Origin of the sequence: Mycobacterium sp. ENV421 (assembly GCF_002887815.1) — a bacterium.
GTDB lineage: Bacteria > Actinomycetota > Actinomycetes > Mycobacteriales > Mycobacteriaceae > Mycobacterium.
In genome coordinates this window covers 1-55639 of record NZ_PDHO01000032.1, presented here as the reverse complement: position 1 = coordinate 55639, position 55639 = coordinate 1, and the positions used below count along the sequence as shown (strand labels likewise).

General features: G+C 66.7%; 59 protein-coding genes and 1 pseudogene (1 of these 60 cut by a window edge). 24 read left to right on the top strand and 36 right to left on the bottom strand.

Translation table 11 applies throughout. From position 1 onward, the window contains the following. From CRM90_RS25310 to CRM90_RS25275, 8 genes are all read right to left on the bottom strand, one after another. Positions 1-425, bottom strand: the 5' portion of a protein-coding gene (locus tag CRM90_RS25310) for a lysylphosphatidylglycerol synthase domain-containing protein (protein ID WP_102809654.1). 1948 nt of this gene lie to the left of the window's left edge; 425 of the gene's 2373 nt are visible here — the first part of the coding sequence; its start codon is at positions 423-425; its stop codon lies off the left edge, out of view. Positions 426-473: 48 nt separating this feature from the next. Further along, the gene (locus CRM90_RS25305; RefSeq protein WP_102809653.1) at positions 474-1019 is read right to left on the bottom strand and encodes a chromate transporter; all 546 of its coding nucleotides are present in this window, start codon (positions 1017-1019) and stop codon (positions 474-476) included. Beyond that, positions 1016-1591 (bottom strand): chromate transporter, encoded by a 576-nt coding sequence (locus CRM90_RS25300; protein ID WP_102809652.1) that lies wholly within the window; start codon positions 1589-1591, stop codon positions 1016-1018. Before CRM90_RS25300 ends, CRM90_RS25305 begins: the two co-directional genes overlap by 4 nt. After that, entirely contained in the window at positions 1584-2573 is a 990-nt protein-coding gene (locus tag CRM90_RS25295; protein WP_102809651.1) for a phospholipase D-like domain-containing protein, read from the bottom strand. Before CRM90_RS25295 ends, CRM90_RS25300 begins: the two co-directional genes overlap by 8 nt. A 91-nt stretch (positions 2574-2664) precedes the next feature. After that, positions 2665-3261, bottom strand: coding sequence for a hypothetical protein (locus tag CRM90_RS25290; protein WP_102809650.1), 597 nt, complete (start codon positions 3259-3261; stop codon positions 2665-2667). 86 nt (positions 3262-3347) lie between these two features. Then, positions 3348-3986 carry a hypothetical protein gene (locus CRM90_RS25285; RefSeq protein ID WP_142391451.1) on the bottom strand — a complete coding sequence of 213 codons (639 nt, stop codon included), beginning with the start codon at positions 3984-3986 and terminating at the stop codon, positions 3348-3350. 14 nt (positions 3987-4000) lie between these two features. Then, the gene (locus tag CRM90_RS25280; protein ID WP_102809648.1) at positions 4001-4687 is read right to left on the bottom strand and encodes an MspA family porin; all 687 of its coding nucleotides are present in this window, start codon (positions 4685-4687) and stop codon (positions 4001-4003) included. Positions 4688-4897: 210 nt separating this feature from the next. Further along, positions 4898-5596 carry an MspA family porin gene (locus CRM90_RS25275; RefSeq protein WP_199190050.1) on the bottom strand — a complete coding sequence of 233 codons (699 nt, stop codon included), beginning with the start codon at positions 5594-5596 and terminating at the stop codon, positions 4898-4900. A 386-nt stretch (positions 5597-5982) separates the two neighbouring features. On the opposite strand from CRM90_RS25275, the gene CRM90_RS25270 reads away from it, so the two are divergent. Beyond that, entirely contained in the window at positions 5983-6549 is a 567-nt protein-coding gene (locus tag CRM90_RS25270) for an Rv2240c family protein (RefSeq protein WP_102809646.1), read from the top strand. A 74-nt stretch (positions 6550-6623) separates the two neighbouring features. On the opposite strand, the gene CRM90_RS31380 is transcribed toward CRM90_RS25270, so the two are convergent. Together CRM90_RS31380 and CRM90_RS25260 are read right to left on the bottom strand one after the other, a co-directional pair. After that, positions 6624-7727: a hypothetical protein gene (locus CRM90_RS31380; RefSeq protein ID WP_502693320.1), complete on the bottom strand. Its 1104-nt coding sequence runs from the start codon at positions 7725-7727 to the stop codon at positions 6624-6626. Between the two features lie 555 nt (positions 7728-8282). Continuing rightward, a complete protein-coding gene (locus CRM90_RS25260; protein ID WP_102809645.1) occupies positions 8283-8801 on the bottom strand; it encodes a hypothetical protein in 519 nt (172 codons plus the stop codon). An 81-nt stretch (positions 8802-8882) separates the two neighbouring features. Here CRM90_RS25260 and CRM90_RS25255 point away from each other — a divergent pair, with 81 nt between their 5' ends. After that, on the top strand, positions 8883-9146 hold the full coding sequence (locus CRM90_RS25255; RefSeq protein WP_142391450.1) for a hypothetical protein: 264 nt from the start codon (positions 8883-8885) through the stop codon (positions 9144-9146). Here CRM90_RS25255 and CRM90_RS25250 read toward each other — a convergent pair. The 3 genes from CRM90_RS25250 to CRM90_RS25240 all read right to left on the bottom strand — a co-directional run bounded on the left by CRM90_RS25250 (position 9143) and on the right by CRM90_RS25240 (position 11736). After that, on the bottom strand, positions 9143-9925 hold the full coding sequence (locus CRM90_RS25250; protein WP_102809643.1) for an SDR family oxidoreductase: 783 nt from the start codon (positions 9923-9925) through the stop codon (positions 9143-9145). The two genes, CRM90_RS25255 and CRM90_RS25250, sit on opposite strands and share 4 nt — an antisense overlap. A gap of 1 nt (position 9926) precedes the next feature. Further along, on the bottom strand, positions 9927-10187 hold the full coding sequence (locus CRM90_RS25245) for a hypothetical protein (RefSeq protein WP_083122032.1): 261 nt from the start codon (positions 10185-10187) through the stop codon (positions 9927-9929). Positions 10188-10251: 64 nt separating this feature from the next. Further along, a complete protein-coding gene (locus CRM90_RS25240) occupies positions 10252-11736 on the bottom strand; it encodes an aldehyde dehydrogenase family protein (protein WP_102809642.1) in 1485 nt (494 codons plus the stop codon). Positions 11737-11810: 74 nt separating this feature from the next. Here CRM90_RS25240 and CRM90_RS25235 point away from each other — a divergent pair, with 74 nt between their 5' ends. Beyond that, on the top strand, positions 11811-12104 hold the full coding sequence (locus CRM90_RS25235; RefSeq protein ID WP_199190049.1) for a DUF1330 domain-containing protein: 294 nt from the start codon (positions 11811-11813) through the stop codon (positions 12102-12104). Here CRM90_RS25235 and CRM90_RS25230 read toward each other — a convergent pair. Next, complete coding sequence (locus CRM90_RS25230; protein ID WP_102809640.1) at positions 12101-14023, bottom strand: acetoacetate--CoA ligase; 1923 nt, start codon at positions 14021-14023, stop codon at positions 12101-12103. The two genes, CRM90_RS25235 and CRM90_RS25230, sit on opposite strands and share 4 nt — an antisense overlap. A 163-nt stretch (positions 14024-14186) precedes the next feature. On the opposite strand from CRM90_RS25230, the gene CRM90_RS25225 reads away from it, so the two are divergent. The 5 genes from CRM90_RS25225 (at position 14187) to CRM90_RS25205 (ending at position 19016) form a co-directional block, all read left to right on the top strand. After that, positions 14187-14945 (top strand): IclR family transcriptional regulator, encoded by a 759-nt coding sequence (locus tag CRM90_RS25225; protein WP_102809639.1) that lies wholly within the window; start codon positions 14187-14189, stop codon positions 14943-14945. A 96-nt stretch (positions 14946-15041) separates the two neighbouring features. After that, positions 15042-16619, top strand: coding sequence for a methylmalonyl-CoA mutase family protein (locus CRM90_RS25220; RefSeq protein WP_102809638.1), 1578 nt, complete (start codon positions 15042-15044; stop codon positions 16617-16619). Beyond that, the gene (locus CRM90_RS25215; RefSeq protein WP_102809637.1) at positions 16619-17020 is read left to right on the top strand and encodes a cobalamin B12-binding domain-containing protein; all 402 of its coding nucleotides are present in this window, start codon (positions 16619-16621) and stop codon (positions 17018-17020) included. The genes CRM90_RS25220 and CRM90_RS25215 overlap by 1 nt, the downstream gene beginning before the upstream one ends. Then, complete coding sequence (locus CRM90_RS25210; protein ID WP_102809636.1) at positions 17020-17976, top strand: LLM class F420-dependent oxidoreductase; 957 nt, start codon at positions 17020-17022, stop codon at positions 17974-17976. The genes CRM90_RS25215 and CRM90_RS25210 overlap by 1 nt, the downstream gene beginning before the upstream one ends. Beyond that, complete coding sequence (locus tag CRM90_RS25205; RefSeq protein WP_102809635.1) at positions 17973-19016, top strand: CaiB/BaiF CoA transferase family protein; 1044 nt, start codon at positions 17973-17975, stop codon at positions 19014-19016. The genes CRM90_RS25210 and CRM90_RS25205 overlap by 4 nt, the downstream gene beginning before the upstream one ends. Here CRM90_RS25205 and CRM90_RS25200 read toward each other — a convergent pair. Continuing rightward, a complete protein-coding gene (locus CRM90_RS25200; RefSeq protein ID WP_081845173.1) occupies positions 19004-19276 on the bottom strand; it encodes a 2Fe-2S iron-sulfur cluster-binding protein in 273 nt (90 codons plus the stop codon). The two genes, CRM90_RS25205 and CRM90_RS25200, sit on opposite strands and share 13 nt — an antisense overlap. Positions 19277-19406: 130 nt before the next feature. On the opposite strand from CRM90_RS25200, the gene CRM90_RS25195 reads away from it, so the two are divergent. The 4 genes from CRM90_RS25195 to CRM90_RS25180 are packed head-to-tail and all read left to right on the top strand — an operon-like array spanning position 19407 to position 23528. Beyond that, positions 19407-20801, top strand: coding sequence for a class I adenylate-forming enzyme family protein (locus CRM90_RS25195; RefSeq protein WP_102809658.1), 1395 nt, complete (start codon positions 19407-19409; stop codon positions 20799-20801). Then, complete coding sequence (locus tag CRM90_RS25190; RefSeq protein WP_102809634.1) at positions 20779-21684, top strand: acyl-CoA dehydrogenase family protein; 906 nt, start codon at positions 20779-20781, stop codon at positions 21682-21684. The genes CRM90_RS25195 and CRM90_RS25190 overlap by 23 nt, the downstream gene beginning before the upstream one ends. Beyond that, positions 21671-22759 (top strand): acyl-CoA dehydrogenase family protein, encoded by a 1089-nt coding sequence (locus tag CRM90_RS25185; RefSeq protein ID WP_102809633.1) that lies wholly within the window; start codon positions 21671-21673, stop codon positions 22757-22759. The genes CRM90_RS25190 and CRM90_RS25185 overlap by 14 nt, the downstream gene beginning before the upstream one ends. Positions 22760-22763: 4 nt before the next feature. Then, complete coding sequence (locus CRM90_RS25180) at positions 22764-23528, top strand: enoyl-CoA hydratase/isomerase family protein (protein WP_102809632.1); 765 nt, start codon at positions 22764-22766, stop codon at positions 23526-23528. 80 nt (positions 23529-23608) lie between these two features. Here CRM90_RS25180 and CRM90_RS25175 read toward each other — a convergent pair whose 3' ends face one another. Beyond that, a complete protein-coding gene (locus tag CRM90_RS25175; protein ID WP_102809631.1) occupies positions 23609-24373 on the bottom strand; it encodes an SDR family NAD(P)-dependent oxidoreductase in 765 nt (254 codons plus the stop codon). Positions 24374-24473: 100 nt separating this feature from the next. On the opposite strand from CRM90_RS25175, the gene meaB reads away from it, so the two are divergent. After that, positions 24474-25358, top strand: coding sequence for a methylmalonyl Co-A mutase-associated GTPase MeaB (meaB, locus tag CRM90_RS25170; RefSeq protein WP_199190048.1), 885 nt, complete (start codon positions 24474-24476; stop codon positions 25356-25358). 6 nt (positions 25359-25364) lie between these two features. Here meaB and CRM90_RS25165 read toward each other — a convergent pair whose 3' ends face one another. The 8 genes from CRM90_RS25165 to CRM90_RS25130 form a co-directional block, all read right to left on the bottom strand. Next, on the bottom strand, positions 25365-26021 hold the full coding sequence (locus CRM90_RS25165; protein WP_036344069.1) for a TetR/AcrR family transcriptional regulator: 657 nt from the start codon (positions 26019-26021) through the stop codon (positions 25365-25367). 159 nt (positions 26022-26180) lie between these two features. Beyond that, complete coding sequence (locus tag CRM90_RS25160; RefSeq protein ID WP_102809657.1) at positions 26181-26960, bottom strand: acyl-CoA dehydrogenase family protein; 780 nt, start codon at positions 26958-26960, stop codon at positions 26181-26183. Between the two features lie 24 nt (positions 26961-26984). Further along, positions 26985-28100: an acyl-CoA dehydrogenase family protein gene (locus CRM90_RS25155; RefSeq protein WP_502693318.1), complete on the bottom strand. Its 1116-nt coding sequence runs from the start codon at positions 28098-28100 to the stop codon at positions 26985-26987. 5 nt (positions 28101-28105) lie between these two features. Then, positions 28106-28540 carry a nuclear transport factor 2 family protein gene (locus CRM90_RS25150; RefSeq protein WP_102809628.1) on the bottom strand — a complete coding sequence of 145 codons (435 nt, stop codon included), beginning with the start codon at positions 28538-28540 and terminating at the stop codon, positions 28106-28108. After that, positions 28521-29780, bottom strand: a complete 1260-nt coding sequence (locus tag CRM90_RS25145) for a metal-dependent hydrolase family protein (protein ID WP_102809627.1) — start codon at positions 29778-29780, stop codon at positions 28521-28523. The genes CRM90_RS25150 and CRM90_RS25145 overlap by 20 nt, the downstream gene beginning before the upstream one ends. 1 nt (position 29781) lies before the next feature. Continuing rightward, positions 29782-30111 (bottom strand): hypothetical protein, encoded by a 330-nt coding sequence (locus CRM90_RS25140; RefSeq protein WP_036344076.1) that lies wholly within the window; start codon positions 30109-30111, stop codon positions 29782-29784. Beyond that, positions 30104-31447, bottom strand: coding sequence for an aromatic ring-hydroxylating oxygenase subunit alpha (locus CRM90_RS25135; protein WP_102809626.1), 1344 nt, complete (start codon positions 31445-31447; stop codon positions 30104-30106). The genes CRM90_RS25140 and CRM90_RS25135 overlap by 8 nt, the downstream gene beginning before the upstream one ends. Positions 31448-31451: 4 nt before the next feature. Beyond that, positions 31452-31982: a carboxymuconolactone decarboxylase family protein gene (locus CRM90_RS25130; protein ID WP_102809625.1), complete on the bottom strand. Its 531-nt coding sequence runs from the start codon at positions 31980-31982 to the stop codon at positions 31452-31454. A 237-nt stretch (positions 31983-32219) separates the two neighbouring features. On the opposite strand from CRM90_RS25130, the gene CRM90_RS25125 reads away from it, so the two are divergent. The 7 genes from CRM90_RS25125 to CRM90_RS25095 all read left to right on the top strand — a co-directional run bounded on the left by CRM90_RS25125 (position 32220) and on the right by CRM90_RS25095 (position 39684). Next, positions 32220-33515, top strand: coding sequence for an amidohydrolase family protein (locus CRM90_RS25125; protein WP_102809624.1), 1296 nt, complete (start codon positions 32220-32222; stop codon positions 33513-33515). 107 nt (positions 33516-33622) lie between these two features. Next, positions 33623-34801 (top strand): acyl-CoA dehydrogenase family protein, encoded by a 1179-nt coding sequence (locus CRM90_RS25120; RefSeq protein WP_199190047.1) that lies wholly within the window; start codon positions 33623-33625, stop codon positions 34799-34801. Positions 34802-34835: 34 nt separating this feature from the next. Beyond that, positions 34836-36050 carry a CaiB/BaiF CoA transferase family protein gene (locus CRM90_RS25115; protein ID WP_102809622.1) on the top strand — a complete coding sequence of 405 codons (1215 nt, stop codon included), beginning with the start codon at positions 34836-34838 and terminating at the stop codon, positions 36048-36050. A gap of 26 nt (positions 36051-36076) precedes the next feature. Next, a complete protein-coding gene (locus tag CRM90_RS25110; RefSeq protein ID WP_102809621.1) occupies positions 36077-37222 on the top strand; it encodes a thiolase family protein in 1146 nt (381 codons plus the stop codon). Between the two features lie 8 nt (positions 37223-37230). Beyond that, positions 37231-38379 (top strand): acyl-CoA dehydrogenase family protein, encoded by a 1149-nt coding sequence (locus CRM90_RS25105; protein ID WP_102809620.1) that lies wholly within the window; start codon positions 37231-37233, stop codon positions 38377-38379. 193 nt (positions 38380-38572) lie between these two features. Then, positions 38573-39181 (top strand): TetR/AcrR family transcriptional regulator, encoded by a 609-nt coding sequence (locus tag CRM90_RS25100; RefSeq protein ID WP_102809619.1) that lies wholly within the window; start codon positions 38573-38575, stop codon positions 39179-39181. Next, positions 39178-39684 (top strand): hypothetical protein, encoded by a 507-nt coding sequence (locus CRM90_RS25095; RefSeq protein ID WP_102809618.1) that lies wholly within the window; start codon positions 39178-39180, stop codon positions 39682-39684. Before CRM90_RS25100 ends, CRM90_RS25095 begins: the two co-directional genes overlap by 4 nt. Positions 39685-39698: 14 nt before the next feature. On the opposite strand, the gene CRM90_RS25090 is transcribed toward CRM90_RS25095, so the two are convergent. The 8 genes from CRM90_RS25090 to CRM90_RS25055 form a co-directional block, all read right to left on the bottom strand. Further along, a complete protein-coding gene (locus CRM90_RS25090) occupies positions 39699-39890 on the bottom strand; it encodes a ferredoxin (protein WP_102809617.1) in 192 nt (63 codons plus the stop codon). Further along, on the bottom strand, positions 39887-41089 hold the full coding sequence (locus CRM90_RS25085; protein WP_102809616.1) for a cytochrome P450: 1203 nt from the start codon (positions 41087-41089) through the stop codon (positions 39887-39889). Before CRM90_RS25085 ends, CRM90_RS25090 begins: the two co-directional genes overlap by 4 nt. Positions 41090-41186: 97 nt before the next feature. After that, on the bottom strand, positions 41187-42002 hold the full coding sequence (locus CRM90_RS25080; RefSeq protein ID WP_102809615.1) for an NAD(P)-dependent oxidoreductase: 816 nt from the start codon (positions 42000-42002) through the stop codon (positions 41187-41189). Beyond that, on the bottom strand, positions 41999-42817 hold the full coding sequence (locus CRM90_RS25075; RefSeq protein ID WP_102809614.1) for an NAD(P)-dependent oxidoreductase: 819 nt from the start codon (positions 42815-42817) through the stop codon (positions 41999-42001). The genes CRM90_RS25080 and CRM90_RS25075 overlap by 4 nt, the downstream gene beginning before the upstream one ends. Then, the gene (locus tag CRM90_RS25070) at positions 42817-43692 is read right to left on the bottom strand and encodes an alpha/beta fold hydrolase (protein WP_102809613.1); all 876 of its coding nucleotides are present in this window, start codon (positions 43690-43692) and stop codon (positions 42817-42819) included. Before CRM90_RS25070 ends, CRM90_RS25075 begins: the two co-directional genes overlap by 1 nt. A gap of 25 nt (positions 43693-43717) precedes the next feature. Beyond that, the gene (locus CRM90_RS25065) at positions 43718-45364 is read right to left on the bottom strand and encodes a thiolase C-terminal domain-containing protein (RefSeq protein ID WP_102809612.1); all 1647 of its coding nucleotides are present in this window, start codon (positions 45362-45364) and stop codon (positions 43718-43720) included. Next, positions 45361-45642: a ferredoxin gene (locus CRM90_RS25060; RefSeq protein ID WP_502693319.1), complete on the bottom strand. Its 282-nt coding sequence runs from the start codon at positions 45640-45642 to the stop codon at positions 45361-45363. The genes CRM90_RS25065 and CRM90_RS25060 overlap by 4 nt, the downstream gene beginning before the upstream one ends. Positions 45643-45650: 8 nt before the next feature. Beyond that, complete coding sequence (locus tag CRM90_RS25055; RefSeq protein ID WP_102809610.1) at positions 45651-46958, bottom strand: NADH-ubiquinone oxidoreductase-F iron-sulfur binding region domain-containing protein; 1308 nt, start codon at positions 46956-46958, stop codon at positions 45651-45653. A 53-nt stretch (positions 46959-47011) separates the two neighbouring features. Between CRM90_RS25055 and CRM90_RS25050 the strand changes: the two genes are divergently transcribed. Further along, entirely contained in the window at positions 47012-47485 is a 474-nt protein-coding gene (locus tag CRM90_RS25050; protein WP_102809609.1) for a hypothetical protein, read from the top strand. Positions 47486-47499: 14 nt separating this feature from the next. Here CRM90_RS25050 and CRM90_RS25045 read toward each other — a convergent pair whose 3' ends face one another. Genes CRM90_RS25045 through CRM90_RS25030 form a run of 4 tightly spaced genes read right to left on the bottom strand, consistent with a single transcriptional unit; the run spans position 47500 to position 51066 of the window. Beyond that, complete coding sequence (locus CRM90_RS25045; RefSeq protein ID WP_102809608.1) at positions 47500-48408, bottom strand: alpha/beta fold hydrolase; 909 nt, start codon at positions 48406-48408, stop codon at positions 47500-47502. Next, complete coding sequence (locus CRM90_RS25040) at positions 48405-48797, bottom strand: Rieske (2Fe-2S) protein (RefSeq protein ID WP_036344104.1); 393 nt, start codon at positions 48795-48797, stop codon at positions 48405-48407. The genes CRM90_RS25045 and CRM90_RS25040 overlap by 4 nt, the downstream gene beginning before the upstream one ends. Positions 48798-48801: 4 nt before the next feature. Next, entirely contained in the window at positions 48802-49947 is a 1146-nt protein-coding gene (locus tag CRM90_RS25035; RefSeq protein ID WP_102809607.1) for an amidohydrolase family protein, read from the bottom strand. A gap of 27 nt (positions 49948-49974) precedes the next feature. Next, a complete protein-coding gene (locus tag CRM90_RS25030; protein ID WP_102809656.1) occupies positions 49975-51066 on the bottom strand; it encodes an amidohydrolase family protein in 1092 nt (363 codons plus the stop codon). Between the two features lie 228 nt (positions 51067-51294). On the opposite strand from CRM90_RS25030, the gene CRM90_RS25025 reads away from it, so the two are divergent. The 3 genes and pseudogenes from CRM90_RS25025 to CRM90_RS25015 all read left to right on the top strand — a co-directional run. Next, positions 51295-52287, top strand: coding sequence for an acyl-CoA dehydrogenase family protein (locus CRM90_RS25025; RefSeq protein ID WP_102809606.1), 993 nt, complete (start codon positions 51295-51297; stop codon positions 52285-52287). Then, positions 52288-53466, top strand: a complete 1179-nt coding sequence (locus CRM90_RS25020) for an acyl-CoA dehydrogenase family protein (RefSeq protein WP_102809605.1) — start codon at positions 52288-52290, stop codon at positions 53464-53466. Between the two features lie 1028 nt (positions 53467-54494). Continuing rightward, a pseudogene (locus CRM90_RS25015) lies at positions 54495-55639 on the top strand (hypothetical protein); the annotation flags it as partial.

Below are 55639 nucleotides of genomic sequence, written 5' to 3'. Positions count from 1 at the left end.
TCGAGGAATTGCGACAGGGTGGTCGACAGTCGCTCGGAAAGGTCGAAATGCCAGCGGGGCGCGGCGATCCCGTTGCCGGTGATCGACAGTGAGATCACGGCGAGGAATCCGGCGGCCACGTACGCCGCGAACAGCTTCCACTGCCGCGCACCGATCAGCCCGATCAGGATCACGAACGGCAACGCCAAGATCGCGACGCCGTAGGCCAGGTACACCAGGTTGGACTGGGTGGGGGTGAGGACACCCACGATCATCGAGACGGATTTCTCGAGTCCGACCCAGTCGTTACGGGTGATCAGCGAGCTGGTGATCACGATCACCAGGACGACGGTCGCCACCGCGAGTCGCACGATGTCGTTGGTCCGGCGGGTCAGCGGCAGCAGTACGTCGCCGGAGATGGCAACATCGCGTCCGTCAACTCGCACCGCTGCAACCTATCCCGACTTTCACCGGGGAGGTCTCATTGACCGCCCTCAGACGAAGCCGACGTAGCCCAGCAGTGCCGCGGCACCCACCACGATCAGCGGATTGGTCTTGGTCCGCACAAAGATGAGGGTGGCGACGCCGGTGATCAGGTACGCCCGCCAGTCGTGGTCGGCGGCTCTGCTCATGACCAGCGAGCTGGCCAGGATCAGTCCCACGGTCAGCGGAGCGAAGCCCTTCTCCACCGCGTAGCGCAGCTTGGACTTCTGGGCCTTCTGCCAAGAGACCGTGATCAGGTACATCAGGCCCGCCGCGGGGACCACCATCGCGATCGTGGCCAGCACGCCGCCGACGATGCCGCCGGCGACGCCGAAGGTGCCGAGACCGGCCGCGTACCCGACCAGCGCAACGATCAGGATGCTCGGGCCCGGTGCGGCTTGCGAGATCGAGAAGATGTCGGCGAACTGGGAGTTGGTCAGCCAGTGGTGCCCGGTCACCGCCTGCAGGTGCATGTCGGGCAGCACCGTGTTGCCACCGCCGATCGACAGCAGCGACAGCGAGCCGAACATGCCGATCAGCGCCAGGAAGGTCTTCATGCGTCGACCGGTTCCGGCTTCTTGCGGGGCCAGGCCCAGATCAGACTGAGCGGCGCCAGTATTCCCAACGTCAGCAGCAGGGGCCAGCGGAGCACCCCGTTGAGGACGAAGCTGGCCAAGAAGAAGGCCACCGGCATCAGGCCTTTGAGGCATTTCTGACCGGTCTGGATGACCATCGCGAGGGTCAGCGCGACGGCGGCCGCCGAGGCGCCGTGCAGGGCGCCCTTGATCGCGGGCACTTCCTTGAACGTGAAGTAGACGAAGCCGAGCGTCAGCACGATCGCGACGGGCATCAGGCACAGCCCGATCACGGCCGCGACGGCGCCGGCCAGACCTTTCATCTTGGTTCCGACGAATACCGCCAGGTTCACCTGATTGGCGCCGGGAACGATCCGGCACATCGTCATCGCGCTGAGGAACTCCTCTTCACCCAGCCACTGCTTCTCGACGACGATGACCTCGCGCGACCAGGCGCCCAGGCCGCCGCCGAACGAGGCCAGCGCGATGTGGTTGAAGGTCCGCGCGACCTCGAAGAGTGAGACCTTCTCCCGGGTCGAACCGGAATCACTCATGGACCAGGTCGTGGTCGTGTGGAAACTCGTCCTCGACGGGATGGTTCTTCTCGAGCGGGTCGGGTGGCTCGTAGTGGCTGGAGACCTGCCAGTCGCTTTTGAAGACCTCTTTGAGTCGAGCCACCACGTCCGGGTCATCGGTGGTGACGCCGAGTTCGCGGCGAAGGTCGAAGGCGCTGCGATCGATGTTCATCGACCCGACCAGAACTTCTCTGCCGTCGATGATCAACAGCTTGGCGTGCACTCTGAGGTTCTTCTGCTTGCGCACCTCGACGCCGAACCGGCGCAGCGTGCGCAGCGAGGCGAACGTGTCGAGGATGTCCCATTCGCTGATGCCGTGCTTGCCCCCGCACAGGACTCTGACCCTGACGCCGCGGTGGGCGGCCGCCGCGATGTGGTCGAGGATCACCGCGTCCACGTACTTGGGGTGCTGGATGTACAGCTTGCGCTCAGCGGAGTCGATGAACCGGGCCATGTGGTATCGGGAATTGGAGTTACTCCACAGCAGTCCTTCGTATCTGGGCGGCGTGAAGTCTCGATGTTCCCAGTCGGCGTTGAACACCTCGACGATCTGGGCGATGTGCAGAGGATCGTGGGTGATGATGCCGTAGTCGCGGGTGAGCGTGAAGTACTTGATCATGAGGTTGTAGGTCGCGACCATTGCCGCGCTCTCGTCGACGACGATTGACTTCTCGTGCGTCACATAGAATTTCGGGCTGGACCATTGCACGTCGATGCCGGCGCTCTTGAACGCCTCGTAGCTCTCGTCATTGGCCCGGTCGCCACCCGAGCGCTGCGGGTTGAGCATGATCCGCACGTCGACCCCGGCCTTCTTCCGGTCGATGGCAGCATCGATCAGGCTGGGCTCGGTGAAGGTGAATTGCTTTATCAGAAGCGACTTTTGCGCGCTCATGATGAAGTCGCGGACCGGTTCCAAACCGTCGTCTGGCTCGACGATCACGCGCGGGGCGTTAGCAGGCATAGGTTTCGGATGCTAGCACCAGAACTGCCCCGGCACTTTGCCGTTGGGTGAATGTCGGGGGCGCGTCGCGCTCGGTCGGCACCGTCGTGACTCAGGGTGCGGGTGCCGGAACAGTCGGATCTGCCAGCGCAAAGCCGAGTCCGGGTGGCACGTTGACGTCCGCGCCGGGCGCGGTGCCGGGCAGCGGCTCGCCAAGTTGCTCGTAGGGGACCTGGCCGAGCAGTGCCCCGTCCAGGGCGCCCTCGGAATACATCGCGTGCAGCCGGCGCAGGAAGGCCAGTCGGCCGGTTCCGGGCTGCTCGGCAGACGGGCCGATGCCGATGTCGGGCTCGCCCTGCCCCGGCGCGGCGGGAGCGACGTTCTGAGGCAGCAGGTATTGGTTGTTCAGGGCGTGCAGATCCGGGGGTGCTGCGGCAGCCGGCGCACCGGGTGCCGACGGAACCGGGTTCTGCCCCAGCAGAAGTCCCGGTGCGTACGCCGACAGATCGGGCAGCCCGAGTGGCCCGGCCGCGGGCTCACCGCTCTGGGCGAGAACGCTGCCCACCGACGCTTTCGGCGGCACCGGCGCCGGCACCCCAGGATCGGCCGGCACAGGATCTGCCGCTGCCGTTGGCGAACCGATGAGGATGGCACAGGCAGCGGCGGCAAGCGCCAACGTCGACACCAGCGTCCGGTCGCCCGTGCTCATCCCGCTCTGCCCTCCCGGCCTCGATCCTCGTCACACCGTAGTCGGCATTCGCCGCAACGATGCCGCGAACGGCGTCGACGACGCGGTCAGGGGATCGGGGGCGGCGGGGGAGGCAGTACCGGGTCCGCCGGCGCGGGCGGAGCGACCGGGGCCGCAGGATCTCCGGGCGGCGGGGGCGCCGCCGGATCGGGCAGGAATTGTTCAGGCCCGGCCGGGATGTTGATGTCCGGTGGCGGAGCCGTTCCCGGCAGCGGTTGCCCGAGTTGGTCGGCGGGCATGCGCCCGAGCGCCCCGTGGAGGAAGGCGTGCACGCCCTTCCACTGATTGACCCGGGCGAACGGGCCGTCCGCGCCCGGTCCCAGCTGATACGGGGACTGCTGGTCCGGGGTGGGCATGCTGTTGTTCTGCGCCATCAACAACTGCGCGCCGTTGAGGATGTCGGCACTCGGCGGCGCCGCGGGTGCGGTCCCCGCCAGCGCCGGAGCGGGGGTTTGGCCGAGCAGCAACTGGTTGCCGGCCGGGCCGCCGAGGATGCCCGCGAATCCGTTGACCGAATCCTGGATGGTCCCCGGCGACGGGATGAATCCTTGCGGGGCGGGCGGTGGCGGCGGGGCCGCCGGGTCGACCGGCAACGGCTCGTCGGCGGCGGCGGTCGCCATGGGTGCGACCGCCGCTCCGACAGCGAGCGCGGCCACGACCACGCCCTTGACGAACATCCTGTGCATCTGGCGAACCGCTGTCAGAAGACTTTGGTGACGCCGTAGTAGGCGACGATGTCGTCGGCATCGGTGCCCGAGCTGGTCAGCACCGCGTACGAGCGGAGTGACGATGCGCCGACGCAGTTGTCGATCTTGATGTGAATGTCCTTCAGCGTCACTCGGGCTGAGGTGCCCTTGAAGGACTTCTTGTCGACGACGACGTTGGTGATGGTGCCCGGGCGGGGATCGACCTCGATCTGTCCCTGGACGGGGAAGCTGATGGAGCCGGGCAGCGAGAGACCGCCGGTGCCGAGGCTGGCGTTGCCCAGGCTGGCGCCGACCGAGCCGATCAGTTTGACCTTGTCCATCTCGACGCCGCAGCCGACCTGGTAGCCGGCCTCGAGTGTGCCGCCCGACACCGACCCGGTGGTGGTGCCGGTGAACGTGCCACCGACGATCCAGTCGCGCGAGGACAGCGACGTCGTCAGCGGTGCCACCGGCAGCTGCGTCTCGTCTTTGGCGACCACCGTGAGCGTGCGGCCGTCGGGCGTCTTGGCGATGCCGGGAACCTCGGAGGCGACGGCACCGTTGTCCGGTGGTGGGGGAGGAGCACCTGCGTCAGCGACGGGCGGCGCCGCCGGATCGGCCGGGTCGGCCAACGCGAGCGGGGTCGCTCCCATCGGGATCAGCATGCAAACTGCAGCCGCGGTGGCAAAGCGATGCAACATAACCTGTCGGCGCCTTCCGTCTGTCACTGGTGAATTTCTCTGGGAAATCATGGATTTGTGGGGTGTCCAGTCGGTGAACGAGGCGTCAACACTCAGCGCCCCGGATACATCTACTGGGCGTTCTCGCGGGTAGTGCCAGGTGCTGCATTTCGGCTGCCCACCACCGCGTCGTGACGGGCAGCCGAGTGCGAGAACGACAATGTGAAGTTGTTAAACGGCTTTCGTGACGCCGAGGTAGGTGACAACGTCGTCGGTGTTGTCGGTCGAGCTGGTCAGCGTGGCGTACGAGCGGATGAAGGACTGCCCTGCACAACCGTCGATCTTGATACGGAACCCGGTGATGGAGATTCGCGGCGCGGTGCCCTTGAACGACTTCTTGCCCACCGGAACGATGTTCACGACGCCGGGCTTGAGGTCGATCTTCATCTGGTAGGCCGCCGACAGGCCGAGGGTGACGGGCAACAGCGAGCCGTTCACGATCGGAATGCCGACGCCCGGGGTGATGCCGCCGGTGGCGATCGACTCGATGTCGTCCTGGATGATGCCGCAGCCGATCTGGTAGCCGGCCTCCAGGGTGCCGCCCGAAAGCTTGGTGCTGCCGCCGCCGGTCACCGATCCGGTGAAGGTGCCGTCGACCAGGTACTCACGGGACCACGGCGAATTGGTCAGGGAGGAAACCGGTTCCATGGACTCGTCCTTGCCCGACACGTTGAGCACCCAGCCGTCGGGCGTCTTGAGAACCCCGGGCGCGGCGGAGGGCATCGGTCCCGCGGGCCCGCCGGGCGCGGGGGCTGCGTTGGCAACAGGTGCCACGTTGGGATCGGCCGGCGGGTCGGCCAGCGCCAGCGGCGCCGCCCCGATGGGAGCCAGCAGGCAGACTCCAGCCAATGCGGCAAAGCGTTTCAACATGTCGTGTTGGCGCCTCTCGTAGTTGATAACCACTGTGTCGTTCGGAGGAATCATTGAGTTGGCGGGTGACTGGCCGGTTAACGCCGCCCCAACAATTCCCGCCCGATTACCGTCTACCGAGCGTCATTTCGGGCCGCCGATCGCCGAAGAGGTGCGATCCGGTCTCGAGGTGGTTCCAACTCGGTGCGTCGCCGGTGATGCAGACACCCGATGGATCCTTCAGCGGCCCCGGCTGTTGGTCACCTGTTAACCATCCCGACAGGTATTACGTCGATCATCGCTGTCGTCCTGACCCTACGGAACCCTGACGCAACGGATCCCGGGTTGGGCTGGTTTGGGACTTCCAGCCGGACGGTTCGGGGGAGCCCACGATCCAGGAGGAAGCAATGAGATCACCGCAATACGGCCGCATTCTGACTGCCACAGTGCTGGTGTCGGCCTCGGCGTTGTTGAATGCACCTGCCGCGCTTGCCGACCCGGACCCGCAGACCGACCAGCCGGCACCGGGGCCGGGCGTCGTCGCGGCGGTCGTCGCCGCTCCACCTCTGGACGCACCGCCGGATGCGGCTCCGTCCAGTGCGGTACCCGACGCCTGCAAGCAGTTCGGGATGGCGCTGGACCATGCGTCGTCGTACTACGAGGACTTCGCCTACGACTCGGCGGGCGGCGGGAACAGCGTCAACTACAACGATCCGAACGTTGCCAATGCAAATGTCTACGGCCGTACCGCATTACGTGAGTCCGCCGCTGCCGCCATGTCGGCAGCGTCGGCGCCCGGTCTGCCCAATGACATCGCCGCCCCCATGCGGTCATGGTCGTTGCGGGCCACAAAGCTGTTGATAATCATGGGGATTCGTGGTGGCGGTGACTCGCTGAACTCGACCGCGAATGACATGAACACCGACGCCAACAATGTGCAGATGGCGTGTGCGATGAACGGCGCGCGCGCCTGACCCGAAAATCAAACGCGCTGAGTCGAAATCGGCCCCCTCCTCTCGGAGGGGGCCGATTTCTTGATCGTGACGGGTTATCCGCCTGCGCCGCCGCTGCCACCCTTGCCGCCGGTCGGGCCGAGGCCGCCGGAGCCGAGGTGACCACTCGCGCCGGAGGTGGCGCCGCCCTTGCCGCCGTTGCCGCCGTTGCCACCCTTTCCGCCGGTGATCACGCTGCCACCGCCGGTGGCCCCGGTGCCGCCGGCGCCGCCGGTACCCGTGGTCGCGCCGTTACCGCCGTTGCCGCCGGCACCGCCGGAGCCACCACTGAAGCCGCCGAAGCCGCCGAGGCCGCCGTTGGCGCCCTTGCCGCCGGTGGCGCCGCCGCCGCCCTTACCGCCGGCACCGCCTGCGCCACCATTGTTGCCGGCCATGCCGCCCCTGCCGCCGGTGCCGCCGGTGCCGCCCGCCCCCGTCGTGCTGGTGCCGCCGTCGCCGCCGGTCGCACCCGCGCCACCATTGCCGGCCACGCCACCTGCGCCACCGCTGCCACCGGTGCCGCCGCTACCGGCCGCGCCGGTTCCGCCTGCGCCGCCCGCACCACCGGTGCCGCCGGCGCCACCGCTGCCCGACCCGAGGCCACCGGCACCGCCGGTGCCGCCGGTGCCGCCGTTACCACCGGTCGCGGTGCCCGCACCGCCTGCGCCGCCTGCGCCGCCTGCGCCGCCGGCCGCGGAGCCGTAGAAGCCACCCTTGCCACCGTTACCGCCCGCGCCGCCGTCGGTTCCGGCCGCGCCGCCGCCGTAGCCCGCGCCACCCGCGCCGCCCGCACCCGCGGAGCCGCTGCCGAGGACGGGCATGCTCGCGGCGTTGCCGCCGTTGCCACCCTTGCCGCCGGCCACCCCGGCGGTCGTGCTGGCGCCGCCGGCGCCGCCGGAGCCGCCGCTACCGGCGAACGGGCCGGCGTTGCCGCCGTTGCCGCCCGCACCGCCGGCGATGCCCTTGCCGCCGTTGCCGCCGCCGCCGCCGAACAGCGCGCCGCTGGAGGAGCTTCCGGCGATCAGGCCGCCGTTGCCGCCGTTGCCGCCCGCGCCGCCGTTGATGCTGGCGCTGGTGGCGTCGCCGCCGTTGCCGCCGTTGCCGTACAGCCCGGCGCTACCGCCGTTTCCGCCGTTGTATCCATTGCCACCGTTGCCCATCAGCAGGCCGCCGCGGCCGCCATTGCAGGAGGCGCTGGCGCACTGCGCGTCGGCGGCGCTGTAGCTGTAGCCGTTACCGATGAGCAAGCCACCGTTGGGGTGCTCGGCTGTGCCGTTGCCGATGAACTCCGCGACGAAGCTGCTGGCGTTGGCCGAGGCGGCGGCCGTCGGGGTGGACGCCTTGGAGTTGTTGCCGGCAAGGCTGTTACCGAACAGCAGCAGATCCGACTCGCTTGACGTCAGTTTGTACGCCGGCGATGCCACCGTTGTGGTGGCATCGGTGGTGGCGAACAAGACGGCCGCACCCACCATCGCCGCACCGGCGACGCCCGTGGTGACGAAGGCTGGCGCAGCCACCCGGAGCGATTTCTTGCGGTGTTTGGACAAGGTCGAATTCCCTTCGAAGAAGACGTTCAGTCCGGCAAATGCGCCGAGTGGTCCCTGACAAAGGAATCCAAGGAGACAACCCTTACCTCGGACTGGACCCCACTTGACGTGCTGCCGAACTTCGTGCAAACGCCAGCTGAACTCGACCTGTAAAAGCCGTCGTAATGGCTATTTGCAGAGTTCGGCAATCTTGCTGTTCGTCTTCTCCGCGTTGCTCAGCCGCTCGGCCTGCTTCGGGTCGGTGTTGGGCGCACCGGCTAACGCGTTCATCGAAATATCCTGCAGCCCGGTCGCGAAGCCGCGAATCGCATCGGCCAGATCGCCCGGGGTGGCCGGGCTCAGGTGGGCGAGAAGGTAGGTCGCGCCGCCCGCCATGGCCAGCCGTGCGTTGGCGGCCACCCCCTGGACTTCGGCGCCCGGGTCGGCGTGGGTCTGCAATGACACCGCTTCGCTGACCGTGCGGTAAGCGTCGCAGGCGGTCGTCTTCGGGTCACCGGTCTGCCGTGCGGCGGTCGGCGCCGGATTCGACGGAGTCGGCCGGAAGAGAGCCCATCCGGCGAGGGCCACCGCGATCACCGCGATCACCAGCGCGACGGGCGCGAGCCAGCCCACCGAGGATCGGGATTGGCGGGTGGGGCGGTGCGATGTCGACGTCGTGGCGTCCACATCGTCGGTAGGCTCCGGCATACCCACGATCCTAATCACGTTCCCTGGCAAAGCCGTAAACGCGTATTCTGGCTGCGCGGAAAGGCCTTGGGGGGTGTGGCGATGACGATGCGCTGGGGGCGACGGCTCGGGTGCCTGGTGGCCGGCGCCGGTGTGGTGGTCGGTGTGGTGGCCGGGGTGCCCGCAGGGGTGGCGCAGGGCTGCCCGGCCGGGCACGTCAATAACGAGTACACCGGCCAGTGCTATCTCGAGGGCAATGCGCCCACCATCAACGGCGTGCCGTGTGTGGCGAGCAATCTTGGTTTGTGCCAATCGTTTCGGCAGAATCAGCAGCCGCCGAAGAAGCCGTATACCGCAATCGGCTAACTGCGGGTCAACGTCTTGGTCATCAGCCGCTGCATCCAGTTCGGCGACACCTGCGACAGTGCGGCCAGCACGGTGGTCTGGCGGCCCACCGCATAGTGCACCTTGGCCAGTCGCCCGCGGCGGTGCGTGGCCGAGTAGACCGCGGCTGCCACGTCGTCGGGCTTCAGGTTGACGCCCAGCGATTTGGTGCTGCCGGTCTCGACGCCGTCGGTCATCGCGGTTTTGACGAACAGCGGCCACATCGCCAGCACCCGGATTCCGTACCGGCGCCATTCGAGTTCCAGCGCCTCGGTCAACGCACGCAGCGCGAACTTGGTTGCCGAGTAGGTGGCGAGTTCGGGCTGGCCGTACAGCGCGGAGGCCGAACACATGTTGACCACCTGGGCGCCCGGGGTGTCGCGCAGGTAGGGGAATGCGGCATGCAACCCGGTCAGCGCACCGGTGAAGTTGATGTCCACCATCTGCCGGTGAACACCGAGCGGGACGTCGGCGAACGGGCCTGTGGTCAGAACTCCGGCATTGTTCACCAGGACATCGAGTTTTCCTGTGCTGCGGGTGAATTCACGCAGTCGAGCCGACCACTGATCGGCGCTCGTGACGTCGAGCTCGCCGATCTTGACGTCACCTCCGAGCGCGACGATCTCGTCGCGCAGCGCGGCGAGCCCGTCGAGGTCGATGTCGTATGCGCCGACCCGGTAGCCGTTTCGGGCGAAGGTCAGTGCGGTCGCCCGCCCGATACCCGCGGCGGCTCCGGTGATGAAGACGCCGGGTGCGCTCATGTCATACGACTTTCAGGTGTGGGATGTGTACCTCGGGTTCCGAGGCGATGCGGTCGTTGGCTGCGGCCATCGCGGTGTCGACCCGCACGGCTGCGGTCTGGCAGGCCGCGGTGGCCTTGCGGCCCAGCCCTCCCACGTCGTCGGCGGCGTTGCGCAGATACGCCGTCAGTGTGACGCGCAGCCGGTCACCGACCAGGGCCAGACGATTGCGGAACCGATCGTCGACCGTCACGGTGACGTAGGGCAGTTCGAGTTTGATCATGAGCGCCTCCAGAGCCGTTCTTGTCGAATGTAGACGACATCGGCGGCGAGTCGGGCCCGTGCGGTCAGGGCCGCACGCCGATCGTCTTGGAGTTCAGGTACTCCCGGTAACCCTCATCGCCGTTGCGGTGGCCGAGACCGCTCTGTTTGGTGCCGCCGAACGGGCTGGTGATCCCGAAGAACGAGTGACCGTTGGTGGTGACGCTGCCGGTGCGCAGCCGCAGTGCGATGTTCAACGCGCGGTCGTCGTCGCCGCTGGTGACGTCGCCGGACAGTCCGTAGATGGTGTTGTTGGAGATCTCGACGGCCTCGTCATCGCTGTCGTAGGGGGTCACGGTGATCACCGGCCCGAAGATCTCGGTCTGCGCGATCTCCGACGTCGGGTCGACGTCGGCGAGCAACGTCGGCTGCACGTAGTAGCCGGTCGGCAGATTCTCCGGGATCCCGCCACCGGTGATCAGCCTGGCGCCGTCGGCGATCCCGGACCGGATCAGGCGCAGCGTCTTCTGCCGCTGCACGGCGCTGATCTGTGGGCCCTGCATGATGCCCGGCGTCCACGGGTCACCGACCGGGAACTGCTCCATCATGGCCTTGAGGATCTCGAGACCTTCGTCATAGCGGCTGCGCGGCAACAGGACTCGGCTGCTCAGGATGCAGCTCTGACCGGACATCACGCAGGCGAACATCGCCGCCATCGGCAGGCAGGCGGTGAAGTCCGCGTCGTCGCAGACGATGTGAGTCGACTTGCCGCCGAGTTCCAGCAGCGTCTTCTTGACCGTCGAGGCGCCGGCGGCCAGGATCGCCCGCCCGGTGGCGGTGGACCCGGTGAAGGTGATCATGTCCACCCGCGGATCGGCCGACAGTGCCGCGCCCACCTCGTTGGCGTTGGAGGTGACGACATTGAACACCCCGGCGGGGATGTCGGTCTTCTCGGCGATGATGCGGCCGAGCTCGGTGCCTGACCACGGCGTCAGCTGCGCGGGTTTGAGGACGACGGTGTTGCCGGCCATCAGCGCCGGGACGGTCTCGGCGATGTTCAGGTAGAACGGCACGTTCCACGGGGTGATCGCGCCGACGACGCCGACCGCGTCGTACTGGATCTTGCGCCGCGCCGGGCCGAGTTGGGTCTCGTGGATGCCGGTGTCGACCAGATAGTCGAAGTTGCGGCCGTGGTCGGCCCAGTGCTTCACCTCGGCGATCGGGCTCTCGATCTGGGAGCCGCTGACCGAGACCGGACAGCCGACCTCGGTGATCACGATGCGCCGCAACCGTTCCTGTTCGTCGGTCAGCGCCTCGTGCAGCTGAGTGAGGCAGTGGTAGCGGAAGTCCAGATCGCGGGACCAGTCGCCTTCGTCGAACGCCCGGCGTGCGGCGGCGGTCGCCCGCTCGATGTCGGTGACCGTCCCGTCGGTGGCCTGCCCCACCACCTCCTCGGAGGCGGGATGCTCGACGTCGAACAAGGCCCCGGAGTCGGTGAGCCGAAGCTCCCCGTCGATGAGCATTCGCTGCTCGCCGGCCAGCACACCCGTGTCAGCGTCGACATTGGTCATTGCATTTACCCCTCGTGCCGTGGAAATCTGTCACCCGAAATACGAGAACCTGATTCTCACACGAGAGGAACGCCGTGGCTATGGCTTCTAAGGGATATGTCATCTTGACCGAGGAAATCCACGACCCGGAGGGGATGAAGGCCTACGGAAAAGCCGCGGGCGCCGCGATGGGCGGGGTCAAAGTGCTCGCCGTCGACGCCAAACCGCAAGTGCTCGAAGGTGATTGGCACGGACACCAGACCGTTGTGCTGGAATTCGAGTCAGTCGAAGCCGCGCAGTCCTGGTACGACTCGGATGCCTACCGCGCCGCGCGGGAGCTGCGGCACGCCGCCGCAACCACCAATGCGGTGATCCTGTCGGGGTTCTAGCCCCAGTCGTGCTCGGCGCCCCTCTCGCGATACCAGTCGATCAGATCCGGGTCGTCGATCGAGCGCGGGTCCAGTGACACGTCGGTGTGCCCGGCCATGATCGCGGTCACCGGTACCTCCAGTTTCTTGCCGGTGCGGGTGTGCGGGATCCCGGGTGCGGAAATGATGTCGTCGGGTATGTGGCGCGGCGAGAGTTTGGTGCGGATCGCCGAACGGATGGTGTCGACCAGTTCGTCGTCGAGCACCCGCCCCGGTGCCAGCGTGACGAACAATGGCATCCAGTAGGCGCCGTCCGGTCCGTCGATGCCCAGTACGAACCCCTCGGTCACCGCGTCGATGGCCTCGACGACCTCGTAGATGTCGGCCGAGCCCATCCGTATCCCATGCCGGTTGAGGGTGGCGTCGCTGCGCCCGTGGATGATCAGTGCGCCGCTCTCGGTGACGGTCACCCAGTCGCCATGCCGCCACACGTGCGGCGCCGGTCCGTCTGCCCATTCGTGATCGAAATAGGCTGCGCGGTAACGGGACCCGTCGTCGTCGTTCCAGAATCCCACCGGCATCGACGGCATCGGCACGGTGATCACCATCTCGCCTACCTCGTTGACCAGCGGCTCTCGCTGCGGTGACCAGCTGTAGAGAGCCACCCCGAGGTAACGCGTGGTCAGCTCTCCCGGCACCACCGGCAGGCCGGCGGTGCCGCCGGCGAAGGCGGTCACCACGTCGGTGCCACCGCTGATCGAGGAGACCGCCACGTGCTCACCGACGTGCTCACGCACCCAGTCGAACAGGTCGGCCGGCAGCGGCGAGCCCGTGCTGCCGATCGTCGTCAAGAGGCGCAGATCATGTTGGGCGCCCGGATGCAGGTCGGCCTTGCGCGACGCCAGCAGATGGCCGGGGCTGGTGCCGAAGTAGGTGACCTTCTCGTCTTCGAGCAGCTGCCAGAGTCGGTCGGCGTCCGGACACAGGGGGTGTCCGCTGTAGCAGACCACGGTCGAGCCGCACAGCAGTCCGGCGATGCGGAAATTCCACATCATCCAGCTCAACGCCGTCTGCCAGAAGAAGACGTCGCCGGGGCCCAGATCTCCATGTAGCGCAGCCGCTTTCAGATGTTCGAGCACCACACCGCCGTGACCGTGCACGATGCCCTTCGGGCGGCCGGTGGTGCCGGAGCTGAACAGCACCCACAGGGGGTGGGCGAACGGGACGGCGGTGACCTCGGGGTCGACCGGGTGGGCCACGAGCGCGCGGTAGTCGTCGCTGTCGAGCACCACCAGATGCGGCCGGCCGGGCAGCAGGGTCAGTAATTCGTCGGTGTCGCTGCGCTTGTCGAACCAGCGCCCGTTGAGCCGGTAGCCGTCTGCGCTGAACAACACCTTGGGTTCCAGTTGCGCCAGTCGTGATGCGGCACCCTGGGGTGCGTAGTCCTGTCCGCATGCCGACCAGACCGCCCCGAGCGTGGCGGTCGCCAGGAACGCGATCATCGCCTCGGCCACGTCGGGCAGGTATCCCGCCACGCAGTCCCCGGTTTGCACCCCGAGCCTGCGCAGTTCGGCGGCCACCGCGCCGACCCGGCCGGCAAGCTCGGCCCAGCCGATCTCGGTTCGGGTGCCGTCCTCGTCGATGCCGACGATCGCCGCACCGGGGCGCCCGGCATGCCGAAGGATCTGGTCGACGTAGTTGAGCCGGACGCCGGGAAACCAGACGGCGCCGGGCATCGTGGCGTCGGCGAGCACCGCCTCGTCACCCGACCCGGGACCAACCTCGGCGCGTATGTCACAGTGCTCCCACAGTGCGCGCCAGAACCGAGCGGGATGGTCGACCGACCACTGCCACAGGTCGGCGTAGCCGCCGCTGGGGGCGCCGTGGCGTGCCGCCGTGGTCGCGGCGAACTGCTTCCACTGGGGTTCTGGGCCCGGCATTGTGATCCTCGCGTCCGCTGGGTAAACGTCACTCGCTGTCGCGCTCACTCAACAAGTACCGCCCTGAGCAGTCAACCCTGCGACGCAAACCCTCTCGAAGGTGTTCGCAGTGCGGTAATCGGACGATCAGGTGTTCACTCATTGAACGCTAGGATCCCGATCTGTGACCGACAGACCCAATGTGGTGGCACGTGTCGCCGCGTTGCTGGGTGCGGTCGGGTCCGCGGAACCCGCCGGCGCATCGACGACGGAGGTGGGCAAGGCTGCCGCGCTTGCCCGCCCGACCGCCCATCGGCTGCTCACCTCGCTGGCCGACGTCGGGCTGATCGACCGGGACAGCAAGACCGGGCGATGGCTGCTCGGCCCGGAGATGTATCTGCTGGGCGCCGTTGCCGCCAACCGTTACGACGTCACCGACAAGGCCCGCGAGGTGGTCGCCCGCCTGGCCGCCGAGACCGGCGAGAGCGCCTTCTTCTCGGCCCGGCGCGGCGACGAGACGGTCTGCCTGCTGAGCGTCGAGGGCAGTTTCCCGCTGCGGTCCCACGTCCTGCGCGAGGGCATCAGGTTTCCCCTCGGGGTGGCCTCGGCCGGGCTGGCGATCCTGAGCCATCTGCCCGCCGACGAGGTCGACGACTACTTCTCGCGGGCGCTGCCTGCGGCCGACTGGGGTGACGAGCACACCGAGGAGTCGATCCGGGCGAGGATCGAGGCGACCCGTCTCACGGGATACGCGGTCAACCCGGCGTTGATCGTGGAGGGCAGCTGGGGGATCGCGGCGGCGGTGTTCGACCAGAACGGCCGGCCGGCGTGGGCGCTGAGCCTCACCGGGGTGGAAACCCGCTTCAAAGCCGACCGGCGCCAGGAACTCGGAACGCTGCTGCTCGAGCAGGCGCACGTGCTCTCCGGACGGCTCAGCTCGTAGAGCTGGAAGCCTCACCAGCGCTTTCGGCGGATTCTGCACACGACTTGCCCAAAGCGGTATTGGCATTCTCATAAACTGCAAGTACGGTATCCACCGATGGACCACCTATCCCACACGTCGTCGGGGATCCCACTGAACCCGGTGTACGGACCGGCCGACCGCAGTGGCGATCCTCCCGCGCCGGGCGCGTTTCCGTTCACCCGGGGCAACTTCTCCAGCGGATACCGCGGACGGTTGTGGACCTTCCGCCAGTATTCCGGCTTCGGCACCGCCGAGGAGTCGAACGAGCGCTATCGCTACCTGCTCGAGCAGGGCGGTACCGGATTGTCGGTCGCCCTGGACCTGCCGACCCAATGTGGCTACGACTCCGACGATCCGGAGTACGGCGAAGAGGTGGGCCGGGTCGGCGTCGCGGTCGACACCCTCGCCGATGCCGAGATCCTGTTCGACGGCATCCCGCTGGACAAGATCAGCACCAGCTTCACGATCAACGGGACGGCGGCGATCCTGTTGGCGTTTTATGTCGCCGCCGCGGAGAAGAAGGGGGTGCCGCGCGAGAAGCTCACCGGCACCATCCAGAACGACATTCTCAAGGAGTACGCCTCCCGAGGCACCTGGATCTGGCCGCCGGAGCCGTCGCTGCGCCTGATCGCCGACACCATCGAGTTCTGTGCGGCCGAGGTGCCCCGGTTCAACGCGATCTCGGTCGCCGGAGCGCACTTCCGCGACGCCGGCGCCAACGCCGTGCAGGAGATGGCGTTCACCCTCGCCGACGGCGTGACCTACTGCGACACCGTCGTCGAGCGCGGCCGAATGACCATCGACCAGTTCGCGCCGCAGATCTCCTTCTTCTTCTACACCCACGGCGACTTCTTCGAGGAGATCGCCAAATACCGTGCGGGACGCCGTCGTTGGGCGACGATCGTCCGGGAGCGGTGGGGAGCCAAGACCGACAAGGCCGCGATGTTCCGGTTCGGCTGTGTGTCCGGCGGTGCGTCGCTGTACGCGCCGCAGGCGCAGAACAACCTGGTCCGGGTGGCCTACGAGGCGTTGGCCTCGGTGCTCGGCGGCGTCCAGTCGATGTTCACCGCCGCCTGGGACGAGCCGTTCGCGCTGCCCAGCGAGGAGTCCGCGACGCTGGCACTGCGCACCCAGCAGATCCTGGCCTATGAGACCGGGGTGACCCGGGTGGCCGACCCGCTCGGTGGCTCCTACTTCGTCGAGGCGCTCACCGATGCCACCGAGGAACGCATCATCGAGATCATGTCCGACCTCGAAAAGCACGGTGGCATGGTGCAATCCATCGAGGACGGCTACCTGCAGGGGCTGATCGCCGACGAGGCCTACAAGATCCATCAGGACGTGGAATCGGGCGTCCGCCCGGTGGTCGGGGTGAACAAATTCGTCGTCGACGAGCCTGCCCCGGACCTGGCCACGTACGAACTCGACGCCGCGGGCCGCGACAAGCAACTGCGGCGCCTGGCGAAGGTGAAGGCCGAACGCAGTGAGCTCGCCGTGAAAGAAGCGTTGGCAGCCCTTTCCAGAGCGGCGGAAGGTGATGACAATCTGATGCACAAGCTGATCGACTGCGCCAATGCGTACTGCACCGTTGGCGAGATGGTCTCCACGCTGAAGTCGGTGTGGGGCGAATTCCAGCAGCCGGTGGTCTTCTAGTGAGCGCTCGCATCCTGGTCGCCAAGCCAGGTCTGGACGGCCACGACCGCGGGGCCAAGATCGTGGCCCGCGCACTGCGTGACGCCGGCTTCGAGGTCATCTACACCGGTATCCGCCAGCGTATCGAGGACATCGTGTCGATCGCGCTGCAGGAAGATGTTGCGGTGGTGGGACTTTCGATCCTGTCGGGTGCGCACCTGGCCCTGACCAAGCGGACGGTCGACGCGCTGCGCGAAGCCGACGCCGGCGACATCGCGGTGATCGTCGGCGGCACGATCCCGCAGAGTGACGTGTCCAAGCTGCTGGAAGTAGGAGCCGCGGCGGTGTTCCCGACCGGGACATCGCTGGACACCCTGGTGACCGACGTCCGCGCGCTGACTTCAGAACAGGTGGCCGACTAATGCGTCTTGGCGTGATGATCGGTGCCGAGCGGGGTGATATGGCCCGCAAGGTGAAGAAACTCCTCGAGGACATCGAATGGGCTGAGGGCGCCGGCTTCGACACCGCGTGGATGCCGCAGGTGCCCAACGACTATGACGCGCTGACGATGGTCGCGCAGATGGGTGCCCGCACTTCGCGCATCGAGCTGGGCACCGCGGTGGTCCCGCTGCAGGCGCAACACCCGATCGCGCTGGCCCGCCAGGCGCTGTCGGTCCATGCCGGCAGCGGCAACCGGCTGGCGTTGGGCGTGGGACCGTCGCACCACTGGATCATCCGCGACATGCTGGGGCTGCCCTACGAGAAACCGGCGTCCTACACCCGCGACTACCTCGAGGTGCTCAACGCGGCGCTGGCCGGCCCCGGCGACGTGGACGTCGAGAACGACTCCTTCACCGTGCACAATCCGACTGTGCTGCAGGCAGATTCACCGCTTCCGGTATTGCTCGCCGCGCTGGGGCCGGTGATGCTGCAGATCGCGGGTGAGCTCACCGACGGCACCGTGCTGTGGATGGCCGACGAGCGCGCGATCGGCGACCACATCGCGCCGCGGATCAACAAGGCCGCCGACAACGCCGGCCGGCCGGCCCCGCGCATCGTCGCCGGAATCCCGGTGTGCTTGTGCGCCAACTCGGAGATCGAGGCGGCCAAGGACCGGGCCAACCGGATCCTTGCCGAGGCCGAGACGTCGCCCAACTATCAGAAGCTGCTCGACCGCGGCGACGCACGCGACGTCGGCGACCTGTGTGCGGCCGGCGACGAAGAGGCCATCCTGGCCCGGTTCCGCGCCTTCGCCGACGCGGGGGTCACCGACCTGTCGGTGCGGCTGTTGCCGATCGGGGAGACCCGTGACGAACTGGTCGCCTCGAAATACCGGACGCGCGAGGTGATTGCGCAGCTCGGCGCCGAGGTTCGATGAGCTCCACGGCTCCACTGTCGGGCGTTCGCATCCTCGAGGTCGGCACCATGCTGGCCGGCCCGTACGCCACCATGCTGCTCGCCGATCTCGGTGCGCAGGTCATCAAGATCGAGCCGCCCGGCGGCGAGATCTCCCGACAGGTCGGGGACAGCTATTTCGCCAGCCTGAACCGCAACAAGCGCAGCGTATGCCTGGACCTGGCCTCCGACGCCGGGCAGCAGCGCCTCGGTGAGCTGGTCGCGGAATCCGATGCGCTGCTGGTCAATATGAAGCCGTCGGTGATCCGGCGCTTCGGGCTCACCTATGAGGCGCTGCGAACGCACAACGAGAAGATTGTGTGTGTCGCGCTAACCGGCTACGGCCTGGACGGCGGCGACGACCCCGCCTTCGACTACGTGATCCAGGCGGCCACCGGGGTGGCCGCGATGACCGGTGACCCAGATGCGCCGCCGACGCTGCCGGGCTACTCGTCGGCCGACAACTCCACCGGGTTGACCGCGGCGCTGGGACTTCTGGCGATGATCGTCTCCGGGCAGGGTGGGCAGGTGGATGTCTCGCTGCGCGACGTGATGTTCTCGCAGCTGAACTACCGGGCCGCAGCCTATCTCAATGACGGTGTACATCCGCGCAGACATCCGTTCGGTGCGCACTCGTTTTACGTTCCCGCGCAGCTGTTTCCGACCGCGGACGGATATCTGGCGCTGTTCGTCACGCATGACGGCTTCTGGAAGATCTTCGCCGCCGAGGCCGGTATCAATGGCTTCCCGACGATGGCCGAACGATCGGCGCGCCGCGACGAGGTGCTGGCGATCGTGACCGCAGCGCTGGCCGCCGACACCGCGGTGGGCTGGGAAGAGCGGTTGCGTCCGTTGGGGATCCCGGCTGCCGCGGTGCGATCGCTACCCGACGCCCTCGAGGCGACCCCGGAGGTCATCGTCACCGCCGGGGATTACCGCCTGGTCGGCAGTCCGGTGCGGGTGGTGGGCTTTGAGCCCGACTATCTGCCGCCCCCGGTGCTCGACGAGTTTCAGTCGTCGTAGGTCACGGTCACATCGGACTCGGGCACGCCCTGGCAGGTCAGGATCAGGCCGTCGTCGATCTCGCTGTCGTCGAGCACCTCGTTCACCCGCATCTTGACCTGTCCATCGGTGAGCGTGGCGATGCAGGTTCCGCAGTTGCCGGCTTCGCAGCTGTAGGGCGGGGTCAGTCCGGCGCGGCGGGCGGTCTCCAGCACCGTCTCGCCCTCGTTGACCGGCATGGTCACCGTCTTACCGTCCAGCGTGATCGTCGCCGTGCTCACTTCTCTCCTCAGCGTCTGCGCAGTATCATTCTACCCAGATGAGAATACAGTTCTCTACTGACGATAGTATGTTCTCGCTTGTTGACCTGTTGATGGGATTGTCACTGACCATGTGCGAGCGGACCGCGCCGTGAGCGACGTGCGAGTGCTTGCGTTCGAGGACCGCATCTACACACGATCTCAGGTCGATGCGCTGTCCGCCGGATTGGCCCGCACTCTCGCGAGCCGTGGCGTGCGGGCCGGTCAGCGGGTCGCGCTGATGTCGTCCAACCGGCCCGAGTTCATCTTCGCCGTGCACGCCATCTGGCGCCTCGGTGCGTCCGCGGTCCTGATCAGCCCGGCCTGGAAAGCAGCCGACATCGGCCATGCGCTCGAGGTGTCCCGCGCCGACCATGCCGTCGGGGACAGCCCGCTGCTGGCCGACCTGATGCCGATGCTCAGCCTCGACGATCCGATCAGCCCGGCGGAGCCCACCCCCGTGGAGTACGCGGCTGACTCCGATGCCGTGCTGGTGTTCAGCTCGGGGACCACGGGTATGCCCAAAGCGGTTCGGCACACTCATGGTTCGCTGGCCGCGAGCATCCGGCACTGGCGCCACGCCCTGGGCCTCACGGCCGTCGATCGCATGCAGATCGTCACACCGCCGTCGCACATCCTCGGCCTGCTCAACATCGCCACCGTGCTCGACGCGGGCGCGTGGATGCGTCTGCATCGCCGATTCGACATCGACGCCATGCTGCAGTGCATCCAGGACGACCGCATCACCGTCGAAATGGCCGTCGCGCCAATCGCATTGGCGATCGCGTCCCATCCGAAGCTCGACACATTCGACCTGTCGTCGCTGCGCTACATCATGTGGTGCGCCACCCCGGTCACCACCAGCGTCGCCGAGGCCGTGACCGAACGGACCGGGATCGGGTGGATCTCGGCGTACGGCACCAGCGAGGTACCGGTGATCGCCTGTTGCCCGCGCGACGCGGCCCGACTCGACACCGTCGGGCGACCGATCCCGCCGGTGCGCATCGTGTCGACGGAGACCGGCGAACCGGTCGAGCCGGGCACGGTCGGCGAGATCCAGGTGCGCTCGGATTCGGCGATGGCCGGCTACCTGCCCGCCGACGCCACCGCCGCGGCGTTCGACGACGGCTGGTATCGCACCGGGGACCTCGGCTACCTGGACGACGGCTGGCTGCGAATCACCGATCGGCTCAAGGAAATGGTCAAGGTGCGGGGCTTCCAAGTCGCTCCCGCCGAGGTCGAGTCGGTGCTGCACGGCCATCCCGCGGTGGCCGACTGCGCGGTGTTCGGTGTGCCCGACGAGGTGGACGGTGAGGCCGTGATCGCTGCGGTCACCGTCGCCGAGCCGGTCGGCGCCGAGGAGCTGGACGGGCTGATCGCCGAGAAGCTGGCGTCCTACAAACGTCCCCGCGACATCGTTTTCGTGCCCGAAATCCCGCGCCTGCCATCGGGCAAGGCGTTGCGGCGAGTTCTCAAGGAGCAGTATGGATGCACGCCTGACCAGTGAGCAGCAGCAGCTGCGCGATGCCGCCGCCCGGCTGGCCGACGACTTCGGACCGGGCTCCGTCGCGGACCTGGACGACCAGTCGCGCCGGGCGCGGCTGGCCAAGACCGTCGACGCGACCGGCTGGCGGTCGCTTCGTTCCGACGGCGCCAGCGGCGTCGAAGTGGCGTTGGTGGCAGAGGAATTCGCGCGTGGTCTGGTCGACGTGCCGTTCCTCGGTCCGGTGCTCGCCGACGATCTGTACTGCCTGCTGGCGGCCGACCCGGTGCCGGCGACCATCGCGGTCGGTGACACCGTCATCGACGCCGACGGTTCCTCCGCTGCGCTACGACTCGCCGGAACGACCGTCGAATCGGTCGGTGTCGGCGCGGCCCGTGGCGCCGCGGATCTGACCCGCATCACCGCAGCCGTCTCCGGCTCAGCGGACACCGTGGGGGAGCTGACCGCCGAGCAGACGCAGCGCTGGTACGCCCTCGCGCTGGCGGTGACGACGGCCGACCTGGTCGGCGCGGCACGCGGCACCCTCACGCTGGCAACCGAATACGCAAAGGTGCGCGAGCAGTACGGCTCGGCCATCGGTTCGTACCAGGCCGTCGCCCACATGCTGGCCGAAGGCCTGGCCCTCATCGAGGGATCGGTCAGCGTGCTGCGTCACGCCGCCTGGGCTGTCGATGAGCTGCCCGTCGAGCAGGCTGTCGAAGCCGGCCGGGTCGCCAAGATCTACTGCGCGCGAGCCGCACTGGCGGTGTGTGAGATGTCGATCCAGGTGCACGGCGGCATCGGCAATACCTGGGAGTGCCTCGCCCATGTCTATTTGCGCCGGGTGCTGGCTGCCACCGAGGCCTGGCCAGTCAAGTTGGAGGAGTTGACCATTGGACTTTCGTGATTCTCCCGATGAGGCCGCGTTCCGGGAGCGGCTGCGCGGCTGGCTGACAGAACAGAAGGGCAAGTTCCCGACATCGGGAGACGCCTATTGGGCCAAGGCGGGGGAGTGGCACCAGGCGCTGTACGCCGCCGGATTCTTCGGCACGTCCTGGCCGACAGAGTACGGCGGCCAGGGCTTGCCACCCGTGTTCGACGTGATCGTCGACGAGGAGATCGCCAAGGCCGGGGCGCCCGCGCGTCCGAGCCTGGGCTATCTGGTGGTCGGCCTGAGCCATCACGGCAGCGAGGAACTGCGGCAGCGCTTCCTGCCCGGGATGATCAACGGCACAGAGCGCTGGTGCCAAGGCTTTTCGGAGCCCGGGGCCGGATCGGACCTGGCCTCGCTGACCACGACCGCCACCCGCGACGGTGACGAGTACGTCATCGACGGTCACAAGATCTGGACCAGTTACTCCGACTGCGCCGACTGGTGCCTGGTCTTGGCGCGCACCGACAAAGAGGTGCCCAAACACAAGGGCATCTCGGCGTTCATCGTCACGATGCACCAGCCTGGGATCGTCCAGCGGCCGCTGAAGATGATCAGCGGTGTCACCAAGGAATTCGGTCAGGTCGAGTTCGACGGGGCGAGGGTGCCGGCCGCGAACATGGTCGGCGCGCCCGGCGACGGCTGGAAGCTGGCGATGACGGTGGTCAGCCACGAGCGGGAGCCGTCGACATTGGGTTTCTCGGCGCGCTACGGGAAGCTGGTGCGCCAGATGGCCTCCCGCGTCGAGGGCCCAACACCCGACGAACTGTCGTGGGCGTGGGTGCAGACCGAGATGTTGCGCCTGCACGTGCGTCGGCGCCTGTCCGAACAGCTCGACGGCATCAAGCATGGCCCGGACGGGTCGCTGGACAAACTGTTGATGACCTGGACCGAGCAGTCGGTCGGGCACGCCGCGCTGGCCACCGTCGGCACCGACGACGAGGAGTTGTTCGGTGCCTACCTCTACAGCCGTGCCCAGAGCGTGATGGGCGGGACGTCGCAAATTCAGAAGAACATCATCGCCGGACGAATTCTTGGACTGGGAGTTTAACGACATGTACGACATGCCCGACGAAATCGACGTCACCGCCGACGGTCCGCTGCGGATCATCACGCTGAATCGTCCCGACGAGCTCAACGCCGTCAACGACAATCTCCATGTCGGGCTGGCCAAGATCTGGGAGGCACTCAACGAGGATGCCTCCGCGCGGGCGGCGGTGATCACCGGTGCGGGCCGGGCTTTCTCGGCCGGCGGCGACTTCACCTACCTCGACGAGCTGCGCAGCGACGAGGCGTTGCGGCAGAAGACGATCAAGCACGGTCGCGATCTGGTGATCGGCATGGTGCGGTGCCGCATTCCGGTGATCGCGGCCGTCAACGGCCCGGCGGTCGGGCTGGGCTGCAGCCTGGCCGCACTGTCGGACGTGGTGTACATCGCCGAGAACGCGTTCTTCGCCGACCCGCACGTGTCGATCGGGCTGGTCGCCGCCGACGGCGGGCCGCTGGTGTGGGGATCGCAGATCAGCTTGCTTCAGGCCAAGGAGTTCGCCCTGACCGGCGTGCGGATCAAGGCGCAGCGCGCGGTGGAGCTCGGGCTGGCGAATCATGTTGTCGCCGATCCGGTCTCCGAGGCGATCGCCTGCGCGAAGAAGATCATCGAACTTCCGCAGCAGGCCGTCGAGGCCACCAAGCGGCTGATGAACATCCAGCTGGAGAAGTCGGTGATGGCCTCGCTGGACTACGCCAACCTCGCCGAGTACGTGTCGTTCGGTACCGCCGATTTCAACAGGATCGTCGACGGATTGGTCGCCAAGAAGTAGACCACCGCGAGCAGACACAAACTCGGGCTGATTGCCTAGAAATCGCCCGAGTTTGTGTCTGCTCGCGAAAGAGGCGCGCGCTACTTCGGCGGGAAGCGCAGCGCACCGTCCAAGCGAATGGTCTCGCCGTTGAGGTAGTCGTTCTCGGCGATCGACAGCGCCAGCTGGCCGTACTCGACCGAGCGTCCCATCCGCTTCGGGAACGGCACCTGCGGACCCCAGTACGCCTCGAGCTGCTCGGCGGCTTTGCCGTAGGCAGGGGTGTTGATGGTCCCGGGCGCGATCGCCATCACCCGGATGCCCAACGGCGAAAGGTCGCGTGCCGCAACCAGAGTCATCGCCACCACGCCACCCTTGGCGGCCGAGTAGGGCAGCTGGCCGATCTGGCCTTCGTACGCGGCGATCGACGCGGTGTTGATGATCACGCCGCGGGCCCCGTTCTCGTCGGGCTCCTGGCGCGCCATCGCGGCCGCGACATTACGCATCACGTTGAACACCGCGGTCAGGTAGAACGTGATGGTCTTGGTGAACGCCTCCATCTCCATCGGTGCGCCGTCCTTGCCGACCAGCCGGCCACCGCCGGCCGGGCCGCCGTGGGTGTCCACCGAGATGCGCAGCGGCCCCAGCTCTTCGGCGGCGGCGATGGCAGCCAGTACGTCCTCGTCGTTGGTGACGTCGGTGCGGACGTAGGGGACGGCGAGCTCGGCGGCGAGTTCCTTGCCCTTGTCGTCGGCCAGGTCGGCGATCACGACCCTGACGCCGGCCGCGTGCAGCGTGCGCACGGTCGCCTCGCCGAGGCCACCCGCGCCACCGAAGACGACGGCGGAACTTCCACTGATCTGCATAGCGTTACCCTTCTTGCAACTGACACTCTCTAGTTGAGAGAATAGTATTCTCATACAGACCGGAATTGGTCAATCACGTAGGGACGTAGCGTTGCCCGTTATGGATGTCGCCGAGCTGATTACCGCGGCCCGCGGCGGGAACATGCGCGCGGTCGGGCGGCTGCTGAGCCTGGTCGAGAGTGATCGCCGTGACGAGGTGCTCGCCGAGATCGGCCGGGCCGTGGTTCCGGTGGTCGGGGTGACGGGCCCGCCCGGTGCGGGCAAGTCGACCACCATCGCCGTTCTTGTCGCGGCGTATCGCGAACGCGGACAACGGGTTGCGGTGCTGGCCGTGGATCCGTCGTCGCCCTATAGCGGGGGCGCGCTGTTGGGGGATCGGATCAGGATGGCGCAGCACATCAACGATGCCGACGTGCTGATCCGGTCGGTGGCCACCCGCGGCCATCTCGGCGGCCTGGCCGCCGCGGTGCCCGCCGCGATCCGGCTGCTCGGTGCGCTCGGTTTCGACGTCGTCCTGCTGGAGAGCGTCGGGGTCGGACAATCCGAGATCGAGATCGCCGCCGTCGCCGACCCGACGATCGTGATCCTCAATCCGGGTGCCGGCGACGCGGTCCAGGCTGCCAAGGCGGGCCTGCTCGAGGTCGCCGATCTGGTGGTGGTGAACAAGGCCGACCGGGACGGCGCCGCCCAGACGGTGCGCGACCTCAAATTCGAGACGCACGTCCCGGTGCTGACGCTGGTCGCCGCCCGGGCCGAGGGGGTGGCGGAGCTCGTCGAGGCGATCGAGGCCCACCGACGGGCCGACACCGCGGAGCGCCGCGCCGCGCGGGCCCGCGCACAGGTGTTGTCACTGGCGCAGAGCCGGCTGCATCGGCATCCGGATCTCGACGCACTGGCACAAGCTGTCGCCGATGGCAGCCGTGATCCGTACAGCGCGGCGGAAGCGTTGATCGCTCAACCGGTTTCGCCTGCGGTCGAGTCGTGAACCGTCCTACTTGCGGGCGAATCCCTGGGAGCAGAAGGTCCACACTTCGTCACCGCTGATCGGCGTGTGGACGTTTTCGTCGTCCTCGACCCCGCTGGACTGAGCGATGAACATGATGGTCTGCATCGTCATCGCCGCCATGCGGCGAGGGTTGGCGTCTTCCCTGAGCTCACCGGCCGCCGACGCCTCGTCCATCAATTCGGCGAACAGCGCCACTAGCGGTGCGTGAGCAACCTTGACCTCGTTGGGATGTGAGATCAGCAGCTGGGGGGCGAAGTCGGTGAACAACGGCCGGCGGGCGGTCGGATCCGGCCGGGACAGTTCGAACAGCAGGGTGACGGCCACCTTGAGACGGTCCAGCGGATCGCTCTGAGCCGACGTCGCGGCCCGGATCTGATCGGCGGCCCGGCTCAGCGCATCCTCGAACAGGGCGAGCAGCAGTTCGTGCTTACCGTCGAACTGCAGATAGAAGCTGCGTAGCGACTGGCGGGACCGGTCGACGACTTCCTGCACGGTGAAGTCGGTGCTGCCCTTTTCGGTGATGATGGCCTGCGCGGCATCCAGGAATCGCTGCACGCGCTGCCCGGCGCGCACCTTGGCGGTCCGGATCGACCGCTCGACGGCGCGCTGCTTCCAGGCAGGCTCTTCACTCGGGCTGTTCACTGCCGGGCTCGAGACGTGCGGATGCGGGTTCCGATGTTGCTCACGGTAAGAGAGTACTACTCTCAGCGGCGAGAATTATGTTCTCAATTCAATACTGACCAAAATTTTTGTTCCGGCCAGTCTAACGGGTGACCAGCGCATTCGCCGCCATGGCGTACGTCACAGATTTCCCAGCCGCGGAGCGTGCGCCAGCGACCTGATCGCCGACCCGGCTTCCCTGGTCAGATCGCGTGCCGAGCCGAGCAGTCCGTCCAGCACGAAGGTGCGCTTCACGTGCCGGTGCAGGTCGTGCTCGTCGGTGAACCCGATGCCGCCAAGAACCTGCTGACAGTGCTTGGCTGCGGTCACAGCGGCCTGACCGGCAGCGGCCTTACCCAGCAGGCAGGCCAGGTCGGTGCCGTCGACCTGGGCCACCAATAGGGCCGCTTCGGCGCCCTCGACGGCGACCAGCGTCTCGGCAAGCCGGTGGCGCACAGCCTGGAACGACCCGATGGGACGGCCGAACTGAACCCGGTCGACGGCATGCTGGCGCGCCAGCCTCAGCATCGCCCGCGCCGAACCGGTCAGCCACCAACCCAACGCGAGTCGGCCCCTGGCCAACGGCACCTCCGAGCCGGCATCGACGGTGCTGACCGGAAGTTCGGGATCCATCGCCGAACCGGGACCGTCGGTGCGCTCCCAGATCACCCAGCGGCCACCGGTGTACGGCAGTGCGATCGTCCCGCCCGGCGACCGCCCGGCCGATGCGAGCACCACGTCGTTGATCACGCCGGCATGCGTGCCGGTCTCACCCAACAGCCGGAACACCAAGGACGTTGCCTCGGCTGGGATCTCGTCGAGCATCTCCAGCCAGCCGAGGTCACGCAGAACGTCTTCGACATTGGGGGACCCGTCCGCGGCCGCGGCGCTCATCGACTTCTCGAGCGTGTTGGCCAGCATTCCCAGTTCGCCGTCGTCCACGTCTCACTCCTTCCCGAGGTCGAGAAGCCGGCGGGCGATGATGTTGCGCTGGATCTCCGCGGTCCCGCCGTAGACGGTGGCCGAGCGCGAGTACAGGAACTCTGAGCGCCAAGGAGTCTCGTCGAGTTCGAGCACCCCCGGCAGCACATCCCGTGCGGTGTCGTACAGACGCTGTTCGGCACCGGCCAGCAGCACCTTGTCGATCGAGGTCTCCGCCCCGAGCTTCGCCCCGTCGGCGAAGCGGTGCTGGGTCGCCGCCGACCGGCAGCGCACGGTGTGCAGCGCGAGGTAGGCCGCGCCGAGTTCGGCGTCACCGGCGTCGGTCTCGTCAGCGATCAGCTGGTCCAACCTGGTGAACAGATAGGAGATTCGCTGCCAGAAACACGTGGACCGCTCGAACGGCAACAGGTCATTGGCCAGCCGCCACCCATCCCCGGGATTGCCGAGCATGCGGTCGGCCGGCACCACCACGTCGTCGAAGTACACCTCACAGAATTCGTCGACGCCATGCATGGTGTGCAGCGGCCGCACCGTGATGCCGGGGGAGTCCATGTCGATGAAGAACGCGGTGATGCCCTCGTGTTTGGGCGTCTCCGGCGAGCCGGTGCGGGTCAGCAGCACGCAGCGTTTGGAGAACTGCGCGAAGCTGGTCCACACCTTCTGGCCGTTGATCACCCACTCGTCGCCACGCCGGGTGGCCTTGGTGCTCAGCGACGCCAGGTCACTGCCCGAGCCGGGCTCGGAGAAACCCTGACACCAGTGCTCCTCGCCGCGCAGGTAGCGCGGCACCATCTCGGCGGCCAGCTCCGGTCGCGCATACGAGATCATGGTCGGCACAAGGACTTCCATCATCGAGTACGGACCCGGCTCGGCGATGTTGCGACCGAGCACCTCCTCGGCGACGATCATCCGCATGATCACCGAGCCGCCGAGGCCGCCCACCTCTTCGGGCCAGCCGTAGCGCATCCAGCCGGCGTCATAGAGGGCCCGTCGTACCCGGCTCATCTGCTCGATATGGGCGGGCAGCGAATGATCCGGGCCCGGGCTCAGGTCGTTCTCGTCGAGCCAGGCTCGCAGGTCGTTGCGGAATTCGTCGGCGGTCGTGCCGGATTCGGCCACCGTGGTCATCCGCCGGCCGGCCGGCCGATCGCGTGCGGACGGCCCGAATCGTGCACACCGGTGCGCCGGATGAACGTCATCGCGCGGGTGTTCAGCCGCCAGCCCTTCTCGGTCCGCAGATAGGTGTCGCGGTAGTAGCCGATGCGCATGTCGTGCGCCGAATGCTCGATGAAGCACAGCGGTTGGGTGCCGGTGGCCTTGTCCCGGTCGTTCTCGTCGAATTCGACCAGTGACTCGCCGGTCATGAACAGCCCTTTGGGTGCCGCATCGACCAGCTCGGGAAACCGGCTCAGCGAATAGGTTTCGCCGAAGGCGCTGTAGGTGCCGTCCTCGGTGAAGACCTTGACCAGATTCTCGACGTCCAGCTGGGTGATGGTGACCGCGTAGCGGGCGAGCAGCTGCTGGATCTCGACGATGTCGTCAGTCCGCGGTGTTGACATAGACTTTCCCGCCTTTCATGACGAAGCTGACGTGCTGGGTGACGGTGATGTCGGACAACGGATCGCCGGGCACGGCGATGATGTCGGCGAGCAGACCTTCGGCGATCCGGCCCCGATCGGTGACGTTGATGAGGTCGGCGCCGACGACGGTGGCCGCCCGCAGCACAGCGGCCGGCGGCATGCCCCACTCCACCAGGGTGACGAGCTCGTCGGCGTTCTTACCGTGCGGAATCGCGGGCGCATCGGTGCCGACCGCGATCTTCACCCCGGCCTCGTAAGCGGCCTTGATCGATGTCTCCGCCTTCGGGAACATCTCGGCCGCTTTGTCCTGCAACACCTTCGGCGCATGCGATACGTCCATCGCCTGGGCGAGCCGACGGGTGGTCACCAGGAAGCGATCGTTGTCGACCAGCATCTGGATGGCCTCGTCGTCCATCAGGAAGCCGTGCTCGATGCAGTCGATGCCGCACGCCACCGCATGCTTGACCGCCTCGGCGCCGTGGGTGTGGGCCGCTACCCGCAGGCCGCGCCGGTGCGCCTCGTCGACGATCGCCCGGAGCTCCTCGTCCGAATAGTGTTGCGCGCCTGCTTCGCCGGTCAGCGACATCACGCCGCCGGAGACGCACACCTTGATCAGCTGCGCGCCGTGCTTGATCTGATAGCGCACCGCCTTGCGGATCTCGTCTACACCGTTGGCGATGCCCTCCTCGACGGTCAGCTCGAGAGCGCCCGGCATGAAGGCGGCGAACATCGTCGGGTCCAGATGTCCGCCGGTCGGCGTGATGGCATGCCCGGCAGGCACGATCCGCGGACCGTCGATCCAGCCCGCGTCGATCGCCTTGCCCAGCGCTACGTCCAGCAGGTAGCCACCGGTCTTCACGAACAGCCCGAGGTTGCGCACCGTGGTGAAACCCGCGCGCAGCGTGCGGCGGGCATTGCCGACCGCGCGCAACACCCGGGTCGGCGGATCATCCTGGACCTGGGAGAGGCCGGGGTTTTCGCCCCGGCCGCCCATCAGGAGATTGACCTCCATGTCCATCAACCCCGGAAGGAGGATGGCGTCGCCCAAATCGATGACATCGGAGCTCTCGTCAACGTCGCCCCCCACCGAGACGATTCGGTCGCCGTCGACTTTCACGATGGCGGGGCGGACGATCTCGCCCGCGTCCACGTCGACGTACCCCGCCGCCTTCAGGGTCGTTGCGCGCGGCGATGGGCCGCTTGCGCGAAGAGCAGACAACCTAGACCACCGGCTCCTTGATCAGTTCGATATACGCGGCCCCACTGTCGAGCACGCGGGGCTGCTTCCACACCTCGATCGGAAAGCTCACCTGCACGATCGACTGTCCTAGATGTACCAGAGCCTTGGCGTCTTCCGGCATGCCTTGGAGCGGGAAGCGGGCGTCGACGTAGACCATGATGTCTTCCAGCCGCGCCAATCCGGCGTCATAGAGCTCCTGCATCTCGGCCATCGTCGAGTTCAGCCGCTTCTGGTAGCGCTCCTCCTCGGTGGGCAGACACCAGTCGCTGAAGCGCTCCAGGTCGGCGAATTCCGCTGGCAACTTAGACATTTGCTGGATCCTTTTCTTCCGCCTTCGGGCTCTGCGCTGCGGCCGCCCCGTTGCCGTTGCGTGCGGGCAATGACTGTTTGTACCGGTCCACGTACTTGTGCGCGGTGTGGTGCAGGTGGCGCAACAGGATTTCCTGGTCGCACAGCGGGAAGTCCAGTACGGCGCGGGTGCCGATCTGGGTCTGCGTGGCTTCCAGAGTGTTGGCGTCCTGGAACGCGTACTCCTTGAAGGTCACCGCGGCCAGTTCCTGGGAAAGTCGTTCGCGCAGGTTCTTCGGCGGCACGAAGTACAGGTCGGCCTCGAAGATATGGGAGTCCACCCCGGTGGGCCAGTAGTTGTAGGTCAGGTACCAGCCCGGCGCCCAGAACAGCAACGTGAAGTTCGGGAAGAACTCGAACGAGTCCTGGCCCCACGTCGAGTGCCGGCCGGGATTGATCGCGGGTGGCAGCTCATCGGGCAGGATGCCTTTGATGTCGGGACGGTCCCACGGCCCGAAAAGGCCGCTGTGCAGGATCCGTTCGATGGGCTTGACCATCTTCAGGTCCTTCGGCGGACTCATGCCGCCCCAGGACGAGATCATCGAGTGGTCGCCCTTGATGTCGTAGTGCAGCGCCTCGAAGCCGAACTTGGCGAGCTTCTCGGCTTCCTCCTTCTCCGCCTGCTTCATGTGCAGGATCGGCGCGTGGTAGAACTCGACGAAGGCGTCGATGAACAGCTTCCAGTTGGAGCCGACCGTCGCGCGATAGCTGTAGTGCTCGGTCATCTCGTGGAACGGATAGCCCTTCAGGCCTTGACCGAACTCGCCGAGGTACTCCTCGAGCGAGACCGCGTCATCGTCGAAGTTGACGAAGATGAAGCCTTCCCACACCTCGCAGCGCACCGGCTTGAGCGGGTAGTCGGCCTTGTCGACGTCGAAGAACTCCTGCTCCTGCTGGATGAAGGTCAGGTCGCCCTTCAGCGAGTACCGCCAGGCGTGGTACTTGCAGACGAATTGGCGGCAGCTGCCCGAAACCTCTTCGCCGGGATAGTCATTCCACACCAGCTTGTTGCCGCGATGGCGGCACAGGTTGTAGAAGGCGCGGACCTCGTCACCGTCGTTGACGATGATGATCGACGTACCCGGCCCGACTGACGGCAGCTCGCGGGTGATGTAGTTGCCCTTCTTGGGGACCAGCTCCACGCGGCCCATTTGCAGCCAGGTCTTGCGGAAGATGGCCTGCTGCTCCAGCTTCCAGTGCTCGGGATCAATCGAGTCCTCGTAGTTGACCGGACCGGTGCCGAGTTCCGGCCAGTTCTCGGTCCAGCTGCCGACATCCGGCTTCTTGAAAAATGCCACGTACTTACCTTTCGTTCTCGAGCTGTACGCCGAAAGTGTTGAACGCCATGGCCAACATGCCGTAGGCGCCGACGGTGAAGACGAAGTCCATGCGCTGACGCTCGGTGAGATGCTCGCCGAGCGCGGCCCAGGTCTCGTCGGTGAGATTGGATTTCTCCTCGAGCTCGTCGGTGGCCCGTACGACAAGCCCGTCGAGCTCGTTGTCGGCCCCGCCGGTGCGGATGGCCTCGACGTCGTCGTCGGTCAGCCCTTCCGCCTTGGCCATCTCGACGTGGTGCTCCCACTCGTAGGTGCAGTCCCGGCGATGCGCCACCCGCAGCACCGCGACCTCCCGCAGCCGGGCCGGCAGCGTGGAGCGGAACAGCAGATAGACGTTGAAGCCGAGGTAGGCCTTGGTCAGGTCGGGGTGACGAACGAGGGTCGACAGCGCCGTTCCGGCGCCCTCGGGGTTCTGCCGGTCGCGCGGCAACATGCCCTTGAGCGCGAGCTGGACCTCGTCGTCCCACTGCTCCGCAGGTAGCGGTGTCAGGCGCATCGGTAACCCCCTCTCGCGATGGAGAATCACATTCTCAATTCCGAATAACAGGTTTCCATGAACTTGCCGGAAGGTCAATCCCCGCGCCTGAACAGGCCGGAAAAACCAGGGCCGACCAGGTGTGTCGGAAGGTCAGCCTACGGGCCGCACGCACCGGTAAGCCGATTACCGGATGTTGATTCTCGCGGAATGAGAAGCTAGTTTTCATTGGAGAGGTCAGCGACGGAAGGAACCGGTATGCGCAAAGAGGACATGATCCTGATCAGCGTCGACGACCACATCGTGGAACCGCCCGACATGTTCGCCAATCATCTGCCGAAGAAATACGCCGACGACGCTCCCCGGTTGGTGCACAATCCCGACGGCTCCGACATGTGGCGGTTCCGCGACATCACGATTCCCAACGTCGCGCTCAATGCGGTGGCGGGGCGGCCCAAGGAGGAATACGGCCTGGAGCCGCAAGGGCTCGATGAGATCCGGCCCGGCTGCTACAACGTCGACGAGCGGGTCAAGGACATGAACGCCGGCGGCATCCTGGGCTCGATGTGTTTCCCGTCGTTCCCCGGTTTCGCGGGCCGGTTGTTCGCCACCGAGGATGCCGAGTTCTCGCTGGCGCTGGTGCAGGCCTACAACGATTGGCATGTCGAGGAGTGGTGCGGTGCCTATCCGGCACGGTTCATCCCGATGACGTTGCCGGTGATCTGGGACCCGGTCGCCTGTGCGGCCGAGATCCGCCGCAATGCCGCGCGCGGAGTGCACTCGCTGACGTTCACCGAAAACCCCGCTGCGATGGGCTATCCCAGTTTCCACGACTTCGAGCACTGGAAGCCGATGTGGGACGCCCTGGTCGACACCGACACCGTGCTCAACGTGCACATCGGCTCCTCGGGCCGGCTCGCGATCACCGCCCCCGACGCGCCGATGGACGTGATGATCACCCTGCAGCCGATGAACATCGTCCAGGCCGCCGCGGACCTGTTGTGGTCACGGCCGGTCAAGGAATATCCGGACCTCAAGATCGCCCTGAGTGAGGGCGGCACCGGGTGGATTCCCTACTTCCTGGAACGCGCCGATCGCACCTATGAGATGCACTCGACCTGGACCGGGCAGGACTTCAAGGGCAAGAAGCCCTCGGAGGTGTTCCGCGACCACTTCTTGACCTGCTTCATCTCCGACCACGTCGGGGTACAACTGCGCAACGACGTCGGCATCGACAACATCTGCTGGGAAGCCGACTACCCGCATTCGGACTCGATGTGGCCCGGCGCCCCCGAACAACTCGACGAGGTCCTGCGCGAACACCACGTGCCCGACGACGAGATCAACAAGATGACCTACCAGAACGCCATGCGCTGGTACCACTGGGACCCGTTCACGCATATCTCCAAGGAGCAGGCCACGATCGGCGCGCTGCGCAAGGCCGCCGAAGGCCACGACGTCTCCATCCAGGCCTTGTCGAAGAAGGAGAAGACCGGCGCCAACTTCGCCGACTTCGCGGCGAACGCCAAAGAGCTGTCCGGCAATACGGACTGACATCGTCCGCGGGGGACAGGGCGCCGGTGCGTAGAGAAGAAGATCGCGCCGGCGCGCCGTCCTGCGTGCGGACCGTTGAGTAGAGGAGTGTGGGTGTGTCTTCAGGTATGAGCTTCGAACTGACCGAAGATCAGGAGCTGATCCGTAAGTCGGTGCGGGAGCTGGCATCACGCTTCGACGACCACTACTGGCTGGAGAAAGACCAGGGGCACGAGTTCCCGCAGGAGTTCTACGACGCCATCGCAGGTGGCGGCTGGCTCGGGATGACCATCCCCGAGGAATACGGCGGTCACGGGCTGGGCATCACCGAGGCGACGATCTTGGCCGAGGAGGTCGCCCGCTCCGGCGGCGGCATGAACGCCGCGAGCTCCATCCACATGTCGATCTTCGGGATGCAGCCGGTGGTGGTGTTCGGTTCCGACGAGATGAAGGCCGCGACGCTACCGCGCATCGTCAACGGCGACCTGCACGTGTGCTTCGGCGTCACCGAACCCGGTGCCGGACTGGATACTTCGCGCATCACGACGTTCGCCAAGCGAGACGGCGACAGCTATGTCGTCAACGGCCGCAAGGTGTGGATCTCCAAGGCGCTGGAATCCGAGAAGATCCTGCTGCTGACCCGCACCGAGAGCCGCGAGGACGTGGAAAGGCGGGGCGGCAAGCCGACCGAAGGACTCTCGCTGTTCCTCACCGACATCAACCGCGATCACGTCGACATCCGGCCCATCAAGAAGATGGGCCGCAACGCCGTCAGCTCGAACGAGGTGTTCATCGATGATCTGCGGGTCCCGGTCGCCGACCGCATCGGCGAGGAGGGCAAGGGTTTCTCCTACATCCTGCACGGGCTGAACCCGGAGCGGATGCTGATCGCCGCCGAGGCGCTGGGCATCGGCCGGGTGGCGCTGGACCGCGCGGTCAAGTACGCCAACGAGCGCGTGGTGTTCGACCGGCCGATCGGGATGAACCAGGGCATCCAGTTCCCGTTGGCCGACTCGCTTGCTCGCCTCGATGCGGCCGAACTGATCCTGCGTAAGGCCACCTGGCTCTACGACAACGGCAAGTCGTGCGGCCGCGAAGCCAATATGGCCAAGTACCTGTGCGCGGATGCGGGTTTCGCGGCAGCCGACCGAGCGCTGCAGACCCACGGTGGCATGGGCTATTCCGAGGAGTACCACATCTCCCGGTTCTTCCGGGAAGCGCGCCTGATGAAGATCGCGCCCGTCAGCCAGGAGATGATCCTGAACTTCCTCGGCGCCAATGTGCTCGGCCTGCCCAAGAGCTACTAGTAGCCGGCGATCTGGCCGACCGTATGGTGATCTGATGACTTCTGCGCAAGGACCGGCAGCTCCGCTGGCCGGTATCACTGTCGTGGCGTTGGAGCAGGCGGTGGCGGCACCGATGTGCACGCGGGTCCTGGCTGACTTCGGTGCCCGGGTTATCAAGGTGGAGAACCCGGCCGGCGGGGATTTCGCCAGGCATTACGACGATGTCGTCAACGGCCCGGGTGGCCTTGCGGCTCACTTCGTCTGGGCCAATCGCAACAAGGAATCGATTGCGTTGGACCTGAAGTCGGCCGAGGGTCTTGAGATCCTGCACCGGTTACTCGACCGCGCCGATGCGTTGGTGTCCAATCTCGCGCCGGGTTCCACCGCCCGGCTCGGCATCTCAGCCGACCAGCTGCGTGAGCGCCACCCCGATGTGATCGCCGTCGAGATCGACGGGTACGGGGCCGGCGGCCCGCTGTCGAACAAGCGCGCTTACGACCTGCTGGCGCAGTCGGAGTCGGGATCGTGTGCGGTGACGGGTTATCCCGGGATGCCGGCCAAGCCCGGACCGCCGATCGCCGACATCTCCACCGGGCTGTACTCGGCGCTGTCGATCATGGCGCTGCTGATCTCGCGGGATAAACGGACGCGTCCAGGCTCAGCCGTTTCTGTGAGCCTGTTCGACACGATGATGGACCTGATGGGATATCCGCTGACCTACGCCCAGCATTCCGGAATCGACCAGCAGCCGCTGGGAATGAACTCCCCGGCCGTCGCGCCGTACGGCTCCTTCGAAACAGCAGACAGTCAGACGGTGGTGCTCGGCACCACCAACGACCGGGAATGGCAACGGCTGGCGCGCGAGATCATCGACCGGCCCGACTTGGCCGACGACCCGCGGTACGCCAGCAACTCCGCTCGGTGCGCCCACCGCGACGAACTCAACTCGGCTATTCAAACCTGGTGTGCGCGACACGATCTCGCGCACATTCAGAAGACGGCTGATGCGGCGGGTATCGGCAACGCCCGCTACAATCTGCCCAGCGAGGTGCTCGCGCACCCGCAGTTGTCCGATCGTGACCGCTGGCGAACAGTGCAAACGACCGCTGGTCCGATCCAGGCAATCCTGCCGCCGCCGATCATCGAAGACTACGAGCAGCCGATGGGTCCGGTACCCGGCCTCGGTGAGCACACCGACGCGCTGCTGGCCGAATTGGGCTTGTCGGACAGCGACATCGGCAGACTGCGTGAGCAGGGTGCCGTCGCATGAACAATCGTCAGAGCTAAGGAGAAGCCATGCGGGAAACGGTGATCGTCGAGGCGGTCCGCACCCCCGTCGGTAAGCGAAACGGCGGGCTGTCCGGCATGCATGCCGCCGACCTGTCGGGGGTGGTGCTGAACGCGCTCGCCGAGCGCACCGGCTTGGACCCGGCGACCGTCGACGACGTGGTGTGGGGTTGCGTGTCCCAGGTCGGTGACCAGTCGAGCAATATCGGCCGGTTCTCGGTCCTGGCGGCCGGCTGGCCGGAATCCATTCCCGGCACGACCGTGAACCGGGCCTGCGGATCCAGCCAGCAGGCACTGGATTTCGCCGCGCAGGCCGTGATGTCCGGCCAGCAGGACGTGGTGGTCGCCGGCGGTGTCGAGGTGATGAGCCGCGTTCCGCTCGGGTCGGCGCGTGCAACCGGCATGCCATATGGCCCCAAGGTTCTCGAGCGTTATGACGACTTCTCGTTCAACCAAGGCCTTTCCGCGGAGATGATCGCGCAGAAGTGGGGACTGTCCCGCACCGACCTCGACGAGTTCTCGGCGCGCAGCCACGAACTGGCCGCTGCGGCACAGGATCGCGGGGCGTTCGATGACCAGATCGTGGCGGTGGCGACCGATGGCGGCGTGATCAGCGCCGACGAAGGCATCCGCCGCGGGACCACCGTCGAGAAGCTGGCCGGGCTCAAGCCGGCGTTCACCGAGGACGGCGTCATCCACGCCGGCAACTCATCGCAGATCTCCGACGGCGCCGCCGCGCTGCTGGTCACCACCGCGGAATACGCTGCCGCACAGGGCTGGACACCGCTGGCGCGCTATGTCGCGGGGGCGGTCGCCGGTGCCAACCCGGTGATGATGCTGACCGGTCCGATCCCGGCGACGGAGAAGGTGCTGGGCAAGACCGGTCTGACCATCGACGACATCGGGGTGTTCGAGGTCAACGAGGCGTTTGCGCCGGTGCCGCTGGCGTGGCAGGCCGACACCGGCGCCAAGGCCGAGCGGCTCAACCCCCTCGGCGGCGCGATCGCGCTGGGCCACCCGTTGGGCGGCTCGGGAGCGGTGCTGATGACACGCATGCTGTACCACATGCGCGACAACGGAATTCGCTACGGATTGCAGACGATGTGTGAGGGCGGCGGCACCGCCAACGCGACCGTCGTCGAGCTGATCGGCTGAGCGGCCTGATGCGCCGCGATCTTTTCACCGCCGATCACGAGGCGTTTCGCGAACTCGCTCGGGACTTCATCGAGAAGGAGGTCGTGCCCGCCTACCCGCAGTGGGAGAAGGCGGGCCGGATGCCACGCCAGACGTTCGCGAAGCTCGGGGAGACCGGGATCATGGGCGTCACGCTGCCCGAGGAGTACGGCGGCGGCGGCCAGGACGACTACCGCTACAACGTGGTCCTGCAGGAAGAAGCCGCCCGCGCACTGGTCACCTTGTCGACCGTGCGTACCCAACTCGAAGTGATCCTGCCGTACTTCCTGCACTACGCCAACGACGAACAGCGGGCGCGCTGGTTTCCCGGGCTTGCGGCCGGGACGCTGCTGACCGCGGTCGCGATGACGGAACCGGGCACCGGGTCGGACCTGGCCGGGGTTCGCACGACGGCGGTACGAGATGGCGACCACTACATCGTCAACGGCGCAAAGACTTTCATCACCGGTGGCATGCAGGCCGATCTGGTGGTCGTGGTGGCCCGCACCTCGACCGACCCGGACAACCGTCGCGCCGGCCTGACCCTGCTAGTCGTCGAGGACGGGATGGCGGGCTTCACCCGTGGGCGCGAGCTCGAGAAGATGGGCTGCAAGGTGCAGGACACCGCCGAGCTGTCCTTCGTCGACGTCCGGGTGCCGGCGGCCAACGTGCTGGGGGAGGAAGGCCAGGCCTTCAGCTACCTCGGGCACAACCTCGCGCAGGAGCGGCTCACCGTCGCGGTGGGTTCTGTTGCTCAAGCCCGCTCGGCGATCGCGGCAGCGATCGACTACACCCAGAGCCGCAAGGCCTTCGGCACGCCTGTCGCGTCGTTTCAGAACACCAAGTTCGAACTGGCTGCCTGCTCGACGGAGGTGGAGGCCGCCCAGGCCATGCTCGACCGGGCGGTGAGCCTGCACGTCGAGGGTGAGCTCAGCGGCGCCGACGCCGCCCGGGTGAAGCTGTTCTGCACCGAGATGCAGCAGCGGGTGGTCGACCGCTGCCTGCAGCTGTTCGGCGGGTACGGCTACATGATGGAGTATCCGATCGCGCGCCTCTATACCGATGCGCGAGTGGCCCGGATCTACGCCGGGACCAGCGAGGTGATGAAAGTGATCATCGCCAAGTCGCTGGGTTTGTAGCCGGCCCGCCGTCGCGCTGGACCCGTCGCGAGATCGACTTCATGGCTGCTGATGGCGCCAATTCACAGCCCTGACGTCGATGTCGGGACAAGCGATTCGCTTACCTGAAACTTTTTCCGCTGAGACCCTTGTCACATCCGCCCGAACCAACCTACTGTGTGTTCACTAGGTTGGTCTGGCGGAAAGGAGTGCGGTGACGACGACTCGCCCCTACGCCACCCTCCTCGCCAAAGGGGAGGATCGTAAGCAGCGCATCCTCGACGTCGCGCAGCGGCTCCTGGCCCGCAATGGCTGGCGCAACACCACCCTCGCGCAGATCGCCAAGGAGGCCGGCGTCACCGCCGCGGGGCTGCTGCATCACTTCGAGTCCAAGGAGCAACTGCTGCACGCGGTGCTCGACGCCCGGGATGCCGACGACAGCGAGCATGCCGACTACCTGACCGGCGACCTGGTCGAGGGCATCGCCAATGCCGCCGACCGGTTCGACCGCTCGCCCCAGCTCGTCGGCACCTTCGCGGTGCTGATGGTGGAGAACATCGCACCCGACGCTCCGCTGCACGACCGGCTGGTCGATCGCTATCGGCAGGCGGTCGACATCATCGCCGACCGGATCCGCAGCGGTCAGGCCGAAGGCCGATACCGATCAGACGTGAACCCGGCCCGAAAGGCCGTGGAAATCCTGGCATTTGTGAACGGAATGGAGACCTCATGGCTGCTCGACCCGTCGATACCGCTGATCGATGTGTTCCGGGAGTACTCCAGGTCGCTGGCGAGCCAGCTGATGGCGCCCGCCGGATCATGAGGTACCGGCTCGACATCGTCGCGCCCAGCGTCGCCGAGGCGGTGCGGTACGCCGGCGGCTGGATCTTCGACCGCGTGATGGCGGGCTGGGATGTCAACGTTCTGCTCGCGCAGCCCGGCGACACCCGGCCCCTGACGATCCTGGGCGCCCAGACCTCCGACTTCGAATCGATGATCGCGGCCGGCGACGATCAGCCGCACCCGCAGGCGCTGGCTGTCGCCGCCGATCTCCTCGATACCGACGCACGGGTCCGTGAGGGCGTGCTGCGCGCACTGGACTACGGCATGACCGAGGTGGCGTTGTGGGGTGAAGCGCAGTCTGGTGATCTCGACCGCGACATCGACTCCGTCGAGCACCGCCTGAGCTCGGCGGCGCGGGTGTTCAAGGCCCAGGCGCTGGCCGCGGCCGATGTCGACGACGTGTCGGTCGCCGCGACCGAGACCTTCCGCAGCGGCGCGATGAGCTGCCCGCCGATCGGCGCCGACCTGGTCCCGGCCGGCTGAGGGCGGACGGAAACCTACTCCTTGATGGAGATGGCCTGCCGGGGGCACTGACGCACCGCGTCGCGAATCTGTGCCTCGTTCTCCGGGGTCACCTCGTCGGACAGGACGTGCAGGTAATCCTGGTCGTCGACCTGGAACACCTCCGGGATGATCCCCATACAGATCGCGTTGGCCTCACACAGGCCGAAGTCCACTTCAATCTTCATCGCAGCACCTTCACCGGTACGTGGGAGTAACCCGCCACATTCTGCATCTGTACGCGGCGCAGCCCATCCCACTGGACTTCGTAGCGCGGCATGAAGTCCAGCAGTTTCTCCAGCGCCAGGGCGCTTTCCATGCGGGCCAGGGCGGCGCCGAGGCAGCTGTGGATGCCGTAACCCAGGCCCAGGTTCTGCGCCTCGGTGCGGTCGCGGTCGATGTCGAAGGCGTCGGCGTCGGTGAAGGCGGCCGAGTCGCGGTTGGCCGACGCCAGCAGGAGGAACACCGGCTTGCCTGCCGGGATCTTGCCGCTGGGCACCTCGGTGTCCTTGAGGGTGTAGCGCACGTTGTACTGCACCGGCCCCTCGTAGCGCAGCAGTTCCTCCACCGCCGCGGGAATCTTGGACCGGTCGTCGAGCAGCTTGCGCCACTGGTCGGGGAAGCGGGCGAAGTTGACCGCGGCGGTCCCCATCAGCTTGGTTACGGTCTCGGCACCCGCACCGCCGAGAAGCGTTGCGAAACCGCAGATTTCGATGTCATCCAACCGGCGCATGTGGCCGTCGTCATCGGGGATCTCGGCGGCGATCAGGCGGCTGATCATGTCATCCTGCGGGTTCTCGCGCCGCTCCTGCACCAGGCCGTAGTAGTACATCGCGGTCTCGATATTGGCCTGCATGCCGGCCTCGCTGGTCCCCATCTGCCCGGGCTCACGACTGAGGCTGGTGTCGATCCAGTGCCGAACCTGCTGCCGGTATTCCTCCGGCACGCCGGCCATCCGGGTGATGACCTCGACCGGGAACGGCCCGGAGAAGTCCTGGACCACGTCGAAGTTGTCCGGGTCGGCCGCCGCCAGATACTTGTCCGCCAGTTCGATGACCACATCACGTTGCGACTGCACCGCACGGGGGGTGAAGGCTTTGTTCAGCAGACTGCGCATGTGCCGGTGCTCGGGCGGGTCCATGAAGATGATCGACTTCTGCGGCGGCTCGTCCGCTTTCACCATGGCCAGATCGCAACCGCGGGTCGACGAGAAGCTCTCATGATCCTTCAGTGCCGCCGCGACATCCTCGTGCCGGGAGATCGCGTAGAAGTCCTCTTTAGCGTCGTAATACAGCGGGGCCTCGGCCCGCATGCGCTCGTAGATGTCGAACGGGTTGTTGAAGTACTCCTGCGAGAACGGATCGAAGACGAGTTCGGCCTGAGTCATTGCGTTCTCCTCCGAGGCGAGAGCTGGGTCTTGAGCGTTACGGAAGGTTGGTTGAGTGTAACGCTAACAGTGGGTCTGACGGGAGAGCGGAAAATGGCTAATTCCCCTCACCTTTCGCGCTCGGAAGGCCGGCGTCGACGGCCGCCCCCAGCAGTCCGAGGTCGGTCCCCAGATCGGCTGCGGTCGCGCGGACGACGGCGACGTCCTTGCCGATGAATTCACCGACTGCAGCGATGAATCCGCTCGCCGAGCCGACGCGCGCGATCGAATCCAGAGCTCGGCTGGTGCCGCTGCCGTGGGGGAGTGCGCCGAGCAGGGTGGTCTCGTCGACACCGAGGCGACCGGCCAGCGCGACCGCCTCCGCCACGATGCCGATCTGCGCGGCGAACAGCGCGTTGTTGATCAACTTGACCCGCTGACCGAACCCCGTCGGTCCGACGTGCAGCACCGGATCGGCGTAGCTGGACAGCACCGGCCGCGCCAGCGCATACGCGTCGTCGCCGCCGCCGACGAACACCGTCACCGTTCCTGCGGCGATGTCATGCGGTCCGCCGCTCACCGGTGCGTCGAGCACGCCGATGCCGAGTTCGTCGGCGTGCGCGGCGATCGCTTCGGCGGTGCGCGGATTGCCTGTGGTGTGCAGGATCAGCACCGCGCCCTGGCGCATGGCGCCCAGCAGGTTGTCGGCCAGGACGATCTGGCGCACCTGCTCGTCGGTGAAGACGCAGAGAACCACCGCGTCGGCCTCACGGGCCACATCGGCGGCGCTCCCGGCCGCGGTCGCACCCAATTCGCCTGCTGCGATGAGCTTCTCGGGAGTCCTACCGAGCACGGTGACGTCGTGGCCGGCGCCGGCCAGCCGCTGCACCATGGGTGCGCCCATCCGGCCCGCCCCGATGAAGCCGACTTTCACCGTGGGTTGTCCATCAACCTCAGTGCGGCGTCGGCGGCGTCCAGCACCGCACCGGGCTGTGCGCCTGCCTTGTCGGCGATCCCCGCGATCAGGCTGACGTCCTTGTGCAGCAGCCCCGCGGCGACCTGCTTGAGGATGTCGAGGTTGCCGCCGAATCGGGCCACGCTGCCCAGCGCGAAGCTGTTGGCCGATCCCCGGGTGATGACCTCTGACAGGTTCTCGGGTGTGATACCCAGCGCCGCACCGAGATCCAGCGCGGTCTTGGCGGTCGCGATGTTCGCGGTGAACAACAGGTTGTTCAGCAGTTTGGTGACCTGTCCAGAGCCGACGTCACCCAGGTGCACGATCGGATCGGCGTAGGTGGCGAACACCGGGCGGACCTTCTCCACCACGGCATCCTGACCGCCGACCATCACCAGAAGCTTTCCCTCCTCGGCGGCCGGGCCACCACCGCTGACCGGAGCGTCGACGACGGAGACCCCCTGAGCGGCGGCCTGCTCGGCCAACTGTCGGCAGGTGTCCGGGTGCACGGTGGCGTGCACGGCGATGATGCCGCCGGGCTGCAGTCCGGACAGCACGCCGCCGTCGCCGGTCGCCACCTCGAGCACGTCGGCGTCACCGACCACACACAGGCACACCAGGTCGCTGGTGGCGGCCAGCTCCTGCGGCGTGGCCGCGACCGTGGCCGCGGTGTCGGCGAAGGGTTCCACCGATGCCGCGCGCCGGGCCCACAGTGTGAGCGGGTAGCCGCCCTCGACGATCCGGCGTGCCATGGGCGCGCCTTGGCTGCCCAGCCCGATGAATCCGACGCGCATTAGCCGGCCTCTCTGTCCATGTCGGCGGTGATGCAGTTCGTGAAGAACGACACGACACTCGAGTGATACTGCGCCGCAGCGATACCCAGGCTCAGATTGTGTCCTGCGCCGTCCTGGTGGTGGATCTCCACCTGCGCCGACGTGCCGAACAGTGCCGCGATGTCGGCCAGTGCTTCCGGCGTGGAGTCCCACACTCGTTCGTGCTCGGCGGCGGTGAAACGTACCGGCGCGGTGACATGGCCGGCGAGCGCCGGGAAATCCCGCCCGGCCCAGTGGGTCGAGATCTCCGCTTCTTGCGGCGGTGCGCCGGCGGAGCCGACGGCGTTGATCACGTCGGCGGGATAGAGCTCTTCGGGCGCCCAGATCAACTCGCGCAGGCCGGCGGGCCGGTGGGTCGGCGTCGCCTGCTTGAGAATGGCTCTGGCAGAGGGGTATTGGCGCAAGCCGGTGCCGGCCAGCTCGATACCCAGCAGGTCGCGGCCCCGCTCGGCGACGGCCATCCGCAACGCGAGTTCGCAGCCGTTGGAATGCGCCAGGATGAACAGGCCGGCGCCGCGGTCTCGCTTGCCGAGCATCGCGTCGGCGGCGCCGTAGGCCAACTCGACCCGGCGTTGCGGCTCCCACATCGAATCGGAGTAGGGCGCCGATGCTCCGTAGCCCGGCCGGTCGAGTGCCACCGCGCTGAAACCCGCTGCGGCCGCGGCCCGTAAGAACGACAGCTCAGGGTGGTTGGGGCAGTCGAAGTAGGCCGCTGAGGACGCCCCGCCGTGCAGGGCGATGATGACTCCCTTCGGATCTGCCGCCTCGGCGAACAAGCCCGACATCGGGATCCCGTCGACCGGAACCATCCGGCGCACCGGGGTGCCGGTGCTCATCCGCGATCCGCCTTCGGATTCTCGCTCATCCGTCGACCCGCATCAGCAGAACCCCGCTCGGCGTCAGCCCTCCGCTGCTCGCCACCGCGACGCGGGCGCCCGCGACCTGCCGATCGCCGGCCTCGCCGCGCAGCTGGCTGACCGCCTCGTGGATCAGGCCCATACCGTGGGTTCGGCCGTGGGAGAGCTGACCGCCGTGGGTATTCAACGGGAGTACACCGTCGCGGGCGATGTTGGCGCCCCCGTCCAGAAAGTCCTTCGCCTCGCCAATGCCGCAGAAGCCGAGCGCCTCCAGCCACGACAAGCAGTTGAAGGTGAACCCGTCGTAGAGCTCGGCGACGTCGACATCGCTGGGACGCAACGAGGTTCGCGTCCACAGATGCGCCGACTGGCCCAGCACCTGCGGCTCGTGGGTCATGGTCGTCTGATCCCAGTCGGTGCGTTCGACGATCTGGGTGCCGACGGCCTCGAACAACACCGGCGGCTTGGGCAGGTCGCGGGCGGCTTCCACCGCGGAGACGATCACGGCGACCGCGCCGTCACAGGGCACATCGCAGTCGTAGAGCCCGAACGGCGTGGTGATCGGCCGCGCCGACAGGTAGTCCTCCATTGTCATCGGGTCGCGGTAGATGGCGGTCGGATTCAGCGCGGCGTTGGCCCGCTGGTTGATAGCGATCCAGCCCAGTGTCTCGCGGGTGGTGCCGTAGCGGGCGAAGTGCCGTTGGGCGTTGAGCGCCAACGTGTGTGCGGCGGAGGTCGCGCCGAACGGCATCTGCCAGCTGCTGGTGCGCGCCCCGCCGGGCGGCGCCATCTTGCCCTGCTTGAGCAGCTCCTGGAAGGTCGACTCCCACAGCGTGCGGAAGCACAGCACGTGCCGGGCCATCCCGGTGGCGACGGCCATCATCGCCGCGATGATGGATCCACCTGGCCCGAAGGTGTCCATCCCGCCGTTGATCCACGTGGGCCGCAACCCCAGCGCGCCCTCCAGTGCGGTCACGCCGCCTTCGCCCATGCCGGCGATGTCGAGGCCGGGATAGGTGGACAAGCCGTCGATATCGGCGAACGTGAGCCCGGCATCGGCCACCGCGGCTTCGCAGGCCTCGACGGTCAGCGACAACGGGTTCACCATCAGGCGGCGCCCCAGCCGTGACGCGCCGATTCCGGTGATCGCCGACCGCTCCTCGAACTTGGTGGCGGTCAGCGGCGGCCGGACATGCTTGGCGAAGTCCTGCGGGGCGATCTCGTCGGTCGGTTGCTCGGCGATCTGTTTCGGTGTCACCGGGCGGAACAGCGGCAGATACACGTCGTCGTTCTGCTCGAAGACGACTTCGACAAGCTGGCCGAGTTCCAGATCGGCGGGGTCGGCGTCGATGATGTTGGTGGTCAACCGGACTCGCGGATCCTCCTGGATCGCCACCTGGGCCACCACATAGGGCGCAGGCAAGCCCGGAATGCTGAACCGCTCGTTGACGGTGAACGCCGACAGCACGGCTACGCCACTGACCGGCTTGGCCTTGAGGTCGTGGCTTCCGCAGTACCGGCACACCGGCTGCGGCGGATGGATCAGGGAGCTGCACCCCTGGCACTCCTGGATGCGCAGGGTGTCGTCGGCTCCCGAGGTCCAGAAGAACTCGTTCTCGCCGGTGACCTGAGGCAGCGGGGCGCGGGTCACTGGGCGTAGCCCCAGCGGGCCTCGAAGACCGGTGATTCCTCGGCCGGTGTGTCCACAGGTCCGGTCTCGCCGTCGAACTCGTTGTCGCTGATCTCGATGATTGCGTGCACCGGGCAGTCGAACAGCGCCCGCAGGACATCGTCGCGGTCGGCCTCGGCCACCCTGCCATCCCCGATCAGGGACGCATAGCCCCAGTCGTCGAGCGAAAAGTGCTTCGGCGCGTGCTTGGCGCAGGCACCGAAACCGTCACAGAGCGTCCGGTCCAGCCGAATTCGGATCTCACCGCTCATGGCTGCGTCACCGCCTCCACCTCGTAGGGACGCTGGGCGCTGAATCGGCCTGCCCCGCATGCATCACAAGCGCCGGCCAGATGCTGTTCGACAACCGCGGGGAACTGCTTGAGCAGGCTGCCCGCCACATTGGCCGCCCCGTCGAGGGTGGCGCAGGCACCCCGGCCGCGCAGCACGACTGACCAGCGCTCCAGGCGGGCCACGTCCTCGGCGGTGGCCGCACCGTCGCGCAGCGCGCCTGCGGCCGCGGCCATCGCCGCCGTGCCGTTGAAGCACGACCCGCACTGCCCGGCGTTCTCCCGGTCGAAGTAGGCCAGCACCGATGCCGCCACTGCCACCGGACAATCGTCGGTGAGAATCGCCACCGCGCCGCAGCCGAGGCCGCATCCGAGCTCGCGGAACGTCTCGTGATCAAGGGTGGTGTCGAGCACATCGCGGTTCAGCAACCCGGCGAAGTATCCGCCCATCAGGGCGCCCTGCACCGAGTCCGGCGAAACACCGTGTACGGCAAGAAGATCGCGGAACGGCATGCCGTGCGGCACCTCGTAGAGGGCCGGTGGCCGTCCCGCGCCGGTGATCGTCATCAGGAAGGTGCCCGGCGAGGCCGCCGTGCCGGCCGAGCGGAAGGCCGTGGCGCCGTTGCGTTGGAGATACGGCAGGTTGGCCAGCGTCTCGACGTTACTGACCAGAGTGGGATGTCCTGCGACGCCGTGCTGGAACGGCCGTGGCGGCTTGTCGGTCGGCTTGGCCGGTCCGCCGTTGACGGCGCGTACCGCGGCGGTTTCCTCACCGGCCACGTAGCCAGCGGTCACAGTGACGATCGAAATCTGGAGGCCGCCAAGCGTATCGAACCCCACCTCGCTGAGCGCGGCGTCGACGGCGCGTGCCGCATCGAGGTCGGAGACGTAGACGTAGGCATGTTGGGCGCCGACCAGGCGGGCCGCCAGTCGCACACCGTCGAGCACCAGGTGCGGACGGTGGCGCAGCAGCCACCGGTCCTTCACCGACGCGGGCTCGCCCTCTTCGCCGTTGGCCAGCACCACGGTCTCATGGCCGCGGGTGTGCGCGGTGCGCACCGTACGCAGTTTGACCGCCAGCGGGAAGGCGGCGCCACCGCGGCCGAGTAGGCCCGAGCCTTCCACCTCGGCGAGCAGACCCTCGGCGCTGTCCAGCGGCGAGTATCCGCCCACGGACACATACGCGCTCATGCTCTCCACCGTTGCCGGCAGTCGCAACAACCGCGGGGTGACTCCCGGTGCACAGGCGACGGTCAAGGCCGTGTCTGCGGCTGCGGTGGCATTCATCGGTCACCTCTTCTGATTCGGGCACCCGGCGCGCGATCGCTAGGCTGAGGCCCATGAGAACGGCGGTGGTGCGTGTCGATGTGGACCCGGCCGGTGAGTTGACGCCCGCTGCGCTCACCGAAGGGGTCGCGGCGCTGCGCGCACTCGCCGACGACAGCGGCGTGACCGTGGTCGACAACAACCTCGCCGCGATGCCGCGCGGGCGGCGTGTTGCCGAATTGCTGATCAGCAACACCGCGGTCGACGATCTGACGCGCATCGGAGTCGCCTTGTGCGCCAAGGCGTTCGGTACCGCACCGGTGATCGGTGTGGTGACCTACGTCAGCCGCGGGACCGACGAAGATGCGCACGGCGTGCTGGCAGGGTTCGGTCTGCACGGCGAGATCGCCCGAACCGCAGGCGACGACGGCTACGACATTCTGGACGTCACGCTCAGCAAGGCCGACATGGCGCGCATCCCGGAGAGTCGGGTGCACACCGCGTTGGAGGCGTCGACCAACTGCGAGATCCGCATTCGCCTGGTCTGAGGACAACCGGATGGTCATCGGCCCAAGAAGTCCAGAATGGCTGGGGCCGCCTGCACCCAGGTGTCGAACATGTTGAAGTGCTTGACTCTTCCGGATGCGCGGTCCTCGCCCGCGCGCTCCCAGGCATCCTCCGGCCACGGTGGGTCGATCAGCGTAGAGCCTTTGATGAGGCAGTTCACCTCGAGTGAGGTGCGCTTGGGGTGGTCCCAGTCGTTCTCGCCGCCGCGGATGATCAGGGTGGGCACCGTGATGTCGCCGAAGAACTCGTCGTCGACGCCGGGGATCGCCTGACCGGGCTTGGGCACGAACGCATTGAGCCAGCGCAGCATGACCCGCAGGAACTCGTCGGGATCCATCGCCAGGATGCGCTCTTTGTTCGCCGGGTTCTCGGCGATACGTTCCTTCCATTCATCCACGTGCAGAAGGCCTTTGATGCCGAGGCCACGCACCGCGAGGATGCTGGGAACCAGATAGTAGGAGCCCAGCACGAAGCTACCGTAGACGCCGCCGACGATGTTCCACGTCACCAGCTTGGTGGCGATCTCGGGGTACAGGATCGTGGTAAGGATCGAGTCGCGGGCGCCACCGGAGCCGCCGGCGATGATGCACGGACCGATCCCCAGACCGGTGATCAACCCGTGCAATGTCTCGGCGCGCATGTGGGATTCGCTCTGCCCGTAGAACTGGAGGTCGGACTTCCCGCAGTTGGGCCGGTCCCACAGCAGCACCCGGTAACCGCCCTTGACCAGTTCCTCGGCCAACGGTCGCAAGCCCTCGATGTCCTTGCTGTACCGGCCGCCGGGTGTCAGGGCGATGAAATCACCTGTTGCGCCGAGGATCTCGTAGACGACGTTTCCGCCGTTGATCTCCATGACCTGCTCGCCGTCACGCAGTTGCGGACCGGCGGTCACCGGGGCGCTCATGCCATCACCAGAACGTCGTCGCCCACCACGCGTACCGGGTATGTGCGGATACTCCACTCCGGCTTGACCGCCGTCGTGCCGGTCGCCAGCTCGAATCCCCACTGGTGCCAGGGGCAGTAGATGTACTCCAGATCGCGCACCATCACCGCATCGCCCGGGACGCTCTCGTCGACGATGTTTCGTCCACGCGGGCGTCCCGAGCACAACGGGCCGCCTTCGTGCGGGCAGTAGTTGGCGATCGCGTAGAACGTGCCGTTGACGTTGTACACCCCGACACCATGTCGGCCGATCGGCACCAATTTGTGTGTGCCGGGCGGAATTTCGTCCACGCTCGCGACAACGTGCTCTCGGCCCTGCGCCAGGCGGGGCTGCTTCTCGGGTTTGGTCATCTGCTCAGAACACCCGCGTCTGACCCTCGAGGGCCGGGACGGTGTCGGGCAGGCCGTACGTCTCGATCCCGTTGCGGAACATCACCGCTTCTCGCGCATGCTCGGGCAGGTGTTTGACCAGCCAGCGCGGGTCGTCGTAGGTCCAGTGCGGATAGTCCGAGGAGAACAGCAGGATCTTCTCGCATTCCATCCATTCGAAGGCCCGCAACAGTTCGGTCTTGTCCTCGGGATAGTCCAGCGGCTGGGTGGTGAACTTGATGTGGTCCTTGACGTACTCGCTTGGCTTGCGCGTGATGTCCAGCCAGGACTTGCGGGCCTCGTAGATGGCGTCCATCCGCCACATCAGCGGCAGGATCCAGCTGAAGGCGTGCTCCACGAACACGATCCGCAAGGTGGGGAACCGGTCGAAGAGCCCGTCGAAGATCATGCTCATCACCTGATTGGCGGCCAGCAGCGAGTAGCTGACCATGAAATCGTGGTTATAGCTGGGGAACCCGACCGGCGGAATCGGCAGGGTCTCGAAGAAGCCCCGCGACAGGTGGCAGCTGACCGGTTTGTTGGCTTTGACGGCCGCCGCCCAGATCGGATCGTATTTCGGGTCACCCCACGACGGTCGCGGCTCGGCCTTGATCATGACCTGGGCCATGTACGGGTGCTCGGCCCACTTCTCGATCTCGCGGGCGCCGCCTTCGGGGTCTTCGATGGCGACCAGGATCGAGCCGCGCCAGCGTTCGTGCCAGTTTGTCTTGCTGTCCAGCCAGTGCTCGGCCTGCCAGGTGTTATGCGCGTAGGACAATGCCGCGGTGGCTTCGGGTATCCGGCAGGGCGCGTGCGCGGGTTCGAGGATGCAGACGTCGGCACCGGCCTCCATGATGGCCTGGCGAAGCGCGAGGTCGGGGTCGCTGCAGGCGAATTCGCCGTCATCGGGGAAGGTGTCCACTCGCATCGCGTAGGCATGCGCATAGTCGGGAGCGTCATAGTAGATCGTCTCGCCGACCCGGTGGTTCCTGAAGTACTTGGTGCGTATCGGCTCAGGGATGTACTCCTGCAGCACCCCACGCTTGGGCACCGGGTGGACATCGGAGTCGACGCACCGGATCGCGATGCGTTCGGCGGGAGCGACTCGCTCCTGGCTGTGGGTGAGAGTCATCGTGATCTCCTTAGCTCTCTATGCGAGTCAGTGTGTTCCGACGCCGGCCGGGATGTCTATGCCGTAGAGCGCCGCGGCATTGCGCCAGCAGACTTTCTCGCGCTGCTCAGGGGTCCACGCGCTGGGCAGCGCGTGGATATCGCCGCAATGCCAATGCGGATAGCTCGAGCCGAACATCAGCATGTCCTGCTTGCCGGTGAAGGACAGCCACTCGTCGGCGAACTCGGCGTCGCCCGGCCCGTCGAGGCTGTTGTGGATGAAGTGGACGTGCCCCGGCAGATAGTCACTCGGCATCTTCGGCGCCCACGGGGTTTGTTCCAGGTGTGGCCGTCCGAAGCAGTCCATCCGCCACATGAACGGTGTCAGCATGTCGCCGGCGCCGTCGGCGAAGACGAACTTCAGGTCCGGCATGCGTTCGAACACGCCCTCGGCGATCAGGTTCAGCAGGTGATAGATGTAGCTCAGGGAACTGAAGCCCAGGTACTGCTCGAAGGTCCTGGTGTGCCCGGACGGCGTCGGGGGGAATGCGATGCCCTCGCCGGTTTCGATATGGGTGGCCACCGGCAGGCCCGCGTCGACGGCTGCCTCCCAGAGATCCCAGAACTGCGGCTTGCCGTAGAGCTCGCGGGACTGCAGCGGGATACCGATCTGGACGACTCGCGGGTGATCCTTGTATTTCTCGATCTCTCGCAGCGCGCCGCGGATGTCATCGGGGTTGACCCGGATGGTGCCACGGAATCGCCCGCCGAATTCGGGATGATCCAGCCAGCGCGACACCATCATCTCGTTGTGGGCGGCCAGGATCGCCGTGCCCAGGTGCCGGTCGGGCATGATGCCGCGGCCCATCGGATGCAACACCGCGACGTCGACTCCGCGATCGTCGAACAGCTGCTGGGCGACGAAGGCCGGGTCGGAACCCGGATACTGCCGGTCCGGCCCGCGGGTCCCCCCGAGGTATTCGCCGCCAGGTGCGCCGTACCAGTCCATTTCGTAGTCGGGGAAGCCGCGGCTCTTGAACGGCTCCCGCATCACGCCGCGCAACTCGGGCGTGGACCCGAAGAAAATGTGCACGCTCGCGTCGATGACGGGAGTCGTCGTCCCGTCGCGGTGCTCTATCACCAAAGCCGCCTTCCGGAGGTGCGTCTGCGAGTAACCCGAGTTCTTCAACGGCAAGAATACTGTTCTCGCGTATGAGAGTAGAACCTCATTACCACTTTGCCTCAACCGACCGTAGGCAGCAAGCAAATCAGCCGGTAGAGTGCGATACCGTCTTAGGAGAACCTATGGTTCACGAATAGAGAATTAGATTTCCATTCGGGTGCTCTGACCCCGGGTAGGAGGCGGCGAGTGCTACTGGAATTCGATGCTGATCAGCGGTTGTGGCAGGACACCGTGCGTGACGCGGTGGCCAAGCAGTGCCCTGCGTCGTTGATCCGCGGGATCGCCGAGGACGGCGTCGACCCGACTCCGCTCTGGGAGTCCTACGTGGACGCCGGTTGGACGGAGCTAGCCGACCCGGAGAACGCAGTTGAGCTGGCGATCGTGCTGGAGGAGTTCGGCCGGGCGACGGATCCGACGCCGTTCTTGGCCACCCTCACCCAGTTCGCGCCGCTGGCCGGTGATCGCTACGACCCGCGAGAGGCCGGGACCGCCGTCTTCGAGGGCATTACCGCTCATCGCGACAGCACCGGGTGGGTGCTATCCGGAACCTCCCGGTACGTCCTGGACGCCGACCGGGCGCAGAAGCTCGCGGTGGTGACCGACGCCGGCGTGTTCCTCGTCGACGCCGCCGTCGCCACCGTCACCCGGGTCTCGGTGTTCGATCCGGTCATGCACGTCGCCGACGTCACCTTCCCCGGTGTGGTGGTGTCCGACGACGATCGGGTGCACGCCGACCCCGAGCGGGCCCGCCACGTAGCGCTGACCGGAGTCGCGATCACGACGGTCGGGGCGTGTCAGCGGATCCTCGACCTGGCTCTGCAGCATGTCCGGGATCGCCACCAGTTTGGAGTGCCGATCGGCTCTTTCCAAGCGGTGCAACACAAAGCGGTCGACATGCACGTCGCGATCGCACGGGCCCGCGCCCTGGCCTACTTCGCCGCGTTGACCATCAGCGCCGACGATCCGCGCCGCCGGCTGGCCGCGGCGATGGCGAAGGCTGCCGCCGGCGACTGCCAGTCGGTGGTGTTCCGGCACGGCCTGCAACTGTTCGGCGCCATGGGGTTCACGTGGGAGAACGACGTTCAATTCGCGCTCAAGCGGGCCAAGTCCGGTGAGCTCATGCTGGGCGGCGCCGCCGAACATCGCGCCGTGATCGCCGACGAGTACAGGGAACTGTAGATGCAACTTTCGTTCGATCCCGATGTCGAGTCATTCCGCGACGAGTTCAGTGCGTTCCTGGACGCCAACCTGCCCAGCGAGGCCGAGACCCAGGAGCGGCCGCGGTCGGTATCCCACATGCCGGCCTGGGCGCGGCGCTGGCAGCGGCTGCTGTTCGACAACGGGTGGCTCCTGCCCGGTCAGCCGCCGGAGTTCGGCGGCCGCAACGCCTCGATCCTGCAGCAGTTCGTCCATCTCGAGGAGCTCTGCCGCCGCAGGATCTATCACAGTTTCAACCCGCAGGGCGTGAATATCATTGCTGCGTCGCTGATTTCGTTCGGATCCGACGAGCAGAAGCACCACTGGGCGGTGCCCGTGCTCAAGGGTGAGAAGACCGCATCGTTGGGAATGAGCGAACCGAGTGCGGGGTCGGACCTGGCCTCCCTGCGCACCCGCGCAGTCCTGGACGGCGACCACTTCGTGGTGAATGGCCAGAAGGTGTGGACCTCTGGCGCCCACGATGCCGACTTCCTGCTGACGTTCGTCCGGACCGATCCGGACGCCCCCAAGCACAAGGGCATCAGTGTCCTGCTGATCCCGACCGACCTGCCCGGGGTGGTCTGCCGGCCGTTTGCGTCTATCTGCGGGATCGACGACAAGGACTTCAACGAGGTGTTCTTCACCGATGTCCGGGTCCCGGTCGACAACCTGGTCGGTCCGCTCAACGGTGGTTGGGGGGTGGCCAACGGATCGCTGGGCCACGAACGCACGATGATGTGGCTGGGGTTCGCCGACCGGATCGCCAACATGATCGGGGACTTCGAGCCGAAGACGCCGCTGGAGAAAGACCAGTACGCGTCGATGATCATGGACTACCAGGCATTGCGACTGATGGGTTCGGAAGGACTGGCCAAGGCTGCACGCGGAGAAACCGACGTGGCCTCGGTGTCGGTGGTCAAGCTGTTCGGTTCCGAGGCCGAGCTGCGAGCGTCCGAATACGCGCTCACGGCAAGCGGATCCGATGGGTTGGTACACCCGTCCAGCACCGGGCCCTACGCGCACCTCAACCTGGACCACTACTTCGCCAGCTGGTTCGAGCGTCATGCCCGCAGTTTCTCCGGAACGATTGCCGGGGGTACCTCGGAGATTCAGCGCAACATCATCGCTCAGCAGGTGCTGAGCCTGCCCCGGTCCAAGTAGACGCCGCACTAAGCTCCGGCCCGCGCGCGACACGCGAATCCGGGCTGCTCCAGCCCCACCGCCGGCCCTCCCTGGCCCGCCGGTTGCGCGCCTGGTGAAAGCAGCTTTCTGCCCTGGGGTTAATTCGCGCGTGTGGTGGGTAATGAGCTCTCACCGGATTGGTTCCACATGCCTGAAAGCCGACGGCGCTATCCCGTACGCCGTTTGCTGACTGGATTCTGACGCCGTCAAGGGGCTCTCAGGAATTCTCAGGTTATTCCGAGTTGCTCAGGTTCGCAAAAGAGCCACAGTTAACTCACTCTGCAAGAAAAATCGCGATAAACGAGCTATCTCAGCGAATAGTTATCGCGTCGCGATGCGTCTGTGTTACCCCGGCCGTGGAACTCGTCACCTGGACACTCCCTGACTGGTCCCGCTTGTACTCGACACTGAACTGCGTAGACGGCGATGTTCCCCTTCACGGCGCGGTTCAAACCGGTTTCTGCAAACTGGTCGGACTGCTGAGCGTGCATCGCGGTGAGCGCCCTGGGAACCGGGCCTCGGGCCGACCGGCGGCGTGTCGCGCCTGCGACTCGCGGTGAATTTTTTCCGCGCGCCGGAACGCCTGTCTGCCAGCAGCAGCGAACGAGATGGCGGGTCACAACCGCCACACAGGTTCTTGCTGATCGTTCGCTTTGCTCACGATTTTCGCGTCTCGGCCCGGTACTGATTTGGTCACCGCAACCGTGGGCTGGAGCCGCGTCCGGCTACCGCCTAAGGCGTGCTTAGGCCCCACGTAAGCCACGACACGACCCGACCAGGGAGGTCATCGCGAGCCGCAGCGCCAGCCGACGCACAATTCTTTGCTGTAACTATATATGCGTACACGTTAAATAAGCTGGGCTAATTTCGATCTAGCTAACTCGAATCGAATTGATCACGGATTCGACACAGCAACGCCAAAAAACTGAGAGCAAACACTTGGCTACTTAGGTTCTTCTCAGGTATGTTCGCGCTTGTCGGGGCACAGCCATTTTGAAGGGATAGTCATGGACGTTGCTGTTCGGTCGTATCTGACCGCGGGGGTGGCAGTCTTCGGGGCCAGCGCGATTGTGCTGGCGCCCATCCAGGTGACACCGCCGGATCTCCATCTGGTGCGTGATCGCGCTATGTCGGCTCTCGCCGATGTTTCACTGTCCTCGCTAGAAGACGTGATCCAAGCCATCAACAACGGGTGGAACGGTGTGAAGGGCGGACTCAACGCCCTCAATAGCGCCGCTGACACCGCGATCACGCAATTCGGCGATGCCCTCCAGGCGACGCTGATCGCCGGGATCGGCTCGGGCAACACCGCTCTGCAGTCCGTGGTCGACGGCCTGCTCGACGGCGGAAGCACGCTCGCCCGCGCGGTCGACAACGCCATCGCCGCGTTCCCGAACCCGCAGGCGTTCATCGACGCGGTGGTGCAGGCCTTCGCCAACATCGATGTCAATCTCGGGCTGGCGATCCAGGCTGCACTCAATGCCGCACTGAATCTCAATCTGAACCTGAACGCGGAAGACCTGGCCAACGCTCTGATCGCCGGCGGTGTCGCTCTTGCCGCGGCATTCAACGCCGCGGTCGCGGGCTTCCCGACGCCGGCCGACTTCGCGGCGGCGTTCGAAGCTGCGCTGGCCGCCGTCAACCCCACGCTCGGCATCGTCGGCAACGTGATCACCAACCTCACCGGTGCACTGGGCGATGTCGTCCGCGCGGCGATCACGGCCAAGGTCGACATGTTCCAGGCGGTGCTCACCGCACTCGCTGACAGTGGCAGCGCCCTGTTCGCGGCTTTCCAAGCCGCGTTGACGGCGTTCCCGAACCCCGCGGCGTTCATCACCACGCTGGTTCAGGCCTTCACCAACATCAACGCCAACCTGGGCCTGCAGCTGATGCTCGCGCTCCAGGGCGAGATCAACAGCGTCGGGGACCTCCTCCAGGCTCTGGTCAACGGTGGCGTCACTCTGGCGGCGGCGTTCAACGCGGCTCTGGGCGACTTCCCGACCCCAGAGGCCTTCGTCAACGCGCTCACCGGTGCGTTGGCAGCGCTGAACCCCACGCTGGGTGTGCTCGCGAATGCGTTCACCACGTTCACCGGTCAGTTGGCGACCACGATCCAGGCCGGAATTGCGGCCGGGCTCACCGGTTTCCAGGC

What these genes read in the sequence shown, in the direction of transcription:
- CRM90_RS25055 (WP_102809610.1), bottom strand. Translation starts at nt 46,958, where the DNA reads ATGAATGCCACCGCAGCCGCAGACACGGCCTTGACCGTCGCCTGTGCA.
- CRM90_RS25205 (WP_102809635.1), top strand. Translation starts at nt 17,973, where the DNA reads ATGAGCTCCACGGCTCCACTGTCGGGCGTTCGCATCCTCGAGGTCGGC.
- CRM90_RS25115 (WP_102809622.1), top strand. Translation starts at nt 34,836, where the DNA reads ATGACTTCTGCGCAAGGACCGGCAGCTCCGCTGGCCGGTATCACTGTC.
- CRM90_RS25305 (WP_102809653.1), bottom strand. Translation starts at nt 1,019, where the DNA reads ATGAAGACCTTCCTGGCGCTGATCGGCATGTTCGGCTCGCTGTCGCTG.
- CRM90_RS25290 (WP_102809650.1), bottom strand. Translation starts at nt 3,261, where the DNA reads ATGAGCACGGGCGACCGGACGCTGGTGTCGACGTTGGCGCTTGCCGCC.
- CRM90_RS25295 (WP_102809651.1), bottom strand. Translation starts at nt 2,573, where the DNA reads ATGCCTGCTAACGCCCCGCGCGTGATCGTCGAGCCAGACGACGGTTTG.
- CRM90_RS25175 (WP_102809631.1), bottom strand. Translation starts at nt 24,373, where the DNA reads ATGCAGATCAGTGGAAGTTCCGCCGTCGTCTTCGGTGGCGCGGGTGGC.
- CRM90_RS25070 (WP_102809613.1), bottom strand. Translation starts at nt 43,692, where the DNA reads ATGAGCACCGGCACCCCGGTGCGCCGGATGGTTCCGGTCGACGGGATC.
- CRM90_RS25140 (WP_036344076.1), bottom strand. Translation starts at nt 30,111, where the DNA reads ATGTCTAAGTTGCCAGCGGAATTCGCCGACCTGGAGCGCTTCAGCGAC.
- CRM90_RS25050 (WP_102809609.1), top strand. Translation starts at nt 47,012, where the DNA reads ATGAGAACGGCGGTGGTGCGTGTCGATGTGGACCCGGCCGGTGAGTTG.
- CRM90_RS25250 (WP_102809643.1), bottom strand. Translation starts at nt 9,925, where the DNA reads ATGAGCGCACCCGGCGTCTTCATCACCGGAGCCGCCGCGGGTATCGGG.
- CRM90_RS25240 (WP_102809642.1), bottom strand. Translation starts at nt 11,736, where the DNA reads ATGACCAATGTCGACGCTGACACGGGTGTGCTGGCCGGCGAGCAGCGA.
- CRM90_RS25245 (WP_083122032.1), bottom strand. Translation starts at nt 10,187, where the DNA reads ATGATCAAACTCGAACTGCCCTACGTCACCGTGACGGTCGACGATCGG.
- CRM90_RS25105 (WP_102809620.1), top strand. Translation starts at nt 37,231, where the DNA reads ATGCGCCGCGATCTTTTCACCGCCGATCACGAGGCGTTTCGCGAACTC.
- CRM90_RS25130 (WP_102809625.1), bottom strand. Translation starts at nt 31,982, where the DNA reads ATGCGCCTGACACCGCTACCTGCGGAGCAGTGGGACGACGAGGTCCAG.
- CRM90_RS25085 (WP_102809616.1), bottom strand. Translation starts at nt 41,089, where the DNA reads ATGACTCAGGCCGAACTCGTCTTCGATCCGTTCTCGCAGGAGTACTTC.
- CRM90_RS25035 (WP_102809607.1), bottom strand. Translation starts at nt 49,947, where the DNA reads ATGACTCTCACCCACAGCCAGGAGCGAGTCGCTCCCGCCGAACGCATC.
- CRM90_RS25260 (WP_102809645.1), bottom strand. Translation starts at nt 8,801, where the DNA reads ATGCCGGAGCCTACCGACGATGTGGACGCCACGACGTCGACATCGCAC.
- CRM90_RS25280 (WP_102809648.1), bottom strand. Translation starts at nt 4,687, where the DNA reads ATGTTGCATCGCTTTGCCACCGCGGCTGCAGTTTGCATGCTGATCCCG.
- CRM90_RS31380 (WP_502693320.1), bottom strand. Translation starts at nt 7,727, where the DNA reads ATGGGCAACGGTGGCAATGGATACAACGGCGGAAACGGCGGTAGCGCC.
- CRM90_RS25125 (WP_102809624.1), top strand. Translation starts at nt 32,220, where the DNA reads ATGCGCAAAGAGGACATGATCCTGATCAGCGTCGACGACCACATCGTG.
- CRM90_RS25120 (WP_199190047.1), top strand. Translation starts at nt 33,623, where the DNA reads ATGAGCTTCGAACTGACCGAAGATCAGGAGCTGATCCGTAAGTCGGTG.
- CRM90_RS25045 (WP_102809608.1), bottom strand. Translation starts at nt 48,408, where the DNA reads ATGAGCGCCCCGGTGACCGCCGGTCCGCAACTGCGTGACGGCGAGCAG.
- CRM90_RS25090 (WP_102809617.1), bottom strand. Translation starts at nt 39,890, where the DNA reads ATGAAGATTGAAGTGGACTTCGGCCTGTGTGAGGCCAACGCGATCTGT.
- CRM90_RS25230 (WP_102809640.1), bottom strand. Translation starts at nt 14,023, where the DNA reads ATGCCGGGCCCAGAACCCCAGTGGAAGCAGTTCGCCGCGACCACGGCG.
- CRM90_RS25095 (WP_102809618.1), top strand. Translation starts at nt 39,178, where the DNA reads ATGAGGTACCGGCTCGACATCGTCGCGCCCAGCGTCGCCGAGGCGGTG.
- CRM90_RS25180 (WP_102809632.1), top strand. Translation starts at nt 22,764, where the DNA reads ATGTACGACATGCCCGACGAAATCGACGTCACCGCCGACGGTCCGCTG.
- CRM90_RS25075 (WP_102809614.1), bottom strand. Translation starts at nt 42,817, where the DNA reads ATGCGCGTCGGATTCATCGGGCTGGGCAGCCAAGGCGCGCCCATGGCA.
- CRM90_RS25255 (WP_142391450.1), top strand. Translation starts at nt 8,883, where the DNA reads ATGACGATGCGCTGGGGGCGACGGCTCGGGTGCCTGGTGGCCGGCGCC.
- CRM90_RS25020 (WP_102809605.1), top strand. Translation starts at nt 52,288, where the DNA reads ATGCAACTTTCGTTCGATCCCGATGTCGAGTCATTCCGCGACGAGTTC.
- CRM90_RS25190 (WP_102809634.1), top strand. Translation starts at nt 20,779, where the DNA reads ATGGATGCACGCCTGACCAGTGAGCAGCAGCAGCTGCGCGATGCCGCC.
- CRM90_RS25160 (WP_102809657.1), bottom strand. Translation starts at nt 26,960, where the DNA reads ATGCTGGCCAACACGCTCGAGAAGTCGATGAGCGCCGCGGCCGCGGAC.
- CRM90_RS25275 (WP_199190050.1), bottom strand. Translation starts at nt 5,596, where the DNA reads ATGTTGAAACGCTTTGCCGCATTGGCTGGAGTCTGCCTGCTGGCTCCC.
- CRM90_RS25210 (WP_102809636.1), top strand. Translation starts at nt 17,020, where the DNA reads ATGCGTCTTGGCGTGATGATCGGTGCCGAGCGGGGTGATATGGCCCGC.
- meaB (WP_199190048.1), top strand. Translation starts at nt 24,474, where the DNA reads ATGGATGTCGCCGAGCTGATTACCGCGGCCCGCGGCGGGAACATGCGC.
- CRM90_RS25040 (WP_036344104.1), bottom strand. Translation starts at nt 48,797, where the DNA reads ATGACCAAACCCGAGAAGCAGCCCCGCCTGGCGCAGGGCCGAGAGCAC.
- CRM90_RS25150 (WP_102809628.1), bottom strand. Translation starts at nt 28,540, where the DNA reads ATGTCAACACCGCGGACTGACGACATCGTCGAGATCCAGCAGCTGCTC.
- CRM90_RS25270 (WP_102809646.1), top strand. Translation starts at nt 5,983, where the DNA reads ATGAGATCACCGCAATACGGCCGCATTCTGACTGCCACAGTGCTGGTG.
- CRM90_RS25300 (WP_102809652.1), bottom strand. Translation starts at nt 1,591, where the DNA reads ATGAGTGATTCCGGTTCGACCCGGGAGAAGGTCTCACTCTTCGAGGTC.
- CRM90_RS25220 (WP_102809638.1), top strand. Translation starts at nt 15,042, where the DNA reads ATGGACCACCTATCCCACACGTCGTCGGGGATCCCACTGAACCCGGTG.
- CRM90_RS25110 (WP_102809621.1), top strand. Translation starts at nt 36,077, where the DNA reads ATGCGGGAAACGGTGATCGTCGAGGCGGTCCGCACCCCCGTCGGTAAG.
- CRM90_RS25285 (WP_142391451.1), bottom strand. Translation starts at nt 3,986, where the DNA reads ATGCACAGGATGTTCGTCAAGGGCGTGGTCGTGGCCGCGCTCGCTGTC.